Raw genomic sequence first — 55,870 nt, 5'->3', positions numbered from 1 at the left:
GACGCTGTTCGTGGTCGGCGACGAGAAGCAGTCGATCTATTCGTTCCAGGGCGCCGATCCGCAGCGTCTGCTGGTCGAGACGCAGGATTATATCGCCCGCATCGAGGCGGTCGGCGCGGTCGGCAAGGGCGTGCCGCTGACGGTGTCGTATCGTTCGACCCGCGAGGTGCTGAGCTTCGTCGACGCCCTGTTCTCCGATCCCGAGACCCGCGAAGGGGTGCCGCCGCCCGTCGGTCAGGACCTCGTCCGCCACGAGCCGTTCCGCACCGACGGTCCCGGCTGCGTCGATCTCTGGCCCCTGACCCGCGAATTGCCCGGCGAGGAGCGCGAGGCCTGGGAGGCGCCCCTCGACGCCGAGGGCGAACGCAGCGCCAACCGGCGCCTGGCGGAGGCCATCGCCGCCGAGACGGCCGCGATCCTGACCCGAGGCGACGCCGTCTTCGACAAGGAGATCGGCCGCCACCGCGCCGCCCATGCCGGCGATATCCTCGTTCTGGTCCGCCGCCGTAAGGTGCTGTTCGAGGAGATCATCCGGGCTCTGAAACGGCGGGGCGTGCCCGTGGCCGGGGCGGATCGACTGTCGCTGTCCAGCCACATCGCTTTCGAGGATCTGCTGGCCCTGGGGCGGTTCATCCTGTTCCCGGACGATGACCTGACCCTGGCGGCCCTGCTGAAGTCGCCGTTCTGCGGCCTTGGCGACGAGGACGTCTACGCCCTCGCCAAGGGCCGCCGCGCCACCCTGTGGGCCGAGCTGCGCAGGCGAGCCGAAGAGCGCCCGGAATGGACGGCAGCGCGGACGGTGCTGGACTGGGCGCTGGTCGAAGGCCGCCGCCGGCAACCATTCGAGTTCTTCGCCGGCTGGCTGGGCCTCACGGGTGACGACGGCCGCTCGCATCGCGCCAAGGTGCTGACCCGCCTGGGCGCCGAAGCCGAGGAAGCCCTGGACGAGTTCCTGGCCCAGGTGATGGAGGCCGAGCAGCGCGGGGTGCGTGACCTCGAGGCCCTGGTCGCCGATTTCGCGGCCCTGGACATCGTGGTCAAGCGCGAGATGGAAGGCGCCCGCCGTGAAGTCCGGGTGATGACGGCCCACGGCTCCAAGGGTCTGGAGGCGCCGATCGTCTTCCTGCCCGAGACGACGGTGAAGCGCGGGGCCGGCGGCTCGCCGTTCCTGGTCACCGAGGACGGCGCCTTGCTGTGGTGCGCCAGTGGCAAGGGCGACTGCGACGCCTCGGCCAAAGCCCGAAAGCTGCGCGAGGAGAAGGAGAGCCAGGAGGCCTTGCGCCTGCTCTATGTCGCCCTGACCCGGGCGCGGGACCGGCTGATCCTGTGCGGCCGCATCGACGCCCGGACCAAGGGTGACAAGGTCGGCGGCTGGTACGCCGCCGCCCGCGCCGCCTTCGCTCACCCGGACATAGCGCCCGCCGTGCGAACGATCGGCGAGGGTGACACCGCTATTCTGCGCTATGGCCCCGATCCCGCGGCCGCGCCCCGCTTCGCGGAAGATGTCCGCGCCTCGGCCGTCGCACCCGACTGGATGACCCGCGCCGCGCCGCCCGAGCCGGCGGCGGCTCGCTACGCCGCCCCGTCGCGAATCGAGGACAACGCCCGCGTCCCCGCCCCCTCGCCGTTGGCGCGGATTTCGGGCCTGGGCCGCTATCGGCGCGGCGAGATCGTCCACAGGCTGCTGCAACTGCTGCCCGACGTCGCGCCGGATCAGCGATTCAGCGCCGCCCGGCGTCTGCTGGCGGCCGAGCGCGACCTGACCGAGGACCAGCGCGAGGAAATGGCCCAAGCGGCGTTCGGCGTGCTGGACGACGTCCGTTTCGCCGCCGTGTTCGGTCCCGGCTCCCGCGCCGAGGTCGCCTTGGCCGGGACCAGCGCGCATCTGCCCAGGGGCCTGGCCGTCTCGGGTCGGGTCGACCGTCTGGTGGTCGACGCCGAACGGGTCCTGGTCGTCGATTACAAGACCAATCGCCCCTCGCCGGACGCCATCGAGGACGCCGACCCGGCGTATCTGGCCCAGATGGCGGTCTATGTGGCGGTGTTGCGCGAGGTCTTCCCCGGCCGGGCGATCGAAGCGGCTCTGGTGTGGACGGACGGTCCCAAACTGATGCCGGTTCCAGAAAAGGTGATGGTCCAGGCGCTGGCCCGTCTGGCCTAATCCCGTTGCCGGACGCGCGCCGTCCCCCTACATCTTTGTGCAAGCGCCCAGACGAATCCTGGGCTTTGACCCTTATCGCGTCCTCCGCCCCGCCGCGTGACGCCAGACTGGAGCAGACCATGAGCACCGTTGCGGTGACCGACGCCACCTTCGAAGCCGACGTCCTGAAGGCCGGCAAGCCCGTGTTGGTCGACTTCTGGGCCGAGTGGTGCGGCCCCTGTAAGCAGATCGCCCCGGCCCTGGAGCAGATCTCGGAAGAGCTGGCCGACGTCGTCACGGTCGCCAAGGTCAATATCGAGGACAGCCCGACGACCCCGTCGCGCTATGGCGTCCGCGGCATCCCGACCATGATGCTGTTCCGCGATGGCCAGATGACCTCGATGAAGGTCGGCGCCATGCCGAAGCAGAAGATCCTGGAATGGCTGAACGAAGCCGGCGTGCAGGCCGTTTCGGCCGCCTAAACGGCTCGTCCGCCTGAAGTGAAGACGCCCGCTCCGGTCTCCGGGGCGGGCGTTTTTCGTTTCGGCCTATTTCTTGGGCGTCACGATGAACGGCGAGACCGAGACCGGCGGGGCTTTCTTCTCGGCCTTCGGTTTGCGGATTTCCTTGTTCGACTTCTTTTGACCCTTGGCCATCGGCGGTTCCTGCCAGGGCGGGCGCGCTTGCCGAGATGTCCGGCGGGCCGTGCCGCCCTATCGGCGTCAGGAAGGCTTACGCCGGGCCGGCGCCGAGCGCCATGGCCGACGTCAGCCCGCCTGGTAGCCCAGGGCGGCGAATTGCTGCTTGAACATCAGAAAGCCGACCAGGCCGGAGACGGCGATCGCCGCCATCAGGGCCCAGCCCGCCGGCGTCAGGGTCCTGCGCTCCGCGTCGCGATAGGGCCAGCGATCCCCGCCGATCAGGAAGAAGAGGCCGAAGATCAAGATCATCGGCACGAAGGCGAACGCCTTGACGTCGTAGCTGACCGTCGGCGCGTGGCTTTGAGCCGCCCGCAGTGGCTTCAGGATGGCGACCCAGCCCATGAAGGCGCCGAGGGCCAGACAGGCTAGGCCGCCCAGGCGGTAGAGAAGCGACAGGGTCATGCGAAGTTCCCCATGGTCAGGCTTCCCTAGAGCGGGAAACGCCACCTTGGGTTCCATTCGCGACGAAACAAAACTTTCAGGTCGGCCAGGTCTCGGGGCTCATCGCCAGCACCTCGCCGGCCAGATAGAGCGAACCGCAGATCAGGGTGTGCGGCGTCGGCTCCAGCCGAAGCGCGCGGTCCAGGGCGTCCTCGACCGAATCGCAAGCACAGGCTCGCAGGCCAGCCAGTTCGGCGGCCGCGGCGGTCTCGGCGGCGCTGGCGGCGGCGTGGCCTTCGAAGGTCACGGTGAAGACCTTGGCCGCGACACCTCGGAAAGGGGCGAAGAAGCCGGTCGCGTCCTTGTTGGCCAGCAGGCCCGCGATCAGCGCCACCGGCCGTCCGTCGCGGGCCGCCAGATCGGCGACGGCGCGGGCCACGGCGCGGCCGGCGTGCGGATTGTGGCCGCCGTCCAGCCAGAGATCGGCGCCCCCAGCCTTGGCGAGTTCGGCCAGAGGCCCGGCGGTCAGGCGCTGGAATCGGGCCGGCCAGAGCGCGCCGGCGATCCCGCGTCCCATGGCTGCTTCGTCGATGCGCGGGTCGGCCAGGGTCAGCAGGGCGGCGACGGCCAGGCCGGCGTTGGCGAACTGGTGCTCGCCCGGCAGGGACGGGGCGGGCAGGTCCAGCAAGCGATCCTGCATCTGGACCAGCAGGCGGCCGCCTTCGCGCCAGGCGTCGAAGTCGCGGCCCATCAGGGTCAGTGGGACGCAGGCCTTGGCCGCGGCCGCTTCGATCACGGCCTCGGCCTCTTCCTGCTGGCGGGCCGAGACGGCTGGGGCGCCCGGCTTGATGATCCCGGCCTTCTCGCCGGCGATCGCCGTCAGGGTGTCGCCGAGAAATTCGCGGTGATCGATGTCGACCGGGGCGATGACGCTGACCTTGGGCGTGACGACGTTGGTGGCGTCCAGGATCCCGCCCAGGCCGACCTCGACGATGCACAGATCGGCCGGGATCTCGGCGAAGGCGACGAAGGCGGCGGCGGTGGTGATCTCGAAGAAGGTGATCGGCTGGCCGGCATTGGCCGCTTCGACGCGATCCAGCACGTCGGCCAGGTGATCGTCGGTGATCAGGGTCCCGGCCAGGCGGATCCGCTCGGCGAAGCGGACCAGGTGCGGCGAGGTGAAGACGTGGACGGTCAGGCCCGCCGCCTCGGCCATGGCCCGCAGATAGGCGACCGTCGAGCCCTTGCCGTTGGTGCCGGCCACGTGGATCACTGGCGGCAGGCGGTGCTGGGGGTCGCCCAGCGCCGCGCACAGCCGCCGCATCCGGTCCAGCGACAGGTCGATCAGCTTGGGATGCAGGGCCTTCAGCCGCTCGAGAGCGGCGTCATGCGCGCGGAGGAGTTCGGCCAAGGCGGAGGCTTTACGCCGCCTTGCGGTTACGGCCCATCATCAGGGTGCCGAGCAGCGAGCCCAGCACCTCGGGCAGTTCCTTGCGATGGGTGACGCGGTCGACCATGCCCTTCTCGACCAGATATTCCGAGCGCTGGAAGCCCGGCGGCAGGGTCTCACGGATGGTCTGCTCGATGACGCGCGGGCCGGCGAAGCCGATTAGGGCGCCCGGCTCGGCCAGGTGGATGTCGCCGAGCATGGCGTAGGAGGCGGTGACGCCGCCGGTGGTCGGGTCGGTGAGGACCACGACGTAGGGCAGGGCCGCGTCCTTCAGTTCGTTGATCGCCAGCGTGGTGCGGGCCATCTGCATCAGCGACAGCGCGCCTTCCTGCATGCGGGCGCCGCCGGCGGCAGTGAAGGCGATCAGCGGGACCTGGCGTTCAAGCGCGGCCTTGGCGGCGGCGATGAAGCCCTCGCCGGCGGCCATGCCCAGCGACCCGCCCATGAAGGCGAAGTCCTGGACCAGCACCACGGCGTCGACGCCGCCGACCTTGCCGTAGCCGATGGCCATGGCGTCCGGCTCGCCGGTCGCCTTGCGGGCCGCGGCCAGGCGGTCCTTGTAGGGCTTGCCGTCCGAGAAATGCAGCGGATCCTCGGGCACGGCCGGGGTCGGCAGGGCCTCGTACTGGCCGTCGTCGAACGTGAACTTGAAGCGGGCCTCGGGCCCGATCCGCATGTGGCGACCGGCCGGCGTGACCCACAGGGCCGCCTCCAGGTCGGAGCGGAAGATCATCTCGCCCGTGTCCGGGCATTTGACCCAAAGGTTCTCGGGCGTCTCGCGCTTGGCGAACGCGCCGCGCACGCCCGGTGCGATCCGCGACAGCCAGCCGCCTCGGCGGTCAGTCGCCACTTTTTTGTCGCCCTTTTTCGGGTCCTGGGGTTCAGCCATAGCCATAGCCTTAGAGCCTCACTTCGTCCCGACTCGCGCCGAACGCACAGCCTTAGCCAGCTCCGACGCCTTGAGAAGAACCTTCTCGGTCACGTTTTCGTTCAACTTGGCCGCCGACTCGATTTCATCCACCAGCGCGGAGCCCACGACGGCCGCGTCGGCCACGCGGGCCACCTCGGCGGCGCGTTCGGCCGTGCGGATGCCGAAACCGACGGCGACCGGCAGGCCCGAGGCCTTGCGGATGCGCTCGACGGCCGGGGCCACCGCGTCGGCGTCCGCCTCCTTCACGCCGGTCACGCCAGCGACCGAGACGTAGTAGACGAAGCCCGAGGTGCGGCGGATCACGGCCGGCAGGCGCTTGTCGTCCGTCGTCGGCGAGGCCAGGCGGATCAGCGCCAGGCCCTCGGCCTCGAGAGCGTCCGACAGCGGATCGGCCTCTTCGGGCGGACAGTCGACGACGATCAGGCCGTCGACGCCGGCGTCGTTGGCTTGGCTCGCGAAGGTTTCGAAGCCGCGGTTCACCAGCGGGTTCAGATAGCCCATCAGGATGATCGGCGTATCCTGGTCGGCTTCCCGGAAGGCGCGGACGATGTCCAGCGTCCCGTTCAAGGTCATCTTCTGGGCCAGGGCGCGCTGGCTGGCGCGCTGGATGGTCGGACCCTCGGCCATCGGGTCCGAGAACGGGAAGCCCAGCTCGATCAGGTCGGCCCCGGCGGCCGGCAAGCCCTTGACGATCTCGAGCGCGGTCGCCGCGTCCGGATCCCCGGCCATCACATAGGCCACGAAGGCGGCGCGGCCCTCGGCCTTCAGCGCCGCGAAGCGGCGGTCGATGCGGTCTTTAGTCAAATGCTTGCTTACCCTAGATCGTCCGCCCGAGAGCGTCGGCCACGGTGAAGATGTCCTTGTCGCCCCGGCCCGACAGGCAGAGCACGATCACGCCGCCCTCGCCGATCTCCTTGGCCAGCTGCGGCAGCTTGGCGATCGCGTGGGCGCTTTCGAGGGCCGGAATGATGCCCTCGAGTTCGGCGCACAGCTGGAAGGCCTTCAGCGCCTCGTCGTCGGTGCAGGTCAGGTACTGGGCCCGGCCGATGTCGTGCAGGAAGCTGTGCTCCGGCCCGATGCCCGGATAGTCCAGGCCCGCCGAGATCGAGTGAGCGTCCAGGATCTGGCCGTCGTCGTCCTGCAGCAGATAGGTCTTGTTGCCGTGCAGCACGCCCGGGCGGCCGCCGGTCAGGGACGCGGCGTGCTTGTCGGTCTCCAGCCCGTGGCCCGAGGCCTCGACGCCGTAGATCTTGACGCTCTCGTCGGCCAGGAACGGGTGGAACATGCCGATGGCGTTCGAACCGCCGCCCACACAAGCGACCACCGCGTCCGGCAAGCGGCCTTCGGCCTCCTGGATCTGCTCGCGGGTCTCGCTGCCGATCACCGCCTGGAAGTCTCGGACCATGGCCGGATACGGATGCGGACCGGCGGCGGTGCCGATCATGTAATAGGTGTCGTGGACGTTGGTGACCCAGTCGCGCATCGCCTCGTTCATGGCGTCCTTCAGGGTCGCCGCCCCGGAGGTCACCGGCCGCACTTCGGCGCCCAAGAGGTTCATGCGGAAGACGTTGGGCTTCTGCCGGGCGACGTCGACGGCGCCCATATAGACGACGCAGGGCAGGCCGAAGCGGGCCGTGACGGTGGCGCTGGCCACGCCGTGCTGGCCGGCGCCGGTCTCGGCGATGATCCGGGTCTTGCCCATGCGCTGGGCCAGCAGGATCTGGCCCATGCAGTTGTTGATCTTGTGCGCGCCGGTGTGGTTCAGCTCCTCGCGCTTGAAATAGATCTTCGCGCCGCCGAGGTGCTTGCTGAGACGCTCGGCGAAATAGAGCGGCGAGGGGCGGCCCACATAGTGGGTCAGGTAGCCCTTGAGCTCCTTCTGGAAGCTCGGATCGTTCTTGGCCTCCGTGTAGGCGCGGTCCAGCTCCAGCACCAGCGGCATCAGGGTCTCGGCCACATAGAGGCCGCCATAGTCGCCGAAGCGGCCCTTGGCGTCCGGATAGGCGGACCAGTCGTTAGGCTTTTGGGGGGCGTTCAAAGGCTCATCCAACAGCTACGCGCGTTTGACGGCGTCGAGGAACGCCGTGATCAGAGCGGGGTCCTTTAGGCCCGGACCGCGCTCCACGCCAGAGGAAACGTCCACGATCGGGGTACCAGAGACCTTGATCGCCTCGGCCACATTCCACGGATCCAGCCCGCCGGCCAGGAAATGCGGGCGCGAAAAGCGTCGGCCTTCGAGCAACGCCCAATCGAATCTCGCGCCGGTGCCCCCAGGAAGGGCGGAACCTTCCACGGGCTTGGCGTCGAACATCAGGTGCTCGACGACGCCGTCAAAGGCCTTGGCCTGGTCGACGTCCGAGGCGCTGGAGACCGAAAAGGCCTTGATCACGCCGACGCCCGCCCGAGCGGCGATCTCGCGGACCCGCGAGGGCGTCTCCTTGCCGTGAACCTGGATCAGGTCGGGGCGCATCGTGGCCATCAGGCGATCGATCAGGGCGTCGTCGGGATCGACGGTGACGGCGACCGTCTTCACGCCCCGGCCACGGATCGGCTCGATCAGACGGGCGGCGGTCTCGGGCGCGATGTCGCGCGGGCTCTTCTCGAAAAAGACGAAGCCCAGGAACGCCGCCCCGCCGTCGAAGGCGGCCTTCACCGTCTCTGGTGTCGAGAGGCCGCAGATCTTGGCTGTGGTCATTGCCGGGAGTTACGGTCGGGACGCGCCCGACGCAACCCCAGCAAATCTCACGGCCGCTCACTGCAGCGTGAAGACCCCATTCACGGCCCGCCACTCCTGGGGCCCGATCAGGCGATTGTGGGCGACCCGGACCGAGTGCAGCACCCCGTCCAGCTCCTTGGCCCAGAAGTCGAGAAAGCCCTTCAGGGTCGGGAATTTGGGGGCCAGGTCGTAGTCCTGCCAGACATAGAGCTGCAGCAGATGGGGGTGATCGGGAATGTGATAGTGGATCTGGGCCGTGGTCAGGCCATAGCCCATCATCTGTAGCTCGAACGCCTTACTCGCCATCGAAAACCTCCGATAAACGCGCCGATGACGGAACGTTCCAACCGCGCGATGAGTCGCGCAAGGGACGGGTTGTCGCGGCATGGCTCCGCCGCTTCACGCGGTTTGCCGCTGAAGGTTCGAAAGGGACCGCGGAGCGCCGGGCGTCGCCCGGTGTGTTTGTAGTGGAGTACCGTTTCGACGAAGTCCGAACGCTCCGCGTGGTCCGTTATCCGATGAGCCTCCGGGGCGCGGGGTTTTAACCCGCTCCGGAAGAGGCCCCCGACGGGCGGAGAGGCTGGCTCGCCTCGTCCGGACCGCACGGGCGATTTCAGCCCATGCCTGCCGCGCCGCCGAAGCCTTCGCCGCCGGGGCTTCGTCCCGTGTTTCAGGGAGCCTGCCGCGGATCCGTCGCGAAGGCGAGTCTTCCGAAGAAGACCCCGGCGAGCGCTTCCCGCTCGACCACCCCTGACAGCCGCCCAAGTCGCCGGCCGGACGTCCCTTTCAAGCCATCAGGTGAGGAAGAGTATGACGCCAGGATTCAACGCGGATCATTCAGAACCGCGTAAAATCGACAAGCGCTTGATTTCGCTCGCTTCGGTCTCGCGAACGCCGGGGATACAGCGCGCTCAATCCCCGTGAATCCCTCTCTCTGAGAGAGAGGGAGGGGCCCATGCGCAGCATGGGAGGGTGAGTGGTTACACCCTCAACCGGCGCGCCGGCACGTCGCCCGCAACAGAGCCAAGACCGTCCTAGGGCTTCGCCTACCCTCTCACCCTCCCACCGCTTCGCGGCGGGCCCCTCCCTCTCTCCATGAGAGAGGGATCGCGATAGCCTTTCGGGCGACATTGATCTGGCGCGCCTTTGTCCCGAAAAGAACGAACACCCTTCACGAGACCCCCATGGCCCCGATCCACGTCGACCCCGCCCACGTCCGCGAATTCGTCGAGGCCGACGCCTTCTACGTCTGGCTGGGCGAGAACCATGACAAGGCGCCCGAGGTGTGGATCAAGATCCACAAGGTCGGCTCGGGCCTGCCGTCGATCAACGCCAAGCAGGCGATCGACGTGGTGCTGTGCTGGGGCTGGATCGATGGGGTGAAGAAGAGCTTCGACGACAAGAGCTTCCTGCAGCGCTACACGCCGCGCGGCAAGAAGAGCCTCTGGAGCCAGATCAATGTCGACAACGTCGCACGGCTGATCGCGGAGGGCCGGATAACCGCGCATGGCCTGCGCGAGGTCGAGGCCGCGAAGGCCGACGGCCGCTGGGACCGCGCCTATGGCGGCAGCCGGGACATGAAGATCCAGGACGATTTCCAGGCGGCGATCGACGCCAGCCCGAAGGCCAAGGCGATGCAGGCGACCCTGTCGGCCCAGAACCGCTTCGCCCTGGCCTTCCGGGTCCACAATCTGAAGACCGAGGCCGGGCGAAAGAAGAAGATCGCCGAGTTCGTCGCCATGCTGGAACGCGGCGAGACGATCTACCCGCAGGGGAAGAAGACGTGAGGGCCGGCCGGCGCCGCAAGGGGATGGCGCCGGCCGGGGGGCTTACGCGCCGGCGTACTGATGCCGACAGAAGCAAGATGGGCGGGCGCGCGCGGGAATAAACCCGGTGCGACGCCCCGTCACAGGTCGAGGCGCGGAGGTCGCGGCGGCGCCTATTCCGCCGCCTCGTCCACCGGCTGGTCGTAGGCCGCCATCATCGCCATGTTCAGGATCTTCGACACCGAGGCCGACAGCGGCGCGATCTGGATCGACTTGCTAAGGCCCAGCAGCACCGGCCCGATCACCGTGGCGCCGCCCAGCGACTGAACCAGCTTGGTGGCGATCGAGGCCGAGTGGATGGCCGGCATGATCAGGATGTTGGCGCTGTCGGTCAGGCGCATGAACGGATAGTTGGCGCGCTTTTCCGGATCCAGGGCCAGCTCCGGCGGCATCTCGCCCTCGTATTCGAAGTCGACATGCATCTCGTCGAGCATGGCCACCGCCTCGCGCACCTTCTCCGAGCGCAGGCCCATCGGGTTGCCGAACGTCGAATAGCTCATGAAGGCCACGCGCGGCTTGAAGCCCAGGCGCTTGACGGCGCGGGCGGCCTCGCAGGCGATCTCGACGATCTCGTCGGCCTCGGGCAGTTCGGTGACGTTGGTGTCGGCCACGAAGATCGTCCGGCCCTTGGCCAGCACCACGCTCATGCCCATGATCCGGCCGCCGGGAGCCGGGTCGATGACGCGCAGGATCTCCTCCAGGGCCTGGTCGAAGCTGCGGGTCACGCCGGTGACCATGCCGTCGGCCTCGCCCAGCGCCACCATCGAGGCGGCGAAGCTGTTGCGGTCCTGGTTGATCAGGCGCTGGACGTCGCGCTTCAGGTAACCCTGGCGCTGCAGACGGTGATACAGCGCGTCGACATAGTCCGGATTGCGGTCGGACAGGCGGGCGTTGATGATCTCCAGGTCGACGATGTCGGGGTCCAGGCCCACCAGGCGCATGTTCTCGTGCACCAGGTTCTCGCGGCCGCACAGGATGGCCTTGCCGTAGCCGCCGGTCTGGTAGGCGTAGGCGGCGCGGATGACGCTGGGGTCCTCGCCCTCGGCGAACACGATGCGCTTGGGATTGGCCAGGACCGAGTTCGAGATCTTCTGCAGGAAGCCGGCGGTCGGATCCAGGCGCTGGGCCAGGCCGGCGCGATAGGCGTCCATGTCGGCGATCGGCTTGCGGGCCACGCCTGTGTCCATGGCCGCCTGGGCCACGAACGGCGGCACGTACCAGATCAGGCGCGGGTCGAAAGCCGAGGGGATGATGTAGTTGGGGCCGAACTTCAGCTGGCGGCCGTGATAGGCGGCGGCGACCTCGTCCGGCACATCCTCGCGCGCCAGCATGGCCAGGGCCTGGGCGCAGGCGATCTTCATCTCGTGATTGACGCGCCGGGCCCGCACGTCCAGCGCGCCGCGGAAGATGTAGGGAAAGCCCAGGACGTTGTTGACCTGGTTGGGATAGTCCGACCGGCCCGTGCCCATGATCGCGTCCTTGCGGACCTTGTGCACCTCTTCCGGGGTGATCTCCGGATCGGGATTGGCCATGGCGAAGATGACCGGGTTGGGGGCCATCGAGGCGATCATCTCGGGCGTGAAGGCGCCCTTGGCCGACAGACCCAGCAGCACGTCGGCGCCTTCGACGGCTTCAGCGAGCGTGCGCTTGTCGGTCTTGACCGCGTGGGCGCTCTTCCACTGGTTCATGCCCTCGGTGCGGCCCTGGTAGAGGACGCCCTTGCTGTCGACGGCGATGACGTTCTCGGGATGGACGCCCATCGCCTTGATCAGCTCCAGCGAGGCGATGCCCGCCGCGCCGGGGCCGTTCAGCACGACCTTCACGTCCTCGATCTTCTTGCCGGTGATGTGGCAGGCGTTGATCAGGCCGGCGGCGCAGATGATCGCCGTGCCGTGCTGGTCGTCGTGGAACACCGGGATGTCGAGCAGCTCCTGCAGCTCGGTCTCGATGCGGAAGCACTCGGGGCTCTTGATGTCCTCCAGATTGATGCCGCCGAAGGTGATCCCGATGTTCTTGACCACCGTGATGATCTCGTCGGGATCCTTGGAACTGACCAGGATGTCGATGCTGTCGACGTCGCCGAAGCGCTTGAACAGGACGGCCTTGCCTTCCATGACCGGCTTCGAGGCCAGCGCGCCCAGATCACCCAAGCCCAGAATGGCGGTGCCGTTCGAGATCACGGCGACCATGTTGCCCTTCGAAGTGTATTCGTAGGCCAGGTCGGGGTCGGCGGCGATCGCGTGGACCGGCACGGCGACGCCGGGCGAATAGGCCAGCGACAGGTCGCGCTGGGTCGCCATCGGCTTGGTCGGGGTCACCGCCAGCTTTCCGGGCTGGGGGTAACGGTGGAAGGCCAAGGCCTCCTCATCCGTGAAGGTCTTGCGTTCCGCGTCGCTCATCCGGCGTTTCCCATTCCTGCTGCGCAAGTCGAAAAGGGGACGCGCCGTCGATGCGAACACGCCCTTATGTGAGGTCACCGTAACGACCGGGGCGGAGCGTCACAACCGGTCAAGACCGCGAAAACGCCAGCAAACGCTTGTTGGGCTTGGCCTTGCGTCAACCTCGCTGACCTTGGGGAAGGCCGCGCGAGGTTGACCGCATGGGGCGGAATGGGCGATTGCCTCAGCACGTTTTGTCTTGGAGGGGCCCTTGTCCCAGCCCGTGAAGATCGCCATCGCCGGCGCCAACGGCCGCATGGGCCAGGCCGTGGCCAAGGCGCTGGAAGGCCGGGCCGACGCGGTCGTGGCCGCGCGCTTCGATCGCCAGGGCGTCGAAGGCGCCGACCTGGTCTCTCGCGACGAAGCGCTGGCGACGGCCGAGGCGGTGATCGACTTCACCCTGCCGGAAGCCTCCGTCGCCCTGGCCGAGGACGCCGCCGCGCGGGGCGGTCCAGCCCTGGTGATCGGCTCGACGGGCTTTTCCATCGAGCAGCTGGCCCGCATCGACGCCGCCGCGACCAAGATCGCCATCGTCCGCTCGGGCAACTACTCGCTGGGCGTCAACATGCTGATGGGCCTGGTGCGCCAGGCCGCCGCCGCCCTGCCGGCCGAGGACTGGGACATCGAGGTCCACGAAGCCCACCACAGGCGCAAGATCGACGCTCCCTCGGGCACGGCCCTGATGCTGGGCGAGGCCGCCGCCGACGGGCGCGGCGTCGGCCTGGGCCAGGTCGCCGACCGCGGCCGCGACGGCGTCACCGGCCCGCGCAAGGACGGCGCGATCGGCTTCTCGGTCGTGCGCGGCGGCGGCATCATCGGCGAGCACAGCGTGATCTTCGCCGGCGAGTCCGAGAGCCTGACCCTGTCGCACTCGGCCATCGACCGGGGCCTGTTCGCGCGCGGGGCCATCGCCGCCGCCGTCTGGGTCAAGGGCAAGCCGCCCGGCCTTTACGACATGCAGGACGTGTTGGGTTTCTCCCAGTAGGGATCTAAAGCTTAGCCGGGGGGCTTCAGTAGGGATCTAGACTTCAGGACCTGATGGCCGAAACCGCCCCCGAACCGAAAACCTCCAAGCCCGCCTGGGATCGCGCGCGCCTGGTCGATCTCGGCCTGGAGGCGGTGTCGCTGTCGATGCTGGCCTTCATCGCCACGGGCCTGGTCGTCTGGTCGGGCCGGCGCGAGATCAGCCGCGAGCTGGCCGAGGCCTGGCTGCGCGACCATGGGATCGAGGCGGCGGTCGAGCTGGACGATCTCGACTCCACCGGCTTCTCCGGCCGTGTTCGCCTGGGTCCGCGCAACGCCCCGGTCTTCGCCGCCGACCGGCTGGAGGTCGCCTACGATCTCGCCGCGCCCTGGAACGGCGAGAAGTTCGGCGTCCAGACCCGGGCCGTGCGGCTGGTCCGGCCGCGCCTGTCGGCCAGCCTGGACGAGAAGGGCCTGCATTTCGGCGCCCTGCAGCCGCTGATCGACGAGGCGCTGAAGTCGCCGCGCAAGCCCAATGTTCCCGGCCCGGCCATCCTGGTCGAGGACGCGCGCCTCGACCTGTCGACCCCCGGCGGCCGGGCGCGGCTGACCGGCGACGCCAGCCTGGACGACGGCCAGTTGTTGCGCTTCGACGGCCGCCTGGCCCCGCTGCGCTACGCCGTCTCGAACCTGGCCATCGACAGCCGGGGCGCGACTGTCTCGGCCCGCAAGCGCGGCGACCGTCTGACCGTCGAGGTGTCGATGGCCATCGACAGCCTGGAGGCCGAGGCCGCCGACTTGGCCGAGGCCAGCGCCAAGCTCTCGGCCGACCTGCCCTATCCCGACCTCGTCAAGCTGACCGCCAGCGGGCCGCTGGAGGCCAAGCTCAGCCTGCGGGCCGACGGCGGCCGTCTCGGCGACAGCCAGGCCGAGGACGTGGCTGGCGACCTGTCTCTGTCCGGACGCCTCGACGGCGGCCTCGAAAACTTCGCCTTCCTGGGCCGATCGCGCGGAGCCCTGCGCGGCGCGCGCCTATCGGCTCCAGCGCTGGACGCTCGCGACGCCAGCCTCACGCTCGACGCCAGCCGGCTCTCGGCCGGCCGCCGCCAGGGCCGGATCACCGCCCGGGGCGCGGTCGAGGCCGAGCTGCGGGCCGGCCAGGCCGTCGCGGCCGGAACCGCGCTGCGCGACCTCGCGGCCAAGGCGAGCTCGGCGAGCCTCGGCCTCAGCCTGGACGCCGGGGGCGCGACGGTCAGCGGACCGCTCGCCCTCGACGCCAGCGCCGGCCGCGCGGCCAGCGGCGCCCTGGCCCTCGCCTCGGCGCGGCTGAGCGCCAAGGGCCGGATCGACCAGGGTCCTGGGGGGCTGGCCCTGTCGCTGGACGGCTCGGCCGGCGGACGCAGCGGGATCTCGGGGCCCGACGCCGAGCGCCTGGCGGCCCTGATCCCCAATCCCGCCTACGCCAAGCCGTTGTCCAGCGCCCTGCGCACCTTCACCCTGTCCCTGCCCGCCGTCGGCCTGGACCTGCGAGGCGGCCGCACGCGGGTGACCCTGGCGCGTGAAGCGCGGCTGGCCGCCCCCAACGGCGTCGTCCTGGCCGTCAGCGCCCCGGGGCAAAGGCTGCTCGACGCCGGCCCGGCCGGGGCGCGGGGCGCGCTCCAGGCTTCGCTGTCCGGCGGCGGCCTGCCGGTCGTGCGGGTCCTGGCCCCGGACTGGCGGGCCAGCGGCGGCGTCATGACCTCGCGCCTCTCGCTGGCGACGGAGGGCTTCGACCTGCCGCCGATCCAGGGCGTCAGCGGACAGGTCGACGGCCAGGCCCGGATCGCCGGCGGCCGCTTCGCCCTGACCACCACCAAGTGCGCGCCGATCACCGCCAAGGCCTACGCCCTGGGCGAGAACCCGGTCACCGCCGTCAAGGTCTCGCTCTGTCCGGCCAAGGCGCCGCTGGTCACGGCCGGCGCCAACGGCTGGAACGCGGCCCTGCGCTTCGAGTCGGGCGAGGGCGCGCTGGCCGTCGCCGAGACCCAGCTGGCCAACATCAAGGGCGAGGCGACGTTCGGCGGCGCTGGCGGCTTTGATCGCGCGACCGTCCGAGTGGACGGCGCCGCCGTCACCGACGCCGCCCCCGAGCGCCGCTTCAATCCCATCCTGGCCAAGGGCGGCCTGACGCTGTCGGGCGGTCTGTGGAGCGGGACCTTCCAAGGGGCGACCCCGACCGGGGCGCCGCTGGGCGAGATCCGCCTGCGCCACGTGGTGGCGACCGGCAAGGGGCAGGCCGACATCGACGCCTCCAAGCTGGCCTTCGCCAAGGGCGGGCTGCAGCCGGCCGACCTGTCGCCGCTGGCCGCCTTCGCCCGCAACGCCAAGGGCCCGGCCAGTTTCACCGGCGTGTTCGCCTGGGACGCCAAGGGCGCGACCAGCAAGGGCCGCCTGGTGGTCGACAAGATCGACTTCACCAGCCCGATCGGCTTCGTCGCCACCCTGGACGGCGCGGTCGAGTTCGACAGCCTCGCGCCCCTGACCACCGCGCCGGGCCAGACCCTCAAGGTGGTCAAGATCGACTCCCTGGTGCCGCTGACCGGGATCGAGTCGGTGTTCCAGCTGGGCGCCGACGTCCTGCGCGTCTCCAAGACGACGTTCGAAGCCGCCAAGGGCCGGATCTCGATCGAGCCGATCGATGTGCCGCTGGCCATGGACAAGACCATGAGCGGGGTGATCGTCATCGAGCACCTGGATCTGGGCGAGGTGGTCGCCGCCTCGTCCCTGGCCGAGCGGGTCAAGATCCAGGCCGTGGTCGATGGGCGGCTGCCGTTCACGTTCGGGCCCGAGGGCCTGCGCCTTCACGAGGGCAAGATCCACGCGATCCAGCCGGGCCGCATCGAACTGTCGCGCGCGGTGCTGACCGACGTCGCCGCCAGTCCGGCCGACGCGCCCGGCGCCCCGCCGGCCCCCACCGGCGGTCAGGTCAACGCCATCCAGGACTTCGCCTACCAGGCCATGGAGAACCTGGCCTTCGACCAGCTGGAGGCCGGGGTGAACAGCACCGACAACGGCCGCCTGGGCATCCTCTTCCATGTGAAGGGCAAACACGATCCGAAGGTCGCCGAGAAGGCCAAGGTCGGGATCCTCGACCTGATCCGCGGCCAGGCCTTCAACAAGCGCATCGCCCTGCCGGCCAAGACGCCGGTCGACCTGACCCTCGACACGTCGCTGAACTTCGACGAGCTTCTGGCGGCGTGGCGCCGCTCGTTCGAGCGGTCGGAAGACGCGGCCCCGCCCCGTTCAGGTCCGGTTCAACCGTGACCGGCCAACCTGACGAAGAACTGGAGACCACACGCATGAAGAAGCGCGCCCTTTTGATGGCTCTCGTCGCGACGGGAGCGCTCGGCGCGGCCGCCTGCACGCCCACCGTCCGCGTGAAGGTCGACCCGATCAACATCTACGCCAAGCTGGACGCCAATGTGCGCTTGCAACTGGACAAGGAAGTCCAGTCGCTGATCCAGCAGAACCCCAACCTGTTCTAAGGGAGGAACCGACATGATCCGCAAGACGATGACGGTTCTGGCGCTAGGCCTGGCCCTTTCGGCCGGCGGCGCCAATCTGGCGCTGGCTCAATCGGCCGCCGCCAAGGCCGCGGTCGACGCCGGCAAGGCCGCCGGCACGGTCGGCGAGCAGGCCGACGGCTATCTGGGCATCGTGGCCGGCGGCGACGCCAGCCTGCGCGCCTCGGTGGCCGAGATCAACACCGGCCGCGCCGCCGCCTACAAGGACATCGCCGCCAAGACCGGCGTGACCCCCGAGGCCGCCGGCCAGGCCACCGCCAAGCAGCTCTACGCCCGCCTGGCTCCCGGCCAGTTCTGGAAGCCGCTGGATGGCGGCTGGGTGAAGAAGTAGCCCCCGCATAGCGCCCCCTCCGGCCCTTCGGGCCACCTCCCCCGTTTGCACGGGGGAGGAGAGGCGGCGTTCCTCCTCCCTCGCGTAGCGGGGGAGATGGCGCGATGCGGACACGCATCGTGACGGAGGGGGCGCTTACCCCTAAGTACGGACAGATGTCCGCCTCCCGCCCGCCCCTGCTGCCCTATGCCGCGCTGCTTGGGGCCATCGTCTCGCTGTGCGTGGGCACGTCCTTCGCCAAGAGCCTGTTTCCGCTGGTCGGAGCCCAGGGGGTCACCGCCTATCGCGTGTTCTTCGCGGCGCTGATCCTGCTGCTGATCTGGCGGCCGTGGCGGCATCCGATCGTCCGCGCGGACCTCGGCAAGGTCGCGCTGTACGGCGCGATCGTCGGGCTGATGAACCTCGTCTTCTACATGGCCCTGCGCACCATTCCGCTGGGCTTGGCGATCGCCATCGAGTTCGTCGGACCGCTGGTCCTGGCGGCGGCCAGTTCGCGCAAGCTGATCCACTTCGTCTGGATCGGACTGGCGGTGCTGGGCCTTGGCCTGCTGCTGCCGATCGATCCCAGCGCGGCGCGGCTGGACCCCGTCGGTGTCGGTTTCGCCGGCGCGGCGGCGGTGTGCTGGGCGCTTTACATCATCCTGGGCAAGCGGATGGGCCATCTGCACGCCGGGCGGTCGGTGGCGCTGGGCATGACCACGGCGGCCCTGATCGTCACGCCGGTCGGCTTGGTCGCGGCGGGCGCCAGCCTGTTCCAGCCCAAGCTGATCGCCCTGGGCCTGGTCGTGGCGGTGCTGTCCAGCGCCATCCCCTATTCACTGGAGATGATCGCCCTGCGCGGCATCCCCAAGCGCAGCTTCGGCGTCATGCTGAGTGTCGAGCCGGCGATCGGGGCCTTGGCGGGCCTAGTGATTCTGCACGAACGCCTGGTCGCGACCCAGTGGCTGGCCATCGGCGCGATCGTAGCGGCCTCGGTGGGAACCATCCTGACCACGCCGGCGGAAGCCGCGATCGGGGATGCGCCGTAGGCCGGAGACCTTTCCTAGCCGCCCCGCGCCACGAACCAGCCGTTGCGGAATCCCTGGTCGGCCTTGCCGTAGGTGAAGGGCGCGCCGTCCGGCTGGGTGAAGGTCCCCCCAGCGGCGACCAGCACCGCATGGCCGGCGGCCGTGTCCCATTCCGAGGTCGGGCCGTGGCGCGGATAGATGTCGGCCGAGCCTTCGGCGATGCGGCACATCTTGATCGAGCTATCCATCGGCGCGCGCAGGTCGAAGCCGTACTGGGCCGCCAGTTCGGCGGCCTTCTCCTCGCGCATGGTGTGGCTGACCAGGCCCAGGGCCTGGCCGGCTGGCCAGGGACGGACGCGGGCCGGGACCTCGTCGGCGGCCGGCGTCGCGCGCTTCATCGCGCCGGCCGCGGTGGTGAACCACACCTCGCCAGTGGCGGGAGCGCAGACGGCGCCGGCGACCGGGACGCCATTGTCGATCAGGCCGATATTGACGGTGAAGTTGGGATCGCCCCGCACGAAGGCCTTGGTGCCGTCGACCGGATCGACCAGGAAGAAGCGCGGCCCCACCGCGTCGGGCGTCCCGAACTCGCTGGCGTGCTCCTCGGAGATCACCGGAACGTCCGGATAGGCCTCGGCCAGCCGGCGCAGGATCAGGCGCTCACCGGCGCGGTCGGCCTCGGTCACCGGACTCTCGTCGGCCTTCTGGGCCACGGCCAGTTCGGTCTTCCAGAACGGCAGAATGACCACCGCCGCCTCTTCGGTGATCCTGGCCAATGCGCGGCCCCAATCCGCCAAGTTCTCGGTCATGCTGTTCATTGTCCCCGGGGATCGTCGCCGACGAAGACCAGCCGCACCCGCTGGGCGTCGATGGTCTGCTTGCCGGCGTCTTCGAAATTGACGGTCACGCGATGGCCGATCACCGACTGCACCTGGCCCAGGCCCCAGTCGGGCTGGTCGGGGTGGCGCACGAGCACGCCGGGTTCGAGAAACGGATCCATGACGCGCTCCCTGTAGCCTTCGCCGGGGCCAGAGGAAATCGGCGATCCACCGCGATGAGTCCGTTTTTCCGCCGATGCGTTATCCAACCCATAGCGGGCCGCCATTCCGGCGCTCCGCCCACGGCCCAGTTTGCCAAAGCTTCAAATCACGGCAGAGTTCGCCGCCATGACCGACACCGTTTCCGAGACCCCGGCCGCCGCGTCCCCCGAAACGGACGTCCAAGGCCCCGACTTCGCCGCCATGCTGGCCGCGCGCCTGTGCCATGACTTCATCAGTCCGGCCAGCGCCATCGTCTCGGGCCTGGATCTGCTGGACGACCCCGCCGCCCAGGACATGCGCGACGACGCCATGAACCTGATCGCCTCGTCGGCCCGCAAGCTGGCCGACCTGCTGCAGTTCACCCGCGTGGCGTTCGGCGCCTCGGCCTCGGCCGAGAACTTCGACAGCCGCGAGCTGGAAAAGTTGGCCCAGGGCGTGTTCGCCCACGTCCGCCCGACCCTGGATTGGCAGATCGAGCCGCAGGCGATGAACAAGCCGTCGTCGCGCGCCATCCTCAACATCGCCCAGATCGCCGCCAGCGCCCTGCCGGCCGGAGGCGTGGCGACGGTCAAGGGCGTGGCCGCCGACGGTCGCTTCTCGATCATCGCCGACGCGGTCGGTCCCCGCGCACGCCTGCGTCCGGAAGTGCTGGCCGGCCTGAAGGGCGAGCCGCTGGCCGAAGGGCTCGGTGGGCCCTGGGTGCAGGCGGCCTATCTGCACGCCCTGGTCCGCGCCGCCGGCGGCCAGATCGCCGTCGAGATCGGCGAGGAGCGCGCCTCGATCGCCGCCTGGGTTCCGGCGTAGAGCGTTTGGAGCGTGGCGGCCGCCGAAACCGCTCGCATCTTCGGCTACCATGCTCTGAATCTTGCCCTAAAAGTTACATTTGTCGCGGCCCGTTCCGGGTTTAGGCAAACCGCTCCTTAACCAGACCGCCCTCAAGGTGGCCGTCTGGATTGGAGCACGCCGTGAAGACTTGCCTGGTGGTCGACGACAGCCGGGTGATCCGCAAGGTCGCCCGCCGAGTCCTCGAGGACATCGGTTTCGAGATCGCCGAGGCCGCCGATGGCATGGAAGCCTTGGCGTGGTGTCGCGCGGCCATGCCCGACGCCGTTCTCCTCGACTGGAACATGCCGGTGATGAACGGCATCGAATTCCTGCGCCAACTGCGGGCCGAGCCCGGCGGCGATGCGCCCAAGGTGGTCTTCTGCACGGTCGAGAACAGCGTCGACCACATCCGCGCGGCCCTGGACGCCGGGGCGGACGAGTACATCATGAAGCCGTTCGACGGCGACATCATCGAGGCGAAGTTCGCCGAGGCGGGCCTGTTGTGACGCCCGAGGACATGGACCTGCTGGCCGCCCTGGGTCGGGCCCGGGCCGGCGTGCGGGTCGAGACCGAAAAGCCCTATCTCGTGGAAAGCCGCCTCTCGCCGCTGGCGCGGCGCGAAGGCTACGACTCGATCGAGGCCCTGATCGCGGCCCTGCGGGCCAACCGCGAGGAACGGCTGATCTGGGCCGTGGTCGAGGCCCTGTGCCGCAGCGAAACCACCTTCTTCCGCGGCCGCGAGACATTCGCCGCTCTGCGTGACGCGGTGCTGCCGGCCTTGTCGCTTCGTCGGCCCGAAGGTCCGGTCCGCGTCTGGAGCGCGGCCTGCGCCACCGGTCAGGAAGTCTATTCGATGGCCATCGCCGCCGCCGAGGCCCCCGGTTTGGCGACCGGCGCGCGGTTCGAATTCTTTGGCTCCGACCTCTCCGAGCGTTGCCTGGAGAAGGCCCAGGCCGGGCTCTACACCCAGTTCGAGGTGCAGCGCGGCCTGCCGATCCGCATGCTGGTCAAGTATTTCGAGAACCAGGACGACACCTGGGCGATCTCGCCGCGTATCCGCCAGATGGTGCGCTGGAAGCGGATCAACCTGCTGGCCGACCTGTCGGCCATGGGCCGCTTCGACGTCATCCTGCTGCGCGGCGTGCTACGCGGCATGGACGCCGCGCTGCGCGGCAAGGTGGTCGAGGCGCTAGTGTCCCTGCTGCCGCCGGACGGGGTGCTGGTCGTGGATCCCGACGACGACGTCGGCGCGTTCGACGACATGCTGGCCGCCGCGCCGGGCGGAACCGGGATCTATCTGCGCGATCCGTCCGTGCGGGCCGCCGTGGCCGCATAGGCCTTGGCTGGCGCGCGAGTCACCACCGAGCCGCCGAACAGACCGCCCAAGGCTTCCCCCAGCTTCGTCACCGAGCCGACCGGGGCCGGCGTCACCGCCGCGAACGCCGGGGCCAGCTTGCGGAATAGGATCGGCGGCGCCCGCGGCCCGACGATCGCCTGGTGCAGGTCCATCAGATCGACCACCTCGCGCGCGGCCTTGCGCCACTGCACCGGCGGGGCGATGCCGTGCGGGGCCGGGGCCCGGCAGTCGGAGAAGTCCGGCTTGAGACCACTGCCGGCCTCGATCGCCGCCTCGATCTCGCGGGCATAGGCCTGGTCGCGGGCCAAGCGGTCGACGTCGACCACCAAATCAGCGTCCGGCAGGGCCTTCAGGTACGAGCGCAGCCACACCGCCAGGAACGCCTGGAACGAGACGCTGGCGGGCGCCCGCTTCAGCTTGCGCCGCACCGCCGCCAGCCGCTGGTCCAGTCCGCCGACGCCGTCGAAGGTCTCGCCCAGCAAGGCGCGCGACAGCGCCTCGCCGCCGGCCATTTCCGACAGCAGCACATAGTGGCAGAGCTCGAAATAGGTCGGCCGGGGCCGCTTGCGCAGGGAATAGAACGACAGCCACTGCTGGACCGGGTCACGGATCAGCACAACATGGAAGCCGCCGAACCGACGCTTGAGCCAGCCGGCGCGGCCCAGGGTGCGACAGCAGGCGAAGATCGGCGTCTCGCCCCGAATCCGCGCCGCCGTCACCAAGCCTTCGAGATAGGTCTGTTGAGCCAGGTCGCTGGCCTCGGGCTCGATCCAGAAGCGGTCGAGGGCGAAGCCGGCGTCGAAGTTCCGCAGCCCCCCGGCCGGATCGAGGACGACTTCGAACGCCTTCAGATAGGGCTCGGCCCCGCCGGGATGGCGCAGGCCGCTGTTGTCGGGGGTTTCGAGGAGCAGTGTGTCGGCGGTGACGCGGGCCAGCTGTTCGTGCCAGGGCTCGTAATAGGCGCGCACGCCGGCCAGCGCCTGGAAGCGGCGCCAGACATAGGTGCTGGAGCAGCGCCAGCCGCTATGGACGAAGACGGTGGTGTTGCTGGATGACGGCAAGCGCCCAGAGCCCCTCGATCAGAGGCTCAGCTTGGCCCGGCAATCTTTCAGTCCGATATCGTCCAGACGTCCTTAGGTTGCGGCGGCGAAACACTTCGTCGCCCGCCGTAACGAGAAAGGCCCGTCGGCGGAACCGGCGGGCCTTTCGATAGATGAAGGACCGAAGGGACTACTTCGTGTCCTTGGCCGTGTCGCTGACGGCCTTGCCGGCCGACGAAACGTCCTTGCCGGCGCCTTCGACGGTGTTGCAGGCCGCGACCGACAGGCTGGCGGCCAGGGCCGCGAGGATCATAAACTTACGCATGGTCTTCTCCGCTGTTCGCCCCGAAGGATAGGGAGGAGGGGCGTGTGAATAACTGCCCCGAGGAAACGTGAGCGGCGAAGCTAGGTTCCGGGATTGACCGCCAGCGGCGTGGGGAAGATCAGGCGCACGGTCAGGCCGCGCGGCTCGTGGCTCTCGAACGAGACCTTGCCGCGCAGCTGGCGGGCGAAGGCGGTCATCAGGGTGCGGCCCACGCCGCCGCCCATGCTGTCGGCCGCGCCTGGACCATCGTCGCTGATCGACAGCTCGGCTTCCTCGCCGCGCACGTGGAAACCCACCGCCAGCATGCCGCCGCCGGGACCGAAGGCGTGTTTCTGGGCGTTGGTGATGGCCTCGACCGCGAACAGAGCTATGGGGGCGAGACGGTCCGGATCGATGACCAGCGGATCGGCGTGCACCTCGGTGCGCACCAGCGGCGAGGTGCTCATGTCGTTGGCCAACAGCTGGGCCGTCAGCTCCTCGAGGAACGGCCGCAGGTCGACGCGCTTGAGGTCCGGCCCTTGGTATAGCGCGCGATAGATCTGGGCCAGGGCCGTGATCCGCTGGCGCGTGTCGTTCATCGCCGCCTTGGCGGCGGGGTCGGCCAGGGCGCGCTGCTGCATGTTCAGCAGCGAGGTGATGATCTGCAGGTTGTTCTTCACCCGGTGATGGATCTCGCGCATCAGCGCGTCCTTCTCGGCCAGGCTGTCCATCAGCGAAGCGTCGCGGGCGACGATGGCGCCGGCCATGGCGTCCAGGGTCGTGGCCAGTTCGCGGATCTCGGGCGGCGCGCGCTCGGCCTGCAGGGGCCTGACGGTGAAGCGGCCGCGGGCGTAGATCGCCGCCACGCGCTGCAGATAGACGATCCAGCGGATCACGCCTCGCTCGGCGGTGTACCAGACCGCGGCCAGGCCCAACACGAAGGCCAGCAGCGGCAGCAGCATCCGCGAAATCGGGCTGAGCGAGGCCCACGACACCAGGCTGGGGGCCGGCGCGGAGAGAATGACGAAGACGTCGTCATCGACCAGCGGCGCGGCCGAATAGGTGCGAGTCCGTCGCTGACCGTCGCGGCCGTTCCACAGGGCCGAACCGTTCCGGCCCACCTCCTCGCGCCAACGGCCCGAGCCGATGTCGAAGGCCCGGGGATTGGTGGCGGCGAACACCTCGCCTCGCGAGTCGGCCAAGGCCACTTCGGCCCCTTCGGGCATGAAGCGGGTCGCGGTCTCCAGCTTGAGGTCGGTCAGGGTCAGGACGGCGGCCAGCGCCCCCTCGAACCGCTCGGGCGTGCCGGCGCGCACCGCCGCCAGCACCGCCGGTTCGTTGGCGTAGGCCGCGCCCGGAGCGCTGGCCACCACGATGGGATCGCCGCTTCGCAGCGCCTGGAACCAAGGCCTGGCGCTGCGCTGCGTGTCGAAGGGCGTGGTGGCGGCGGCGCAGGCCACCCGGCCGCGCGCGTCGAAACGGATCAGGTTGGCGTAACCCGGCAAGCGCGCGCGCACGTCGGCCAGGCGCTGGGCGCATTCCAGGCCCACCGAGCCCGGACCCAGGGTCTGGAGCAGCACGCCCGCGGACTCGATGCGCGCCCGCGCGACCGCCGCGCTGTGCGCCGCGGCCAGCTCCAGGCTCTGGCGGCGCGCGTCGGCCTCCGCTCGGAAGGCGAAGATCGACTGCAAGCCGCCAAGCAGGAGCACGGGCAGCAGCGCCACGAACAGGGCGACGGCCAGACGGACTCGAATCGATGTTACGGCCTGCGCGGCGCGGCCGGCCAGGGCGTTCACCGCAAGGAGCTCAATCGCTCCGCGTCGGCCAGGATCGCGTGCATCGCATCACCGGCCGATCCGCCGTCGCGATCATAGGCGCCGGCTTCGAGAATCGCCTGCAGGGCCCGGCGCGCACGGCTGACCCGGCTTTTTACCGTGCCGACGGCGCAGCCGCAGATATCGGCCGCCTCCTCGTAGGCGAAGCCGCCGGCGCCGACCAGAATCAAGGCTTCGCGCTGCTCGGCCGGCAGCATGGCCAGGCCCAGGCGCAACTCGTCCAGGGCGACGGGCGCCTCGGGATCGTCGACCGCCACCAGGGTCCGCTCGGCGGCTTCCTGGTCCAGCTGGCTCTGGCGCCAGCTGCGGCGCTTCTCGGAATAGAACTGATTGCGCAGGATCATGAAGGTCCAGGCCTTCATGTTGGTGCCCAGCTGGAAGCTGGCGCGCGCGTCCCAGGCCTTCATCATGGCGTCCTGGGCCAAGTCGTCGGCCGCGGTGGGATCGCCGGTCAGGGTGCGAGCGAAGGCGCGGAGGTGCGGGATCAGCGTGACCAGCTCGCGCTTGAACGCGACGTCACGGACAGGGTCGGGCGGCGAGCGGCCGACTTGCGGTTCGCTCATGCTCATCGACCTCCCGCGGGCGGCTCGGCCTTGCGCAGAATTTCGAGGAATTCATCGGGCACGGCCTCGTTGACGACCTCGTCGAACATCTGCCGCAGCTTCACGCCGATCGCTTGCTGACGCAGGCGCGCCTCGTCCAGCGCCGCGGCGCTCTTGCGTTTATCTTCCATGGGTACGTGTTCGATCATGTCCTCGACGCCGAACTGCTTCGGCGTCCGCCCCCTTTGGCCGAATGTCTTCTCGCCAGACGACAACGTGGTTTTCCGTACCGGGTTCCATAAGCTTGGCTTACGATGTCAAAATTCCGCCGTTTGCGGAACCGCTGAGTTGAGGAGGCGTTATCGAACTTCGACGGAACGGCCCAGCTTGGCCGTTCATTGAGTTGTTTTCGAAGACACCGCATCGGGAGGGGTCATGAGTCTTCTTGCTCGGCTAGCGCCGCATCTGCCTTACATCCGCCGCTACGCCCGCGCCCTGACTGGCGACCAGACGACTGGCGACCACTATGTCCGCGTGGCCCTCGAGGCCCTGGCCGCGGGCGAGCGCTCGCTGGACGCCGATCTGTCGCCGCGCGTGGCGCTGTATCGCGTGTTCCACGCCATCTGGCTGAGCTCCGGCGCGCAACTGGAAGCCCGTCGGGAGGATGGCGCCACGGCCGGCGACGACGCCGCCCAGCGCCTGATGCGCATCGCGCCCCGGTCGCGCCAGGCCTTCCTGTTGACCGCGCTCGAGGGCTTCACGCCGTCGGAAGCCGCCCAGATCCTGGACTGCGACTTCGGCGAGGTCGAACGCCTGATCTCCGACGCCCAGGCCGAGATCGACGCCGAGCTGGCCACCGACGTCCTGATCATCGAGGACGAGCCGGTCATCGCCGCCGACATCGAGGCCCTGGTCAAGGAACTGGGCCACCAGGTCACCGACATCGCCGCCACGCGCGGCGAGGCCGTCGACGCCGTCGCTCGCCGCACTCCGGGCCTGGTCCTGGCCGACATCCAATTGGCCGACGGCTCGTCGGGCATCGACGCCGTCAAGGACATCCTCGGCCGCATGGACGTGCCGGTGATCTTCATCACCGCCTTCCCCGAGCGCCTGCTGACCGGCGAGCGTCCGGAACCGACCTTCCTGATCACCAAGCCCTTCCAGCCGGAAACGGTGAAGGCGGCGATCGGCCAGGCGCTGTTCTTCCATCCCCGACGGACCCGCACCAAGGCCGCCTGAGGATAGGTCTCCCGATATCCCACCCGCGAAACGGCCTCCCGAAAGGGGGGCCGTTTTTCGTTGGACGGGCCGCCGCCTTGCGAGTGCGCCCCCTTTCACGCGCGAAAAAGGCGGCCTCCTCTCGGAAGCCGCCCTCTGATCGGAACGTCGAAACGCCCTTACGGCGTCTGGCGGGCCGGCGTCTGCGGGGTGTCGTAGCGCTGAGCCTCGGCGGTCGTCTTGGCGCCGTTGTTGACCTCGACGGCGGCCAGGTCCTTGGCGCGGAAGGTCCAGGCCCCGAACAAGGCCAGGGCCGCCAGCACGGTGGAGGCGATCAGCACCCAGAACACGTGCTTGCCCCAACGCCCCTGACGCGCGCGCGTGGCGTTCAAACGAGGGCTGGGAGCGTCGTGGTGAATGTCGGCGGGCATGATGTCATACCTCCTATGGAGTCCAGTCTTCAGCGGCGTGCGCCCGCTCGCGATCCTGAAACGCCTGCACCATCCCGGTGGAGGCGGCGATCGCCGCGATCACGACCAGGGCCATGATCCGCGTGCGCACCTTCTTCTGACGCCGCGACGGCGTCGAAAACAAAACCGTTCCGCCATGTTCGGCTACGTAGGTCCGGATCACGACGTTGCTCCCCTGGCCCGGCGGACCTGATGTCCGCCTTGGATTTTCAACGTTCCGAAGCCTTGGCCGTTCCCTCGCGCCGGCGTCCAGAAATCGCGCGCAAAAAAAATCGCGCGGGGCGGGAACCCAACGCGCGCCTTGTCGTTTTCATCACTGCGAAGGCGGCGACGCCCCCCCGACTTGAGGCTGGCGATAGCCAGCCTGCCGCCTTCGCACCCCCCTTTGTTGATGCGAACCTCAGGCGGACCGGTCTACCGGCCCGCCTTTCTTCGTACGTAATTTCTTGGCGGACCGGTCCACCGGCCCGCCTCTCTTCGTGACCTACTTGCTCGCCTCGAGATCGAACAGGATGTCGGCGCGGCGGCGCAGCGGCGCGGCGGCGCCCGAAGCGGCCACAGCCCCGGCGTCGCCCATGGCGGTCCGGTCGATCTCGACCTTGCCGAAGCCGGCCTTGGCCAAGGCGTTCGACACCGTCTCGGCGCGACGCCGCGACAGGATCAGATTGGCCTCGGAACTCCCGACGGCGTCGGCCAAGCCGATCACGCGCACGGACACGACCTTGCAGCCCTTGGCCTGGGCGCGCGCATTGGCCAACACCATGCGGGCTTCGGGGATCAAGGCCGCCGAGTCCTGCTCGAAATAGACCGTGGACTGGAAATCGGCGCAGCTGGGCGCGGCCGCCGCCACGGGCTTGCGCAGCGTGCGCCAGGGCCCTTGCGTTTCGGCGCAGCCAGTCAGGGCCAGCATCGCGCCGCTCACGGCCACAACGGCCTTGAACTTCATCTTCATTCCAACCCTCCTCCAGACCTGCGAACACGAAAAAGGCGACCGGCCAAGCCGATCGCCTTTCTTGGGGCGTCGTCTTCTCCCGCGTGTCAGCGCGAGCTGCCGTCTTCCCAATAGTAACGACCGCTGCGGGAATCGTAATAGTAGTAACGGCCCGCGCGCTCGTCATAGTACTGGCGGCGGTTGACGCTGGTCGCGCCGCAGCCGCCGTCCTCGCGGCAGCCCTTCACGGCGCCGGCGGTGCCGCCGATGGCCGCGCCGATCGCCGCGCCGGTGCCGGCGCTGCCGCTGCCCACATTGTTGCCGATCACGGCGCCGGCCAGGGCGCCCAAGGCGGCGCCGCCAGCGGCGTTGCGCTCCACGTTACCGGTCGAGGTGCACGCCGCGGCGAGCACACCCACGCCCATCAGGGCGATCATGGTCGTCTTCATCTTGGCTCTCCGAGCTTCCTGTCCCCTGCCGAGCAAACGGATCGACGGACGGACGGTTCCGTTTCGCAAGCGGAACCATGGCGCGGCCCGGGCCGTTGCGCCCCTCAGTGACTAGACGCGAGTTTTCGCAGGATGGGGCGACCGTGAAGCGCATCGACATCGTCGCCAATATCGCCTCCGGCTCCGTGGGTCCCGACGCCCCCGGGATCGCCGAGCGCCTGCTGGCCGAATATGGCGTCGCCGGCGTCGTCCACGCGCCGCAGCCGAGCGAGCTGTCGGACTGCTTGCGCGCGGTGATCGACGGCGCGCCGGACGCGGTGCTGGTGCTCGCCGGCGACGGCACCGCGCGCGCGGCGGCCGAGATGGCCGGGCCGGACGGGCCCCTGATCGCGCCCCTGCCCGGCGGGACCATGAACATGCTGCCCCGCGCCCTCTATGGCGAGCGCGACTGGCAGGCGGCCATGAGGGCCTGCTTGCAGGGCGGCGAAGCGCGGATGATTTCGGGCGGCGAGGTCGGGGGGCGTCTGTTCTTCGTCGCCGCCATCCTGGGCAGCCCCGCCCTGTGGGCCACGGCCCGCGAGGCCGCGCGCGAGGGCCGGATCGGCATCGCCGTCGCCCGCGCCCGCCGGGCGTTCCGCAGCGCCTTTTCCGGACGGCTGCGCTTCGTCCTGGACGGCCGTCCCAGGGTCAAGGCCGAAGCCCTGACCCTGATGTGCCCGTTGGTTTCGTCCGCCCTGGACGCCGAGGAGCGCGCCCTCGAGGCCGCCGCCCTGGACCCGTCCAGCGCGCTGGACGTCTTCCGCCTGGGTTTCAACGCCGCCCGGGGCCAGTGGCGCGAGGACCCTTCGGTTTCGGTCGGCCGTTGCCGGGTGGGCAAGGTCTGGGCGCGGGGGCGGATCCCGGCCATCTTCGACGGCGAGCCCGCGCGGCTCGATCCCGAAGTATCGATCCGCTTCCGGCCCAAGGCCTTCCGCGCGCTGGTTCCGCCCGACGCCGAGTGACCGATGAAGCTGATCCCATGAAGCTGATCCAAGTCTCCGACATCCATTTTGGCGGCGAGAACCGGGAGGCCGTCGAGGCCGCCACCGCCTGGATCAACGCCGCCGCGCCGGATCTGGTCGTCGCGGCCGGCGACCTGACCCTGGACGGCAAGGTCGCGGAATTCGACGCCGCGGCCGCCTGGCTCCGGCGCCTGCCCGATCCGATGATCGTCGCGCCCGGCAATCACGACACGCCCTTCGTTGGTCCCGGCGAGCTGTTCGAGCGCTTCACCCGGCCCTGGCGGCGCTTCACCGACCGGTTCGGGACCGAGGACGGCGCGGCTTGGCGTGGGGATGGCGTCACCGTCGTTTCGCTGAACAGCGCGCGCGCCGCCCAGATCCGCTGGAACTGGTCGAAGGGCGCGGTGGCGCGGCGCCAGATCAGGCGCGTGACCGACGAACTGCGCGCCGCGCCGATCGGCGACCTGAAGGTGGTGGTCTGTCACCATCCGCTGATGGAGATCCTGGGCGGACCGATGACCGCCAGGGTCCGCGGCGGCGTCGACGCGGCCAACCGCTTCGTCCAGGCGGGCGTGGACGTCATCTTGTCGGGCCATATCCACCTGCCGTTCGTCACCGCCATCCCGTTCGGCGACGGCAAGACCCAGGCGGTCGGTTCGGGCACCCTGTCCCTGCGTGAACGCGGCGCGGCGCCAGGCTTCAACGTGATCGAGGTCGAGCCGGGCTGCGTGCGGGTGGCGGCCATGGCCTATGAGCGTGGCAAGTTCGACGTCTGGCGCACCTGGGCCTTCGATCGGCGCACCTAGAACGAGAAGGGGCTGAATCGAAAACGGCGCGACCGAAGCCGCGCCGTTCGATGGTCCATTCCGGATCGTTCGCCTAAGGCGCCCCGCCGCGACCGCCTCGGAAGAGGTGGCTGACCAGGGACACCAGGAACAGGATCAGGAAGACGTAGAACAGGATCTTGGCGATCCCCATCGCTGTCCCCGCGATGCTGGTGAAGCCCAGCAGGGCGGCGATCAGGGCGATCACCAGGAAGGTCACGGCCCAGTTCAGCATTGGCCACTCCAGGAAAGCCGGCGGTCGCCGGGACGGTTGTCTCGTATCGAGGCCCATGGCCCCGCTTGGAGAAAACGCGCCCGACTCCGCGGCGTTCCGGCGTGGAAAAGCCTATTCCGGCGCCGGATAGGCCCAGCCCTGCGCGCCCGACTTGGCGGCGGCGTATTGGCTGTCGGCCAGGGTCCAGTTGAGCAGGTTGTCGAAGACCGCTTCCAGGAAGCCCTTACGCAGGTTCTGGTAGTCCAGATAGTAGGCGTGCTCCCAGACGTCGGCGACCAGCAGGGCGGTCAGATCCTGGGTGACCGGGCTCTCGGCGTCGTGGGTCGAGATGATCTTCAGGGCGCCCGAGGCGTCCGAGACCAGCCATACCCAGCCCGAGCCGAAGTGACCGACGCCCTCGGCGACGAACTTCTCCTTCAGGCCGGCCAGGCCGCCGAAGGTGGAGTCGACGGCGGCGGCCAGGTCGGCGCCCGGCGCGGTCTTGGTGGGCGAGAGGCCGTCCCAGAAGAAGGCGTGGTTCCAGGCCTGGGCGGCGTTGTTGAACACCTTGCCCGGACCGGCGCCCTTGATCACCGCTTCCAGCGAACCCTTGTCGTCGCCGTTCAGCAGGCCGTTCAGGGCCGTGACGTACGCCGCGTGGTGCTTGTCGTGGTGGAAGCGGAGGGTGTTGGCGGAGATCGTCGGCTCCAGCGCGTCATAGGCGTAGGGCAGGTCCGGCAGCTTGTACATGATCACTCCATGGGAAGGCGTTCCCCTGGAGGGAGGAGCGGGAACGCGCGGAAGGCATCTAGAACGCGCGGGCCGAAAGCGTAAGGGTTTCGACGGCCCGGAGCGCTCAACTTTAGTTGAGAAATTCCCTTTGAAACTTGGGGTTTCCCCAAAATCTAAAGGCTCGGAAATCTGCGAACGCAAAACGCCGCCGAGCGAGCCCGGCGGCGGTCGGCGATCTGCATAGAACGCGCGATCAACGCTGAGGTGGCTTCGGGTCCAGGAACGCCTTGGCGACGGCGGCGGTCAGGGTCGGGTTCTTCAGCGCGAAGAGGCCCGCGGCCAGGCCGATGCCGATCGACATGATGGGGCGGTCGCGCACGATCTCCACCACCTTGCTGGTCATGTCGAACCCGGCCGGCGGCGGGGCCTGATGCGAGCGATGGCCCTCGACCTTGCGCGCGGCGATCATGCCGGCGACGGCGACGATCAGGGCGGCGACGGCGGCGACGATCGCGGCGGCGCCCGCGGGCGTGACCAGCGGGACCAGCACCGCGTAGATCGCGAAGGCGGCGGAGACGACGCTGACCGCGGCGGCGGCGGCGATCGCCGCGGCCGCCGCCAGCGTCATGAGGGTCTTTTCGAAGATCACCGGTTGTTGCTGCGGCCGCCGGAGAGCAGCAGGCCGATCAGCACGCCCACGCCGAGCCCGGCCAGGGTGGCGGTGATCGGGCGCTCGCGGATGCGTTCGGCGGCGTAGCGTTGGGCGTCTTCCAGCTGCTGGCCGGCGGTGTCGGTATAGGCGCGGCTCTGGGCGCGCAGGGTTTCGAAGCCCTCGGCGACCGACTTCTCGACGCGCTTGGCGGCTTCGGTCAGCGAGGCGCGGGCGGCGTCGGCGGCTTCGGCGAAGCTGCGTTCGGCGTGCTCGACGGCTTCCAGCGTGGCGCCCTTGGCCTTGTCGGCTTCCTTGGCGGCGGGATTCAGGGAATTGGCGGGCATGGTCTTCTCCTGTTCGCGACGCGACCGACCGGAAGCAAAGAGTCCCGGGACGCTGAAGCTGCGTCCCGTCAACGCCGAGCTTAGCGTCGCGGTTCCAAGATACTCAAGGTCGCCAAGCTTCACCACAGGCGAATCCCCGACGGCGCCAAAAGGCGATCCAAACCCGCTCGCGCCCAGCGCGAAGCGGGTCTAAGGTCGAATCATGGAGGACGCCCCCATCGTCAGCGACGAGCGCCAGGAAGCCGACCGTCTCAACGCCTTGAAGGCCTTGGACATCCTGGACGGCGCGGCCAATGCGCCGCGTTTTCTGCGCCTCGCGCGCCTCGCCGCCAAGCTGTTCGACGCGCCCAAGGCCGCCATCGCCCTCGTCGACGAGGACCGGATCTGGCGCAAGGCCTATGTCGGCTACTCGAGTCCCGAGGCCCCTCGCGCGGGCGACCTCGCCGCCCAGGTGGTCGCGGCCAACGGCCCGGTCGGCCTGGCCGTTCCGATCCGCGACGCGCAAGGTCACGTGCTGGGCGCCCTGGTGGTCGAAGGCCCGGGAACCAGCGGCCCGGCCGCGGACGAGGATCTCCAGGCCCTGGAAGACCTGGCGGACCTCGCCGCCGAGGCCCTGACCTCCAAGCCCTGCACGGCGCTCAATTTCGAAAGCGAACGCCTCGACCTGGCCATCGCCGCCGCCAGCCTCGGCGAGTTCGAGTGGGACATCAAACGCGACGTCTTCAAGATCAGTCCGCGCCTGGCCAAGATCTCGAACATCCCGCCCGGCGAGATTCCCGGCGAGAACGGTCAGGCGCTGTATCGCTACGTGCATCCCGACGACCAGGCGTGGCTCAAGGAGTCCGTCGACCGGCAGCTTGAAGAGTCCGACCGCTACGAGGCCGAGTATCGCCGGCCCAACGGCCCCGACGGCCGCGAGATCTGGAACCACGGCTCGGGGGCGATCCTGCGCGGCGCCGACGGCGAGCCGGCCTATCTGATCGGCGTCGTCCAGGACATCACCGAGCGCCGGGCCGAGGAAGAGCAGCGCGAGAACCTGGTCTCCGAGCTGGACCACCGCATCAAGAACCTGTTGGCCGTGGTCCAGTCGGTGGCGGCCCAGTCGGCGCGCAAGTCGGCGTCGCTGGACGTTTTCCTGAAGACCTTCGCCGGCCGGCTGAAGTCGATGAGCTCGGCCCACGACCTGTTGACCGCCGCCCGCTGGCGCGGCGCGACTTTGGCGCGGATCGCCGCCGCCGAGCTGGGCGGCCTGGCGCCCACCCAGACCCGCTGGGACGGGCCGGAGCTGTTCCTGACCCCGCGCGCGGCCTCCGCCCTGTCGCTGGCCCTGCACGAGCTGGCGGTCAATGCGATGCGCTACGGCTCGCTGTCGTCCGAGAACGGCAAGGTCGAGGTCGTGTGGCGGCGCACGCCCGAAGGCGGCTTCGCGCTGGAATGGCTGGAGACCGGCGGCCCCCCCGCCACCCCGCCCCAGACCAAGGGCTTCGGGGCCACGGTGATCGAGGAGGTCGCCGGCCGCGAACTGGGCGGCTCGGCCAAGATCAACTACCGGCCCAGCGGCGTCACCGCCATGATCCAAGGCGCCGCCGAGGCCCTGGCCGACGCTCCGCCGATCGAGGAGGTGGTCGCCGCGCCCGAGCGTATCGTCGAGACGGTGATCGCCGCCGACGAAACGATTCGCTCCGGCGCCATCGCCGGCTTGAAGGTGCTGATCGTCGAGGACTCGCTGCTGCTGGCCCTGGAGCTGGAAGCCGGTCTGGAGGACGCTGGGGTCACGGTGGTCGGCTGCGCGGCCGAACTCAGCGAGGCCCTGTCGATGGTCGAGCTGGACTTCGACGTCGCCGTGCTGGACGCCGACCTCAACGGCCAGTCCGTCGCCCCCGTGGCCGAGATCCTGCGGACCATGGGCCGGCCGTTCGTGTTCGCCACCGGCTACGCCGACAAGGCCGCCCCGATGGGCTTCGACGCCCCGATTGTGCGCAAGCCCTACAATGTCCACCAGATCGCCCGAGCGGTGGCGGGGGTCACGGGGCGAGCCTAGGCGGCGACTTGCCCCTGCGCGCCGCGCGCTCCTCCCCCAAAAGGGGGAAGAAGGGCCTTCCGCCCGCCTTTGGGGGCGGACGACCGCGAAGCGGTCAGGTGGCGGGAGCCGCGCCCACGACCCCCTTCGCCCGCAGTCCCGCCACCGCCTCCGCGCTGATCCCCGCCACCTCGGCCAGCACCGCGTCCGTGTGCTGGCCGAGCGTCGGCCCTGGCCAGCGCACCCCGCCGGGCGTGTCGCTGAGTTTCGGGAAGGCGTTCTGCATCTTGATCGGGCCGAATACCGGATGGGCCACGGTGACGATCGACTCGCGGGCGACGAACTGCGGATCCGCGATCATGTCCGGCGCGCGATAGATCCGGCCCGTAGCCAGGCCGGCCGCCTCCAGGCGCGGCAGCAGGTCCTCGATCGCGTGGTCCGCGGTCCAGGCGGCGATGCGGGCGTCCAGTTCGGCCTGGTGGACGCCGCGGGCGGCGTGGTCGCGATAGCGGGGATCCTCGGCCAGGTCCGGCCGGCCCATCAGGTCGCACAGCCGCTTGAACAGGGTGTCCTGGTTGGCGCCGATCAGCACCAGTTCGCCGCTCTTCGTCGGATAGACGTTCGACGGGGCGATGCCGGGCAGCACGGCCCCCGAGCGCTCGCGGACATAGCCGGTCAGGTCGTATTCGGTGATCAGGTTCTCCATCACCGTCAGCACGCTCTCATAGATGGCCGCGTCGACCACCTGGCCCCGGCCGGTGCGCTGGCGGGCGTGCAGGGCCATCATCACCCCCAGCGCCGCGTTTAGCCCAGAGAGGCTGTCGCCGATCGAGATTCCAGCCCGGGCCGGATTGCGGTCGGGCTCGCCGGTGATGTGCCGCAGGCCGCCCATGGCCTCGCCGACCAGGGCGTAGCCGGCCCGCTTGGCATAGGGCCCGGTCTGGCCGAAGCCGGAGACCCGCGCCATCACCAGCCCCGGGTTGGTCTTGGCCAGGGCCTCGTAGCTCATGCCCCACTTTTCCAAGGTGCCGGGACGGAAGTTCTCGACCACCACGTCGGCCTTGGCGATCAGGGCGCGGGCGACGTCGCGGCCCTCGTCGGTCCGAAGGTCGAGGGTGACAGACTTCTTGTTGCGGCCGATCACTGGCCACCAGGGCGACAGCCCCTTGGGCTTGGAGCGGCCCCACTGACGCATCGGATCGCCGACCTTGGGATCCTCCAGCTTGATGACCTCGGCTCCGAAGTCGCCCAGCACCTGGCCGCAGAACGGCCCGGCGATCAGCGAGCCCATCTCGATCACCCGCAATCCGGTCAGTGGCCCCTGCGTCATTTGACAGTCTCCCCCCGGAACCGTTCACGGCCCCGTGATGTTTTCTCGGTCAGACGGCGCAGCGCGACGCCGAGCCTTCCACGACCTCTAAGAAAATCGCGCAGGGAAAGACAGAGCCATGACCCGTCACATTCTTATTGTCAGCGCCGCCGTCGCCGCGCTCAGCTTGGCCGCCTGCGGTCAGAAGGCCGATGAAACCAAGGGCGCCGCCACCCCGGCCGAGCAGGCCGCGACCCCGGACGCCAATCCGGCCGCCACCGTCCCGACCCCGTCGGACGAGACCAAGGCCGACGTGTTCGTCGCCAAGGCCGCGGCCAGCGACATGTTCGAGGTCGAGGCCGCCAAGGTCGCCGCCAAGCGCTCGACCAACCCGTCGGTGAAGAAGTTCGCGGCCGAGATGGAGAAGGCCCACACCAAGACGACCGAGGAACTGAAGGCCGCCATCGCCGCCTCAGGCGCTTCGATCACCCCGCCGACCGCCCTGCCGGCCGACCTGCAGGAGGATCTGGACGACCTGAACAAGGCCGACGCCAAGGACTTCGACAAGAAATACGCCGACAGTCAGGTCGACGCCCACCAGGCGGCCCTGAACCTGCTGCAGCGCTACGCCCAGGACGGCGACACGGCCGCCATCAAGGCCTTCGCCGCCGCCACCGCCCCGAAGGTTCAGGAGCACCTGAACATGGCCGAGGGCCTGAAGAAGGGCTTCGACACCGGCGAGGACGTGGCCAAGGACAACGCCAAGCACTAGGCGATCTAAGGAATGGCGTAGGCCACGGTCGCCTTGGCCGCCGGCCGGTCTCGCCCTTCCGTCCACATCAGGACATCGGCCGTCGCGATGCGGCGGCCGAGCTTGAGCAAGGTTCCCTCGGCGTGGAGATCGCCGGGCTTGCAGCCCCTCAGAAAGTGAATGTTCAGCGAGGTCGTGACCGCCATGGCCACCTCGCCGATATGCGACAGCACCAGCGCATAGGCCGCCATGTCGGCCAGTCCCATCAGGGTCGGTCCCGAGATCACCCCGCCTGGCCGAAGTTGTCGGCTGGCATAGGGCAGCCTGACCAGCACCCGTCCCGGCTCGGCCTCGATCACCGAGGCCATGTGGTCGGGATCCGTCTCCGGAAAGGCTCGCCGCAGGAACGCGTTCAGCGCTTCGGCGTCCATCCGGATGACGGTGTCTTCGTTCACCCGCCGACCTTGACGGTGTTGTCGTCGCCGTTGCGGTCGATCACCGTGTTGTAGGGGTCGATGCCCGCGAACTTCGGCGCCTTGGTCGTGGTGAATGTGAAGGTCTGCACGCCCGAACGGATCGGCCGGCGCTCATAGGCCACCACGTCCTTGGCGGCGAAGCCCTTCTTGCCCGGCTCGGCCGTGAACAGGCCAATGTCCATGGTTTCGTTCAAGGCGGCGGGCGTCTCCTTGCCCTTGCCGTCGGCGTATTTCTTCACCGCATCGACCGTGACCGCGACGTCGAACTTGCCGTCGGCCCGCTTCTTCACCGAGGCCGACTTGGTCTTCAGATCGTACAGCGTGATCTTCTCGAACAGGTCGGTGATCAGGGCCTGCTTGTCGGCGGGGGCCTCGGCGCGGAGGATGGTCAGGAAGTCGGTGGTGATCGGATAGGGCGCGCCCTTGAACGCGTGGGCGGCGATCAACTTGCGCAGGGCGCGGTTGACGGTCTCCTCGCCCACCTGGTCCTGCAGCCGGTACATCACCAACGAGCCCTTGCGGTAATAGACGTAGGGCTGGTTCTCGACCTTGTAGAGCGGCTGCTCGTCGATCACGTCGCCGCCGCGCGCGCGCAGATAGCTGTCCAGCTCGAACTTCAGGAACTTGCGGATCTGGGCCTCGCCATAGGTCCGCTTCATCACCATCAGAGCCGAGTACTGGGCGAAGGTCTCCGACAGCATCGCCCCGCCCTGCTGGTCGGCGCCGATCACCTGGTGGGCCCACCACTGGTGGCCAATCTCGTGCGCGCCGACATAGGTGACCATGTCGATCTTGGTCGGGTCGCGGTAGTCGGAGATGAAGAACATCCCCTCGGACCACGGGATGGTGTTGGCGAACGACTGGGCGAATTGCTCGTAGTCCGGGAACTCCTGGAAGCGCAGCTGGCGGAACTGGTAGGGGCTGAAATTGGCGCTCATATAGTCCAGCGACCGCTTCATCGACTGCTTCATGCGGTCGATGTTCCAGGTGTGCTGGGCGTCGTAGTAGACCGCCAGCTGCACGCCCTTATAGGTCTCCTCGGCAACCTTGTAGCGGGCCGACTGGATCGAGACGAACGGCATGATCGGCGCCTCGGTCACGAAGCGCGCGACCCGGCGGCCGTTCTTGATCGTGTCCGAGACCTTGTAGCCCGGCGCGATCGGGGTCTGGTCGCCCTCGGTGGTCACCGTGATGTCGGAACTGACGAAGTCGGCGTCCTTGCGCAGGCCGTTGAACTGACGGGAGGCGACATCGCCCAGCTTGGCCATGCGGCGCTCGGGCGGCAGGCCGTACTTGCGGCGTTTGGCGCGGTCCTGCAGCAGGCCCTCGCGCGACATGCCCAGGATCGGCGCGATCTCCAGGTTGTTGACGAAGGTCCCGTTGTCGACGACCCGGTGTTCCTGGTCGCTGTTGGGGAAGCCCAGCTGCCCGCGGTCGGTGATGAAGCTCATCTTGCGCTGCTCGCCCGGCGCCATCGGTGTGTCGAAGGCGAAGATGCGGTAGTTGAATTTCTCGTAGGTCTTCTTGGGCCGCGCGCCCTCGATCGACAGGCCCTTGACCTTCAGGTCGCGGTCGAAGCGGACGTGGATCTCCTTCAGCGCCTGGCCCGTGCGGTTCTCGAGCACATACGAGCCCTTGGTCTCGATGCTGGGCGTGTGCGGACGCAGATCGACGTCCAGGGTCATGGCGACGATTTTGGGCTGGGGCGTGTTCTCGAACGGCAGCAAGGTCTTTTCGTAGTCGGCCTGCCACTTCTCGTTGTCGATCTTGGTCCGGTATGGGTTCCAGACGTTGGTGTTCAGATAGATGAACCCGCCCAGCGCCACGAACACCGCCAGGGCCGAGGCCATCAGCACGCCGGCCCCGCCGCGCAGACGGACCGGCAGACGGCGCAGGCGCGGCAGCAGCCGGCTCTCGGTTCCGCGCCGCCACAGGCCGTAGGCCAGCACCAGCAGGATCAGGGCGAAGGCGCTCCAGTAGGCGCGCAGCCACCAGGCGCCGATCCAGAACTTGCCCAGGCCATTCATGTCCGAGAACGGCGTGTCGGTGGCCGAGCCGTAGTTGTAGAGCTTGTGCTCGAAGCCCAGGTTCACGAACGTGATCGTGGTGACGATATAGATCACCATCAGCCCCCAGCCGATGAACTTGTGGGGGCTGATCGACTGGAGGAACACCGCCAGCACGGCCATCAGGATGAAGTCCACCGACTGCGGCAGCACGTACCAGATCAGATACTTGTCGAGCTCGAAGTTGAAATAGCCGTGGAAGACCTGGCTGAGGATGGCGGCGAGGACGCTGACCAGCAGGGTCGAGATCAGCACCAAGCTGATGGCCAAGGTCTTGGGCGCCACGAAGGCCCAGTCGGGCGCGGGCGTGGCGTCGATGATTTCGTGGGTCTTCCGTTCGCGTTCGCGCCAGACCAGCTCGCCCGAATAGTAGATGGCGATGATCATCGGGATCAGGCCGAACGAGCCCAGCAGCGGCGATAGCAACACGCGGGTCACCGGATAGACCACGCCGCCGTAACGGCCGGCCTCGGTGGCGAACCACAGAGCGCCCATGGCGTTGGCCAGGCCCAGGAACAGCAGCACGAAATAGGCCGGGCTCTTGAACACCTGGCCCATGTCGAGCCGGGTGCGGACCACCAGTTGGGCCCAGGCGGTCCCGCGGTCGAACATCGGCTGCGGCAGCGGCCCGCCGCCGATCGGCGGAGCAGCCTCGTCCTCGGCTTGAGCCTTGCCCTTGCGGATCTTCTTCTGACCTGACAGCTCGGCCGATTGGAAGCGGAACAGGCCATAGGCCAGGGTCAGGAAGCCGGTCGACAGCGCCAGCACGAAGATCCGGTTGAACAGCAGCGCCCCGGCCAGCGGCGGGGTCTGGCCGTTACGCTCGCTGGCGGTCCAGTACTTGGTGACCAGGCCGTAGGCCGCCGTGCCCAGCGGCTCCCAGTAGGCCGCGATCTTCTCGTATTCGGGCCGATCGAGGGCGATGTTGGCGATGATCCACAGGACCATGAAGGCGATGACGCCGACATAGGTCCACATCATCGAGCGGGTGATCGTGGCCAGGGCGAAGAAGATCGCCGAGGTCAGCAGGATCGACGGCAGGGCCAGGGCGAAATACGAGAACAGGTAGGCGTGGAGATCATTGGGACCCAGGCGCTCGGGGTCGATCCACGGCATGAACGAGCCGATCCAGATCGCCAGCGGCACGACCAGGAACGAGATCGCCGCCGCCAGGAACGCCCCCGTGAAGCGGCCGTAGAGATAGTCGAACTTCCTCACCCGGGTGGAGCGCAGGATCGGCCCGAAGCCGGTCTCGTCGTCGCGCACCACCACATTGGCCACGAAGGCGGTGGTCACGAACATGTAGAAGATCGACAGGATCAGATGGGTCTGGGCGATCGCGAACGGGGCGTTCTTGTGGATGTTGCCGCCGCCGCCGATGCGGATCTGGTCGATCGTCGCGGCCCCGAAGGTCAACAGGAAGAAGATGGTCGCCACCACCCAGAAGACGGGCGACTTCAGCTGGTAGCGGAGCTCGAAGCCCGCGATCTTGCCAAACATGACGCCGCTCCCCGTCAGGCCGCGCGCCGGGTGGTCGAGAGGGTGGAGAAATAGACGTCCTCCAGCCCGCCCTCTACGGCTGAGAAACCGTCGCCGGGATTGTCGTCCGAGAGGATGTGGATGACCGTGCGGCCCGCGAGCAGGCGGGTGGAGATGACCTTGTATTGGGCCTTGGCGGCCTCGAGCTCGGTCTTGTCGATGATCTTCTTCCAGATCCGGCCCTTTAGCTGGCCGACCAGGTCCATCGGCGCGCCCTCGCGCACGATGCGGCCGTCGCAGATGATGGCCATGGCCGGGCAGAGGTCCGAGACGTCCTCGACGATGTGGGTCGAGAGAATCACCACCACGTTCTCGCCGATCTCGGCCAGCAGGTTCAGGAAACGATTGCGTTCCTCGGGGTCGAGACCCGCCGTGGGCTCGTCGACGATGATCAGGCGCGGATCGCCGATCAGGGCCTGGGCGATGCCGAAGCGCTGGCGCATGCCGCCCGAAAAGCCGGCGATGGCCTTCTTGCGGACGTTCCACAGATTGACCTGGTTCAGCAGGTTCTCGACCGTCTCCTTGCGCGCCTTGGCGCCGGCGATCCCCTTCAGGACGGCCATGTGGTCGAGCATGTCGTAGGCCGAGACGCGTGGATAGACGCCGAAGTCCTGCGGCAGGTAGCCCAGGGTGCGGCGCAGATCCTCCGGGTTTTTCAGGACGTCGATGTCGCCGAAGCGGATGTGGCCGGAGGTCGGGGCCTGCAGGGTGGCGATGGTGCGCATCAAGGTGGACTTGCCGGCGCCGTTCGGACCCAGGAGGCCGTACATGCCGCGCGGAATCGTCAGGCTGACCTCGTCCAGGGCGCGAACGCCGTTGCCGTAGACGTGGGTCAGATTCTCGATGATCAGCATGCGCGTCCTAATGCCCCCAAGCCGAAGCGTGATAGCCGAAAGTGGAAACCGTTTTCGGCGGCTATCACGCTCCAAGTTCAACATTGGAGCCTATCCGTAGTGGATAGGCTCCGGCGCCCAATTATCCCCGCTACCGTCATGACTCGCCGGTGCGGACCGGGGCAAGTGAAAGAACGTTTAGGCCAGGTCTTCAATCGGAGGATTTCTGAACGGCGACCATTTCGCGGCCGAGGCGGATCGGTGCGCGACGAGGGTTTTGGCGCGCGCCGTTTGGGTCTAAACGAGGCCCCATGACGACCTACGCCTTTCCCCCGCACGCCCTTCCGACGGTCCCGGTGGAGGGATCGGACACTGTTTTTCCGGTCCGCCGCATCCTGTGCGTCGGCCGCAACTACGCCGCCCACGCGCGTGAGATGGGCGCCGACACCCGCGATCCGCCGTTCTTCTTCGCCAAGCCGGCCGACGCGGTCGCGCCGTTGAAGGGCGAGATCGCCTATCCGCCGGCGACCACCGACCTGCATCACGAGATCGAGCTGGTGGTGGCTCTGAAGGCCGGCGGCGCGAACCTGACGCCCGAGCAAGCCCTGGCGGCCGTGTTCGGCTACGCGGTCGGCGTCGACCTGACCCGCCGCGACCTGCAAGGCGCGGCCAAGGCCAAGGGCCAGCCGTGGGAAGCCGGCAAGGCCTTCGACGACAGCGCCCCGATCACCGCCATCCGGGTCATGGACGCCCCCTCGCCCGACGCGGCCGTGACCCTGACGGTCAACGGCGCCGAACGCCAGCGCGGCCAGGTCGGCGACATGATCTGGAACGTCGGCGAGGTGATCGCCAAGGCCAGCGAGCTGTGGACCCTGGCCGCCGGCGATCTGATCTTCACCGGCACGCCCGAGGGCGTCGCGGCCATTGTCCGTGGCGACACCGTCGTCGGTGAGGTCGAGGGCGTCGGCCGTCTTGAATTCACCCTGGTCTAGGAGGCTTCCGTGAAGCTCGTCCTGCACAGCGCCAAGCGCGCCAGCGCGCCCTATCGGGTGCGGATCGGCCTGAACCTGAAGGCCTTGGCGTACGACCTGCATCCCGTGGATCTGGTCGCCAACGCCCACCAGGAGAAGAGTTATCGCGCCCTCAACGCCCAGGCCCTGGTGCCGACGCTCGAGGTCGACGGCCGGCCGCTGACCCAGAGCCTGGCCATTCTGGAATGGCTGGACGAGGTGGTCCCCGAGCCGCGTCTGCTGCCGACCGCCCCGTTCGAGCGGGCCATCGTGCGTGGCATGGCCGAGATCATCGCCTGCGACATTCATCCGCTGAACAACCTGCGGATCCTGCGCCAGCTGACGGCGCTGGAGATCGGCGAAACCGACCGCAACGCCTGGGTCGCCCGCTGGATCAGCGACGGCTTCCATGCCTTGGAGCCGATGGTCGCCAAGTATTCGGGCGGCTTCGCCTATGGCGACGCGCCCGGCCTGGTCGACTGCCTGCTGGTGCCGCAGGTGTTCAACGCCGGCCGCTTCAACGTCGACCTCTCCCCCTTCCCGGCGATCCAGGCCGCCGCCGCCCGCGCGGCCAGACACCCGGCCATCGCCGCCGCCCATCCCGACCACCATCCGGAGCGCTAGATGCTTGAGGACCTGAAAGCCAACAACATCGCCTGGTCGAAAGGCAAGACCGAGGTCGATCCGGACTTCTTCAAGCGCCTGGAGGGCCAGCAGACCCCTGAGTATCTGTGGATCGGCTGCAGCGACAGCCGCGTGCCGGCCAACGAGATCGTTGGCCTCGATCCGGGCGAGCTGTTCGTCCACCGCAACGTCGCCAACCTCGCCCCGCCGCAGGACGCCAACTATCTCAGCGTGCTGCAGTTCGCGGTCGACGTGCTGAAGGTCAAGCACATCATGGTCGTCGGCCACTACGGCTGCGGCGGCGTGGCGGCGGCCATCGACGGCAAGCGCCGAGGGCTGGTGGACCATTGGCTGCACCCGATCCGCGAGGTCCATGCCGAGCACCGGCACGAGCTGGAGCAGATCCCGGAACAGCGCGCCATGCTCGACCGCCTGACCGAGTTGAACGTCGCCCGTCAGGTCCGCAACGTCGCCGCCGACGTCTTCGTCCAGGACGCCTGGGCGCGCGGCCAGTCGCTGTCCGTGCACGGCTGGGTCTATTCGCTGCACGATGGCCTGGTGAACGACCTCAACATCGGCATCAGCAGCGTCGAGGACTATCAGCGGGTGGTGGCGGACACGAGCTGTCCGTAACGCCTAACTGTCATCCCGGCCGCAGCGCAGCGGAGAGCCGGGACCGCGACAGGCGCCGAGCATCCGGCGGTCCCGGATAGCCTCTGCGAGGCTTCCGGGACGACAAGGATTTGAGGACCTACTCCCCCTTGATCCGCACGCGCGCGTTGGCCCTCCGCCCTTCCGCATCCACGACCGACAGCTTGTAGAATCCCGGCGCGGCCGGCTTCCAGATCGCCCGTCCGCTGACGGGATCCAGGTCCAGCGGCGCGCCCTCCACGTACCAGGTCAGGCCTTCGCCCTGGGCGGCCAGAACAAGGCCGCGCCCCTTCGCTCCCAGCGCGTCGACCTGCACCGACGCTCCGTCCGGCGGAAAGATCAGGCGCGGCCCCGTGTCGGCCGCGCGTAGTTGCTGCAGGCCCAGAGGCGCGGCCTTCGGCGCGATCGGGCGCGGAGCCGAGCTCGGGGTTCCGATGGCGTCGGCGACGTCGAACAGCAGCGGCAGGGCGGCGTCCCGTCCCGTCAACCCGCCGCGCGCGCCGCCGTCGGCGCGGCCCGTCCAGACCAGGATCGCATAGCCGCCGACCACCCCGGCCGCCACCGCATCGCGGAAGCCGTACGAGGTGCCGGTCTTGAACGCCATCGACGGCCCCCCGCGCGTCAGGGCCGAGGGCGCGCGGCCGCGCGGGGCCGGGGCCTCTCGCAGAATATCCAGCACCTGCCGCGCCGCTTCGGGCCGAACCAGCCGCGTTCCGCCTGAGTGTTCTCGGGCCTCGGCGTCCGTCTCGGTCCAGGCCAAGGGCTTGGCGATGCCGTTGTCGCCCAGGGCCGCGTACAGCATGACGAGGTCGCGCCAGGTGATGCCTTCGCCACCCAGCGCCAGGGCCAGCCCCGCCGCCTTCAGCTGGGCCTTGGGCCGGGCCAGGTGCGCGCCAGCCGCCTCGATCCGGCCGGCGAAGGCCTCGGGGCCGAGCTTCTCCAGCGTGGCGACGGCGGGGACGTTCAGGGAGTGGGCCAGCGCCTCGCGGACCGTGACCTTGTCGTGGAACACGCGGTCGAAGTTCTCGGGCTGATAGTCGGCGAAGCGGGTCGCGCTGTCGGCCAGCTGGGTGTCGGCGGCGACCAGCCCGTCGTCCATGGCCATGGCGTAGATGAACGGCTTCAGCGCCGAGCCGGGCGAGCGCAGAGCGCGGGTCATGTCGACCCAACCGCCCGCCCGGTCGCGACCGGCCGAGCCGACCGAGGCGCGGACGGCGCGGTTCTTGATCTCGACCACCAGGATGGCGGCCGTGGCGTCTGGCCCTTGCGCGCCGGCGACGGCGGCGGCCATCGGCTCCAGGCGCGATTGCAGGTCGGCGTCGAGCGTCGAGACCACGCTGGCCTGGTTGGCCGGCGCGGCGCGAGCCAGCTCCCCGGCGGCGTGCCAGGCCAGGGTCGGGAACGGCGCCCGGCGCGGCAACGGCTCGTTCTCGGCCTCGAAGGCCGCCGCCTGGGTGAGCGCGTGGGCGCGGACCAGCTTAGCCAGCACCGCGCTCCGGGCGGCCTTGGCGGCGTCGGGCCGGCGATCGGGACGCCGCGCCTCGGGCGACTGCGGCAAGGCGATCAGCAGGGCCTGCTCGCCGTCGGTCAGGCTGGACGGCTCGTGGCCGAAATAGCTGAGACTGGCCGCCCGCGCGCCTTCCAGATTGCCGCTATAGGGGGCCAGGGTCAGGTACAGCGCCAGGATCTCGCGCTTGGACAGCCGCGATTCCAGCTGCACGGCGCGGACCATCTCGATCAGCTTCGAGCCGAGATTGCGCGGGCGGGGTTCCAACAAGCGCGCGGTCTGCATGGTCAGGGTCGAGGCGCCCGAGGTCGCCCGACCATGGACCACCGCCGAGCCGACGGCCCGGACCAGCGACAGCGGGTCGACGCCCAGGTGCCAATAGAACCGCGCGTCCTCGACCTTGATCAGGCGTCTTTGGAAGGTGTCGTCGGTGCGGTCGAGATCCGCCCGGATTCGCCAGCGGCCGTCTTCCACGGGCAAGGCGCGCAGCCACGCGCCGCGCCGGTCCAGGGTGACGGGTGAGGAATGGCGCGCCCGTGTCATGTCGGGCGGGAAGGCGGCGCTCAGGGTGAAGAGGGCGACCTGGACGGCGAGGGCGGCGATCAGCGCCTTGGTCAGGCGCGGGACGCGATCACCCTTCTTCCCCCTCCGGGGGAGGAGGATGCGCGGCATCCGGAGGGGGCGAGCATGGCGCGCGCCCTCGGGAGCGAATGCACTCACATGCCCCCTCCGCGCCTGCGGCGCTCCTCCCCCGGAGGGGGAAGAGGGTTCGATACGATCATCCTCACGGCCCCGGCGCGATCGTCGCGCGCGCGGCGTCGGAACGCGCCACCACCGCCGGGCGGTACATGTCCTTGGCCACCGTCCCCGGCAGGAAGAACGATCCCGGCGTCACCGCCCGGGCCACATAGGCCAGGGCGAAGGCCTTGTTCCCTTCCAGGTCCATGGCCGCGATGAAGCGGTCGTCACGGCTTTCCTGGACGTCGGCGGCGGTCAGTTCGCCGAGGAACTTGTACGGCCCGTTCTGGGCGTCGTCGGCGCCCAGGGTGGTCTCGATCTCGAAACCGGCGGGCAGGGCGTCGTCGACCACCAGGGCGGTCGAACGGGCCTGCAGCGAGCGACCGGAGAGCAGCACGATCACCCGGTCGCCCTGGCGGATCGTCGCCGGGTCGATCGCCCCGCCGCCCATCGACAGCAGACGCTTGGACACCGACAGACCGCTAGCGCTGGCGCCCGGGGCCGAGGTCGGGGTGCCGCGCACGCTGACGGTCCGCCACACCACGCCCTTGCCGGTGTTGACGAAGTGGGCGTCGGCCAGCTTGCCCACCGCCCAGCGCGGCGCGCCGCCGGCCGGGGGCAGCGGATTGGCCCCCTTCGCGTCGATCGACATCGGGCCCGAGGCCTGGATCAGGGCGTTGGCCGCGTGCAGCAGCGCCGCCTGTTCCTGGGTGTTCAGGGCGTCCGGATCCTTGACCGAGTTTTCCAGCCGGCCCTGCAACTGGCGGGCGACGTCCATCATGCCGGACTCGGCGGCCAGGGCGGTCAGGACGGCCGTGTCGCGCAGCGGCGACTGGTACCAGTCCTGCTCGTCACGATAGCCCAGTGCGTTGACCGCCTGGCGCATGGCCGAATGGGCCCGGGCATTATCGCCCATCCGGGCCAAGCCGGCGGCGACATAGGCCTTGGCCACCGGCTGGCTCTCGTCCTTCATCTGGACGTCGTGCCACCAGCGTAGGCGGGCCAGGTCACCCTTGCCGGCCTTGGCCATCACGTAAAGGGCGTAGGCCGAGGCGCGGCGGCGCATGCGTTCGGTGGCTTTCTTCGAGGCGTCCTCGTTGCTGGCCCACCAGCCCGGATACTCCATGCGGTAGGCGACCGACGAGAAGCCTTCGGGCCGGCTGACTTGGCGCATGGCGCCGACGGCCTTGTCGATGGCGTTGTCGGGCACGGCGACGCCCTGGGCCTTCGCCTCCAGCAGGAAGTCGACGACATAGGCGCCCAGCCAGGGGTCGGCCTCGCCGTCCCCGACCCGCCACAGGCCGAAGGCGCCGTCGAGCGTCTGGCGGTCCAGCAGCTTGCCCACGGCCCCGGCCAAGGCCGCCGGCGTGCGCTTCAGCTTCGGATCGTTCGAGAAGGTCTGGGCGTACAGCAGCGGATAGGCCGTCGAGACCAGCTGCTCGGTGCAGCCGTACGGATAGCGCTGCAAGGCCACCGCGATCGCCGAGGGGTCGAAGCCTCGGATCGGCGAATAGCTGACCTGCATGGTCACGTCGCCCGCCGCCAGGCCCGAGAGCAGGGCGTAGGACGGGGTGAAGGCCTCGCCCGGACGCTGGATCTCGGTGGTGGTGCGCACCACGTCGCCCCAGCCGAGCCGGGTCTGGATCGGATAGTCCTTGCTGGTCGCGAAGCCGGGGCCGGCAACCTTGAAGCCGATCTTGCCGATCCCGGTCACGTCCGGCGCTAGGAACGGAATCTTCTCGGCGATGCGCTGGCCCAGGATCAGCTGGAACACCTTCCTGAAGGCGACCTTCAGGCCGTTGGTCGAGAACGCCTCGGCCGTATAGGCGCCCGGCTTGCCCTCGACATTGTGCAGCTCCAGCGTGGCGTAGGCCTGGTCGCCCGGGGCCAGGAAGCGCGGCAGGTTCAGGTCGGCCACCACCGGCTGGCGCACGGTCAGCGGCTTGGAGGCCGAGCCGACGGCGGTGTCGGTCCAGGCCACGGCCTGGATGCGCAGCTCGCCATTGAAGTCGGCGGCCGGCAGCTTGACCACCGCCTTGCCGTCCAGGCCGGTCTCGACGACGCCGGACCACAGCGCCACGGTCTTGATCGGGGTGACGGTCAGGCCTTCGCCGCCAACCTCGTCGCCGCCGAAATTGACATTGGCCGGCGCGCCCAGGTTCGGGTCGAGCAGGCGGCCGTAGTCGTCGCGATAGCTCAGGGTCAGGGCCCGCTTGCCGAAGTACCACTTCACCGGGTCGGGGCTGTCCTGGTGGGTCAGGCGCAGGATGCCCTCGTCCACCGCCGCGATGGTGATCTTGGCCTTCTGGCCGAAGCCTAGACCCGACACCTTCACCGGGATCTCGACCGGGGCCTTGCTGTCGATCTTGGTCGGCGTTCCCAGGTCCACGGTCAGCTTGCGGCCCTTGGGGTCCAGCGGGACATAAACGAGGCCCAGAGCGCGGCGGGGCTTGGGCGAGGCGACCGGGTCGCGCGGCTGGATGACGCTGACCATCACATAGGCCCCGCCGCCCCAGGCGGCCGAGGTCTTCAGCCGCACGGTCGCGCCGTTCTCCCCGACGCTAACCGTCTTGAAGTCGATCAGCCGGTCGGTGGCGACGGCCACCTGGGCCTCGCCGGCATAGGGCGGCTTCAGGGTGATCTCGACCGTGTCGCCTTGCGCATAGGTCTTGGTCCCGGCGGTGACGCGTACCACGTCCGGCGCCTCGCCCTCCTTGGCGGGGGCGCCCCAGCCGGCGGAGAAACGGGTCACCGTGCGCGCGCCGTCGGCCCCCTCGATCTCGAGGCGATAGTCGCCCCAGCCGAGACGGCGGGTGAACTTGGCCGGCGCGCCGGCGCCGATATTGACCTGGGCCTTGGCCACGATCGCGTCGCGGCTGGTGCGCCGCCACTGCCAGCGGCCGTTCTGCTGGAACCAGTCGTAGTCCCAGCGCTCGGCGACGAGGGTATAGGTCGCGGTCGCGCCGATCCGCTGGCCGGCGGCGTTGACCGCGATCATGTCGAGGCTGACGGGCGGATCGCCCTTCCCGGCCTCGCCCTGGTCGACCTTGACGCCGTAATAGACGGCCTTGCCGCGCACCTTCAGCTCCAGCCCCTCGCGCACAGGACGGCCGCCGGGCTCGAACACCGAGGCGGTGACGGAGGCCACTAGCGGCTGGTTGGTGTCGCCGGCGTCGGCCGCGCTGACCGACAGAATCGCGCGCCCCTCGCCGTCGGTGACGGTGCTGCCGAGGTCGAGGAACTTCTCGTCGAACGGCTTGCCCTGGTCGCCCCACTCGTAGCCCTTGAAGGCCGGGAACGGGTCGGTGTCCGCGCGCAGGCGGGCCTCGCCCTGCGTCTGCAGGCCGGCGCCGGGCGCGCCGTAGAGGAAGCGGGCCGAGACGTCGACCTTGCGAGTCTCGCCGACGCCCAGCGGCACGGCCTCCTGGCCCGTGGCGGTGACCGCCAGCCGTTGCGGCGCGAAGTCTTCGACCGAGAACGACAGCGAACCGGTCTCGTCCTCGATGCCCTCGATGTGCAGCTCGGCCAGCCAGCGGCCGCGCGGGGCCGAGCGGGGCAGGACGATGTCGGCCAGCACCGCGCCGGCGTTGGCCTGGCTGAACGGATAGCGCTTGAACTCGACGCCCGAGGGCCGCTTGACGACGATCTCGCCCTTGCGGTCGCTGACCGCTTTGGCCATCCGGTCGCGGACCATGGCCGTCAAGTGGACGGTCTCGCCCGGACGGTAGATGCCGCGATCGGCGTAAAGGTAGCCGTCGACATCCGTCGCGATGCTGCGCCCGTCGACGCCGCCCTCGGTGCGGCCGCCAACGCCCTGCTTGGAGAGATCGACCGGCGAGCGGTCCAGGTCCAGCACGGCCAGGTCGCCCTGGGCGCCATAGGCCATGACCATCTTGGCGCGCTCGGCGCCCTGGCCCTTCAGCAGCGGACGCAGGAAGCGCACGCGGCCGTCCGCGTCGCTCTTGGCCTCGGCCAGGTCCTCGCCGTCGGCGGCGACCAGGGCCACCCGCACGCCCGACAGGGTCTTGGCGCTCTTCAGCGAGCGGACCACGACGTCCAGGCTTTCCGAGCCGTCATAGGCCAGCATGGCCATGTCGGTGAACACGATCCAGCGACGGGCCTGGGCCGGGTTGTTGTCGCCGTTCTCCTCGTCGGGGTCGCGGCCGCCCGAGGCGTCGCGCGCCTTGATCACGAAGGCGCCGGCCTTCATGTCCTTCAGCACCGCGCCCAGGGGGAAGACGGTGGTGGCCTTCTGGCCGGCGCCGCCGCCGGTGACCTGGACGGTTCCCTTCCAGACGCGGCGGCCGTCGTCGCCCACGGCGTCGTCGCCATAGTCGCCGGCCCAGTCGCCTTCGCCGGTCGGATCCGGCGCGGTGATCGACTTGCGGACCAGATTGCGGTCCGGCACGCGCCAGACCTCGATGGCCAGGGTCTGGACGTTGATCGTCTCGATGCCGACGCCGTCGGCCTCTTCGCGCGGCAGGATCACGCCGTCGCCGGCGAAGCCGACATAAGGGGGCTTCTCGCCGAAGGTGAAGTCGACGTCGGCATTGGCCGCCAGGGTCTCGCCGCCTTTTCCGGGAAGACCTTTAAGCAGGGTGATGCGGTGATCGGTAAAGCCGACGCCGCCCAGGCACAGCTCGTCGCCCTTGACGCGCACCGAGGGCTGGCGACCGAGGTCGGGTGAGACCAGCACGAAATCGGCATAGGACTTGGACGGGTCCAGGTCCTTGCTCATGCGGATGCAGGCCAGGGGATCGGGGCCGCTGCTGTCGACGCGGGTCTGCCAGACGGCGAAGCCTTCCGGCTTGGGAATGCCGCGGCGCGGGGCGTTGGCCGAGCGCGGCTTGCCGAACAGCGACCAGGCCTCGCCCTTGACGGAACTGGCCCCGGCCGGCTTGGCGCCGCCGAACCACTCGCCGGCCTTGCCGACCGCGAAGCCGCCGCCGAAGCCGACGACCAGCGCCCCGGCCACGGCGATGGCCACGGGCCCCTTCAGCGCCTCGGGCCAACGGTCGGCCACGCCCGCGCGCAGGCTGTCCCAGCGCGTATTGAGGGAAGACAGGAGGTCGCGGCCGCCCTCTGGCGGCGTCTCGTCCGTCGACATCCTAGTCTTCCCCTGATTTGCACTCGGTCCGGACTTGAACCTAAGCGCGACCAGGGGTCAACGGCGCTCGGATGACAGTGTTAGGCTGGGGTCAGGCGTCAAACCCGACGACGCCCGTCGTCAGGTCGTAGGTGGCGGAGACGATCTTCAGGCGGCCCTCTTCCAGCTTCTCGGCCAGGACCCCGTCGGCGACCTTCAAGCGGCCGGCGATGTCGCGGACATTGCGGCGGATGGCGGCGTCCTGCAGGTCGGCCGGGTGGCCCTCCTGAGCCTCCAGCACCGCCGGGATGATCGGCAGCACCATCTCATGCAGCGCGCCGTGCAGCTCGGCGTGCTTGGTCGCCACGTCCACCGCCGCGCCGACCGCGCCGCACTTGGTGTGGCCCAGCACCACGATCAGCGGCGCGCCCAGATGCTCGACGGCGTAGACGATCGAGCCCAGGCCTTCGCGGCTGACGGTCGAGCCCGCGACGCGGATCACGAACAGTTCGCCCAGATTGCAGTCGAAGATCAGTTCCGGCGCGGTGCGGCTGTCGGCGCAGCCGATCACCACCGCGAACGGCTTCTGCCCCTTGGAGAGCTCGGCCACGCGGGCCAAGGTCGGCAGCATCAGATTGGCGCCGCCGCGCGAGAAGATGGTGTTGCCCTGCTTCAGGCGGCCCAAGGCCTCGTCGGGCGTGACCTCCTGCGGCGAGGCGGCGTGAGCCTCCGGCGCGGGGGCCGGCTCGGCCTCCATCGGTTTGACCTTGGCCATGGCCTGGTCGAGCGCGGCCTTGTCGCCGGCCTGGTGCTTTAGGGCGCTGGACGTCCGGCGGCCCTTCCGGGTCAGCAGGCTAGGCTTGGCCGGCCCGTCGCCCTCGGCGAAGGCCAGGGCCGGCGCGGCGACGCCCATCAGGGCTCCCAGCAGGATCCGTCTCGAAACCATCTCGTCCCCCGACGCGGTTTGAATGTCGGGCGGAAGCCTAGGCCCCAACGGCTCAGGAAGGGTTAATCAGCCCTTCACAGCGGCAATTCGGCGCGTTTGACCACCGTGCGCATGGCGATGCTGCTGCTGACCCGCACCACCCCGGGGATCCGCGTCAGCTCCTGGGCGTGGACCCGCTCCAGGTCGTCGACGTCGCGCACCACCAGCCGCAGCAAATAGTCGGAGCCGCCGGTCATCAGGTAGCACTCGGCCACCTCGCGAACATTGGCGATCGCCTTCTCGAAGGCGCTGAGCGCGCTCTCGGCCTGGGACGACAGGGTGACGGTGACGAAGACGCTGAGCGGCAGGCCCACCGCGCGTTCGTCGATCACCGCCGCGTAGCGGCCGATGACTCCCGCCTCCTCCAGCGCTCGCACGCGGCGCAGGCACGCGGACTCGGAAAGATTCACCGCCTCACCCATTTCCACATAGCTGGCGCGACCACGCCTTTGCAGCAGGTGGAGAAGCTTCCGGTCGAAGCTGTCGAGGTTGACGGCGGCTTTCTTCATCAAAACGACCATAACACGCAAGAATCCTGCGGAACAGGGTTCGCTTTGCACGAAATGGCCAAGGAACTTGCGAGCGACGAGGCGTAAACCGGCGTCAAATCGCTTTTGGAGGAAAGCATCATGCGCGTTGGCGTCCCTTCCGAGATCAAACCGGGCGAACACCGGGTCGGGCTCACCCCCACGGCCGTCCGTGAATATGTCGGCCACGGCCACACCGTGATCGTCCAGTCGGGCGCCGGCCTCGGGGCCGGCTATGCCGACGACGTCTATGTGAAGGCCGGCGCGACCATCGTCGCCGACGCCGATGCGGTGTTCGCCGGCGCGGACATGATCGTGAAGGTCAAGGAACCGCAGAAGGTCGAGTGGGAAAAGCTCGAGCCGCGCCACATCCTGTTCACCTACCTGCACCTGGCGCCCGATCCCGCCCAGACCGAAGGCCTGCTGAAGAGCGGTTGCGCGGCCATCGCCTACGAGACGGTCACCGACGCCAAGGGCGGCCTGCCGCTGTTGGCCCCGATGTCGGAAGTGGCCGGCCGGATCGCCGTGTTCTCGGCCGCCGAGACCCTGCTGAAGCACAATGGCGGCATGGGCCTCTTGCTCTGCGGCGTGCCCGGCGTGCCGCCGGCCCGCGTGGTCGTCCTCGGCGGCGGCGTGGTCGGCAGCAACGCCGCCCGCATGGCCGCCGGCCTGGGCGCCGAGGTCGTGGTGCTGGAGCGCTCGATCCCGCGCATGCGCGAGCTGGACGACCTCTATCAAGGCCGCATCCTGACCCGCTATTCGACCTTCGCCGCCGTCGAGGAAGAGATCCTCAAGGCCGATGTGATCATCGGCGCGGTGCTGACCGCCGGCGCGGCCGCGCCCAAGCTGGTCCGTCGCGAACATCTGAAGCAGATGAAGCCGGGCTCGGTGCTGGTCGACGTCTCGATCGACCAGGGCGGCTGCTTCGAGACCAGCAAGCCGACGACCCATGCCGAACCGACCTACACGGTCGACGGCGTCGTCCATTACTGCGTGGCCAACATGCCCGGCGCGGCCCCGCGCACCTCGTCCGAAGCCTTGGGCAACGCTACCCTGCCGTTCGGCCTGGCCCTGGCCGACAAGGGCCTGGACGCGCTGAAGACCAACGTCCACCTGGCCCGCGGCCTCAACGTCCTGAACGGCCAGCTGACCCACCCGGCCGTGGCCGAGGCCCTGGGCAAGGCGTCGGTGGATCCCTACGGGGCTTGGAAGTAGGCCATTAAAACCTGTCATCCCGGCCGCACCCCGGCGAAAGCCGGGGGAGCGGCCTGGACCGCAACAAGCTCAGAGCTTCCGGCGGTCCCGGATCGGCGCGCTAGGCGCTTGTCCGGGATGACAGTTTATTACGCCGCGAAGCGCGCGATGTCCTGCCGGCTCTCCACGAGGTCCAAGACGTCGCCCATGCGGAACGCCGGATCGACCGGGTGCAGGGCGTCGTAGACGGAGCGGGCGAAGGCCAGATCGGCGGCGGTCTTGACCCGCCAGTCCAGCTTCGACCAGTCGCGGGCCGCCTTCAGATGGGCCTGGCTCCAGCGCTGGGGCTGGTTGCGGATGGCGGCGGTCGGCGAGATGCGGGCCGTCGGGTCGCGCTCCTCGGCGGCGGCGGCCTGCAGCGCGCCGACCTTGATCACCTCGACCTCGAGACCGGCCGGGAAGGTGCGGTGCACGCGATTGGAGGTGTAGTCGGCGTCGCTGGCCAGGGCCATACGGACGGCGTCGTCGATGACGCCCGGATCCATGAACGGCGCGTCGCCCTTCAGGCGGACCACGTGACTGACCGAGCTGATCGCCTCGGCGCAGCGGGCGATGCGGGCGAGAATGTCGGCGCCGGCCCCGCGATGGACGGTATGGCCGCGCGAGACCAGGAAACCGGCCAGGGCGTCGTCGACGCTGTCGGTGCTGGTGGCGACGATGATCTTCGAGAGGCAGCGCGCGCCACGCAGGCGCTCGAGCTGGCGCACGATCATCGGCTCGCCCTGGAGCGTGGCCATCGACTTGCCCGGCAGGCGGGACGAGCCCATGCGGGCTTGCAGGACGGCGAGGATCATGACGCGGTTTCCCTTCGTTGGGATCAAGCTAGACCAGATTCATAAAACCCAAGTGAATCAAATGCTTACAAGACGTGAATCAACAGGCCTAATCGCGTGCGCGATCACGGGCCCGACCCAGCCTCGAGTTATAGTCGAGGTTGATTCCGGGAAGGGGCTAGGCGACCCAACGCCGCGGGTCGAGCGCGACCGGATCGTCGATGGCCATCTCGTCCCAGTCGAGGTCCGGCGGCGGGCTCGAGGCGGCGGCGACCACGGCCGACAGCTCGGCGGCCGAATTGACGCCGACCAGCACGGCCGAGCCTTCCGGGCGCGATAGAGCAAAGCCCAGGGCGGCCTGAAGTGGATCCGAACGACCCTCGGCGATCATCCGGCGCACGCGCGACAGACGGCCCGAGGCGCCCTTCAGCTGGGCCGGGACGCGATCGGGCGGCAGGAACAGCAGGCCGTTCAGGAAGATCGAGCGCAGGTGCACCTCGACGCCCATGCCGGCGATGCGTTGCAGCGAGCCGTCGGCCAGTAGGCGCTGGTCGAGCAGCGAGGCCGGGGCTTGCAGAATATCGGGCTTGAAGCGACGGGCCACGCCAACCGGATCGTCGGTGGCGTGGGCGGCGACGCCGATCTTGGCGAACAGCCCCTGGTCCTTTAGGCGCTGCAGGCGGTCCCACAGGGCCGCGCCATGCGGGCCGAACAGCTCGGACGGCGAATGGACGACGATCGCCTCGGCTCGCTCGACGCCGATTCGACGCAGGGTGGCGCGGGCCTCGGCCTCGACGAAGTCGGGGCCGCGGTCGGCGCGGGCGGTGGCGATGGTGACGCGGAACGGCGTCGGACGGGGAATCAGGTCACCCAGCACCGTCTCGGCGCGGCCGAACAGGCCCGAGGCGTCCAGCACCGAAAGGCGGGCGCGGGCGGCGATGTTCAGGATGTCGCGCGTCTCGGCTTCCGGCGAGCGACCGCGCGGCGCCGACGAGCTACCGCCGTCGAGGCCGAACTGGGCTGCCGCCAGACCGAGTTTTGAGACCGAAATGGACATCGCCATCCGTGCGCGAAAAACACCAACAGATGCGAACGGTACGCGCCAAGGTTTGAACATCAGGTTTCTGGAAACTTGCCGAGGCGTTAACATCGCCACGATGACGACCGACCATTCAGGCGACGCCGCCGCCCCGCTCTGGCCCATGCACGGCATGGCCGACGACGCCCGCCCGGCCTTGGCCGCCGCGCTTTCGCGGGGTCCCGCCGCCCTGGCCACCATCATCGCGCTCGGCGACGGCGGGCCCCGTCCGGTCGGGGCCCAGATGGTGTTCGGCGAAGGAATTATTTCCGGCTTTCTCTCGGGCGGCTGCATCGAGGCCGATGTCGAGGTTCACGCCCGAGCCTGCCTCGCGGATGGCCAGCCGCGCCGCCTGGTCTATGGCGAAGGCAGCCCCTGGCCGGACATCCGCCTGCTGTGCGGCGCGCGAATCGAGATC

General features: G+C 69.2%; 55 protein-coding genes (2 of these 55 running past the window's edge). 21 read left to right on the top strand and 34 right to left on the bottom strand.

Translation table 11 applies throughout. The features are described 5' to 3' along the window. Positions 1-2,161, top strand: the 3' portion of a protein-coding gene (gene addA, locus ABIC66_RS05295) for a double-strand break repair helicase AddA (RefSeq protein WP_354068371.1). 1,301 nt of this gene lie to the left of the window's left edge; the window shows 2,161 of its 3,462 coding nt (coding positions 1,302-3,462); its start codon lies beyond the left edge, outside the window; it ends in the stop codon at positions 2,159-2,161. Positions 2,162-2,280: 119 nt separating this feature from the next. After that, positions 2,281-2,622, top strand: coding sequence for a thioredoxin (trxA, locus tag ABIC66_RS05290; RefSeq protein ID WP_354068324.1), 342 nt, complete (start codon positions 2,281-2,283; stop codon positions 2,620-2,622). A gap of 66 nt (positions 2,623-2,688) precedes the next feature. Here trxA and ABIC66_RS05285 read toward each other — a convergent pair whose 3' ends face one another. From ABIC66_RS05285 to ABIC66_RS05250, 8 genes are all read right to left on the bottom strand, one after another. After that, positions 2,689-2,796, bottom strand: coding sequence for a hypothetical protein (locus tag ABIC66_RS05285; protein ID WP_004617960.1), 108 nt, complete (start codon positions 2,794-2,796; stop codon positions 2,689-2,691). Positions 2,797-2,907: 111 nt separating this feature from the next. Beyond that, positions 2,908-3,243, bottom strand: coding sequence for a hypothetical protein (locus tag ABIC66_RS05280; RefSeq protein ID WP_354068323.1), 336 nt, complete (start codon positions 3,241-3,243; stop codon positions 2,908-2,910). Positions 3,244-3,319: 76 nt separating this feature from the next. Beyond that, the gene (locus ABIC66_RS05275; RefSeq protein WP_354068322.1) at positions 3,320-4,633 is read right to left on the bottom strand and encodes a bifunctional folylpolyglutamate synthase/dihydrofolate synthase; all 1,314 of its coding nucleotides are present in this window, start codon (positions 4,631-4,633) and stop codon (positions 3,320-3,322) included. Positions 4,634-4,643: 10 nt separating this feature from the next. Further along, positions 4,644-5,567 carry an acetyl-CoA carboxylase carboxyltransferase subunit beta gene (locus tag ABIC66_RS05270; RefSeq protein ID WP_354068321.1) on the bottom strand — a complete coding sequence of 308 codons (924 nt, stop codon included), beginning with the start codon at positions 5,565-5,567 and terminating at the stop codon, positions 4,644-4,646. Positions 5,568-5,579: 12 nt separating this feature from the next. After that, positions 5,580-6,407 (bottom strand): tryptophan synthase subunit alpha, encoded by an 828-nt coding sequence (trpA, locus tag ABIC66_RS05265; RefSeq protein WP_354068320.1) that lies wholly within the window; start codon positions 6,405-6,407, stop codon positions 5,580-5,582. Between the two features lie 13 nt (positions 6,408-6,420). Further along, entirely contained in the window at positions 6,421-7,641 is a 1,221-nt protein-coding gene (gene trpB, locus ABIC66_RS05260; RefSeq protein ID WP_354068319.1) for a tryptophan synthase subunit beta, read from the bottom strand. Positions 7,642-7,656: 15 nt separating this feature from the next. Further along, positions 7,657-8,298: a phosphoribosylanthranilate isomerase gene (locus ABIC66_RS05255; RefSeq protein WP_354068318.1), complete on the bottom strand. Its 642-nt coding sequence runs from the start codon at positions 8,296-8,298 to the stop codon at positions 7,657-7,659. A gap of 57 nt (positions 8,299-8,355) precedes the next feature. After that, entirely contained in the window at positions 8,356-8,625 is a 270-nt protein-coding gene (locus tag ABIC66_RS05250) for an usg protein (protein WP_354068317.1), read from the bottom strand. Between the two features lie 878 nt (positions 8,626-9,503). On the opposite strand from ABIC66_RS05250, the gene ABIC66_RS05245 reads away from it, so the two are divergent. Further along, the gene (locus ABIC66_RS05245; protein ID WP_354068316.1) at positions 9,504-10,106 is read left to right on the top strand and encodes a YdeI/OmpD-associated family protein; all 603 of its coding nucleotides are present in this window, start codon (positions 9,504-9,506) and stop codon (positions 10,104-10,106) included. A 152-nt stretch (positions 10,107-10,258) separates the two neighbouring features. Here the strand turns inward: ABIC66_RS05245 and ABIC66_RS05240 are convergent, their stop codons facing one another. Beyond that, positions 10,259-12,544 carry an NADP-dependent malic enzyme gene (locus ABIC66_RS05240; protein WP_354068315.1) on the bottom strand — a complete coding sequence of 762 codons (2,286 nt, stop codon included), beginning with the start codon at positions 12,542-12,544 and terminating at the stop codon, positions 10,259-10,261. Between the two features lie 250 nt (positions 12,545-12,794). On the opposite strand from ABIC66_RS05240, the gene dapB reads away from it, so the two are divergent. From dapB to ABIC66_RS05215, 5 genes are all read left to right on the top strand, one after another. Next, on the top strand, positions 12,795-13,568 hold the full coding sequence (gene dapB / locus ABIC66_RS05235) for a 4-hydroxy-tetrahydrodipicolinate reductase (RefSeq protein ID WP_354068314.1): 774 nt from the start codon (positions 12,795-12,797) through the stop codon (positions 13,566-13,568). Positions 13,569-13,621: 53 nt separating this feature from the next. After that, positions 13,622-16,849, top strand: coding sequence for an intermembrane phospholipid transport protein YdbH family protein (locus ABIC66_RS05230; RefSeq protein ID WP_354068313.1), 3,228 nt, complete (start codon positions 13,622-13,624; stop codon positions 16,847-16,849). A gap of 35 nt (positions 16,850-16,884) precedes the next feature. Beyond that, a complete protein-coding gene (locus ABIC66_RS05225) occupies positions 16,885-17,070 on the top strand; it encodes a YnbE family lipoprotein (protein WP_354068312.1) in 186 nt (61 codons plus the stop codon). Positions 17,071-17,083: 13 nt separating this feature from the next. Further along, positions 17,084-17,440: a YdbL family probable chaperone protein gene (locus ABIC66_RS05220; protein ID WP_354068311.1), complete on the top strand. Its 357-nt coding sequence runs from the start codon at positions 17,084-17,086 to the stop codon at positions 17,438-17,440. 155 nt (positions 17,441-17,595) lie between these two features. Continuing rightward, complete coding sequence (locus ABIC66_RS05215) at positions 17,596-18,468, top strand: EamA family transporter (RefSeq protein WP_354068310.1); 873 nt, start codon at positions 17,596-17,598, stop codon at positions 18,466-18,468. Between the two features lie 14 nt (positions 18,469-18,482). On the opposite strand, the gene cysQ is transcribed toward ABIC66_RS05215, so the two are convergent. Next, positions 18,483-19,256: a 3'(2'),5'-bisphosphate nucleotidase CysQ gene (gene cysQ / locus ABIC66_RS05210; protein ID WP_354068309.1), complete on the bottom strand. Its 774-nt coding sequence runs from the start codon at positions 19,254-19,256 to the stop codon at positions 18,483-18,485. A 5-nt stretch (positions 19,257-19,261) separates the two neighbouring features. Continuing rightward, a complete protein-coding gene (locus ABIC66_RS05205) occupies positions 19,262-19,447 on the bottom strand; it encodes a DUF3553 domain-containing protein (protein WP_354068308.1) in 186 nt (61 codons plus the stop codon). Between the two features lie 166 nt (positions 19,448-19,613). Here ABIC66_RS05205 and chpT point away from each other — a divergent pair, with 166 nt between their 5' ends. The 3 genes from chpT to ABIC66_RS05190 all read left to right on the top strand — a co-directional run bounded on the left by chpT (position 19,614) and on the right by ABIC66_RS05190 (position 21,648). Continuing rightward, positions 19,614-20,291: a histidine phosphotransferase ChpT gene (gene chpT / locus ABIC66_RS05200; RefSeq protein WP_354068307.1), complete on the top strand. Its 678-nt coding sequence runs from the start codon at positions 19,614-19,616 to the stop codon at positions 20,289-20,291. 149 nt (positions 20,292-20,440) lie between these two features. Continuing rightward, complete coding sequence (locus ABIC66_RS05195; RefSeq protein WP_354068306.1) at positions 20,441-20,818, top strand: response regulator; 378 nt, start codon at positions 20,441-20,443, stop codon at positions 20,816-20,818. After that, entirely contained in the window at positions 20,815-21,648 is an 834-nt protein-coding gene (locus ABIC66_RS05190; RefSeq protein ID WP_354068305.1) for a CheR family methyltransferase, read from the top strand. Before ABIC66_RS05195 ends, ABIC66_RS05190 begins: the two co-directional genes overlap by 4 nt. Here ABIC66_RS05190 and ABIC66_RS05185 read toward each other — a convergent pair. From ABIC66_RS05185 to nepR, 5 genes are all read right to left on the bottom strand, one after another. Beyond that, the gene (locus tag ABIC66_RS05185) at positions 21,606-22,730 is read right to left on the bottom strand and encodes a hypothetical protein (protein ID WP_354068304.1); all 1,125 of its coding nucleotides are present in this window, start codon (positions 22,728-22,730) and stop codon (positions 21,606-21,608) included. The genes ABIC66_RS05190 and ABIC66_RS05185 overlap by 43 nt on opposite strands. Before the next feature lie 169 nt (positions 22,731-22,899). Next, positions 22,900-23,034 (bottom strand): entericidin A/B family lipoprotein, encoded by a 135-nt coding sequence (locus ABIC66_RS05180; protein WP_047403834.1) that lies wholly within the window; start codon positions 23,032-23,034, stop codon positions 22,900-22,902. Positions 23,035-23,114: 80 nt separating this feature from the next. Next, complete coding sequence (phyK, locus tag ABIC66_RS05175; protein ID WP_354068303.1) at positions 23,115-24,809, bottom strand: sensor histidine kinase PhyK; 1,695 nt, start codon at positions 24,807-24,809, stop codon at positions 23,115-23,117. Next, entirely contained in the window at positions 24,806-25,411 is a 606-nt protein-coding gene (locus ABIC66_RS05170) for a sigma-70 family RNA polymerase sigma factor (protein ID WP_354068302.1), read from the bottom strand. Before ABIC66_RS05170 ends, phyK begins: the two co-directional genes overlap by 4 nt. Before the next feature lie 2 nt (positions 25,412-25,413). Beyond that, the gene (gene nepR, locus ABIC66_RS05165; protein ID WP_252635326.1) at positions 25,414-25,599 is read right to left on the bottom strand and encodes an anti-sigma T factor NepR; all 186 of its coding nucleotides are present in this window, start codon (positions 25,597-25,599) and stop codon (positions 25,414-25,416) included. A 226-nt stretch (positions 25,600-25,825) separates the two neighbouring features. Between nepR and phyR the strand changes: the two genes are divergently transcribed. Continuing rightward, positions 25,826-26,629, top strand: coding sequence for an anti-anti sigma factor/receiver protein PhyR (phyR, locus tag ABIC66_RS05160; RefSeq protein ID WP_354068301.1), 804 nt, complete (start codon positions 25,826-25,828; stop codon positions 26,627-26,629). 158 nt (positions 26,630-26,787) lie between these two features. Here the strand turns inward: phyR and ABIC66_RS05155 are convergent, their stop codons facing one another. The 4 genes from ABIC66_RS05155 to ABIC66_RS05140 form a co-directional block, all read right to left on the bottom strand. Next, on the bottom strand, positions 26,788-27,039 hold the full coding sequence (locus ABIC66_RS05155) for a hypothetical protein (RefSeq protein WP_354068300.1): 252 nt from the start codon (positions 27,037-27,039) through the stop codon (positions 26,788-26,790). Between the two features lie 13 nt (positions 27,040-27,052). Then, entirely contained in the window at positions 27,053-27,241 is a 189-nt protein-coding gene (locus tag ABIC66_RS05150) for a hypothetical protein (RefSeq protein WP_354068299.1), read from the bottom strand. Positions 27,242-27,562: 321 nt separating this feature from the next. After that, positions 27,563-28,030, bottom strand: a complete 468-nt coding sequence (locus ABIC66_RS05145) for an OmpA family protein (protein WP_354068298.1) — start codon at positions 28,028-28,030, stop codon at positions 27,563-27,565. 86 nt (positions 28,031-28,116) lie between these two features. Beyond that, a complete protein-coding gene (locus ABIC66_RS05140) occupies positions 28,117-28,458 on the bottom strand; it encodes a YMGG-like glycine zipper-containing protein (protein WP_354068297.1) in 342 nt (113 codons plus the stop codon). 143 nt (positions 28,459-28,601) lie between these two features. Between ABIC66_RS05140 and ABIC66_RS05135 the strand changes: the two genes are divergently transcribed. Both ABIC66_RS05135 and ABIC66_RS05130 read left to right on the top strand, forming a co-directional pair. Beyond that, positions 28,602-29,459, top strand: a complete 858-nt coding sequence (locus ABIC66_RS05135; RefSeq protein WP_354068296.1) for a diacylglycerol/lipid kinase family protein — start codon at positions 28,602-28,604, stop codon at positions 29,457-29,459. A 17-nt stretch (positions 29,460-29,476) separates the two neighbouring features. Next, positions 29,477-30,265 carry a metallophosphoesterase family protein gene (locus tag ABIC66_RS05130; protein WP_354068295.1) on the top strand — a complete coding sequence of 263 codons (789 nt, stop codon included), beginning with the start codon at positions 29,477-29,479 and terminating at the stop codon, positions 30,263-30,265. 73 nt (positions 30,266-30,338) lie between these two features. On the opposite strand, the gene ABIC66_RS05125 is transcribed toward ABIC66_RS05130, so the two are convergent. The 4 genes from ABIC66_RS05125 to ABIC66_RS05110 all read right to left on the bottom strand — a co-directional run bounded on the left by ABIC66_RS05125 (position 30,339) and on the right by ABIC66_RS05110 (position 32,225). Then, a complete protein-coding gene (locus ABIC66_RS05125) occupies positions 30,339-30,518 on the bottom strand; it encodes a DUF1328 domain-containing protein (RefSeq protein ID WP_354068294.1) in 180 nt (59 codons plus the stop codon). A 111-nt stretch (positions 30,519-30,629) separates the two neighbouring features. After that, entirely contained in the window at positions 30,630-31,250 is a 621-nt protein-coding gene (locus tag ABIC66_RS05120; protein WP_354068370.1) for a superoxide dismutase, read from the bottom strand. A 232-nt stretch (positions 31,251-31,482) separates the two neighbouring features. Next, positions 31,483-31,878 carry a hypothetical protein gene (locus ABIC66_RS05115; protein WP_354068293.1) on the bottom strand — a complete coding sequence of 132 codons (396 nt, stop codon included), beginning with the start codon at positions 31,876-31,878 and terminating at the stop codon, positions 31,483-31,485. Continuing rightward, positions 31,875-32,225: a hypothetical protein gene (locus tag ABIC66_RS05110; RefSeq protein ID WP_354068292.1), complete on the bottom strand. Its 351-nt coding sequence runs from the start codon at positions 32,223-32,225 to the stop codon at positions 31,875-31,877. Before ABIC66_RS05110 ends, ABIC66_RS05115 begins: the two co-directional genes overlap by 4 nt. 202 nt (positions 32,226-32,427) lie before the next feature. Here ABIC66_RS05110 and ABIC66_RS05105 point away from each other — a divergent pair, with 202 nt between their 5' ends. Next, positions 32,428-34,266 carry an HWE histidine kinase domain-containing protein gene (locus ABIC66_RS05105; protein WP_354068291.1) on the top strand — a complete coding sequence of 613 codons (1,839 nt, stop codon included), beginning with the start codon at positions 32,428-32,430 and terminating at the stop codon, positions 34,264-34,266. 94 nt (positions 34,267-34,360) lie between these two features. Here ABIC66_RS05105 and ABIC66_RS05100 read toward each other — a convergent pair whose 3' ends face one another. Beyond that, positions 34,361-35,575, bottom strand: coding sequence for a CaiB/BaiF CoA transferase family protein (locus ABIC66_RS05100; protein ID WP_354068290.1), 1,215 nt, complete (start codon positions 35,573-35,575; stop codon positions 34,361-34,363). Positions 35,576-35,693: 118 nt separating this feature from the next. Here ABIC66_RS05100 and ABIC66_RS05095 point away from each other — a divergent pair, with 118 nt between their 5' ends. Next, the gene (locus tag ABIC66_RS05095) at positions 35,694-36,326 is read left to right on the top strand and encodes a DUF4142 domain-containing protein (RefSeq protein ID WP_354068289.1); all 633 of its coding nucleotides are present in this window, start codon (positions 35,694-35,696) and stop codon (positions 36,324-36,326) included. A 5-nt stretch (positions 36,327-36,331) separates the two neighbouring features. On the opposite strand, the gene ABIC66_RS05090 is transcribed toward ABIC66_RS05095, so the two are convergent. The 3 genes from ABIC66_RS05090 to ABIC66_RS05080 are packed head-to-tail and all read right to left on the bottom strand — an operon-like array spanning position 36,332 to position 41,240. Continuing rightward, positions 36,332-36,736, bottom strand: coding sequence for a PaaI family thioesterase (locus tag ABIC66_RS05090; protein WP_502910305.1), 405 nt, complete (start codon positions 36,734-36,736; stop codon positions 36,332-36,334). 20 nt (positions 36,737-36,756) lie between these two features. After that, positions 36,757-40,347 carry a M1 family aminopeptidase gene (locus ABIC66_RS05085; RefSeq protein ID WP_354068287.1) on the bottom strand — a complete coding sequence of 1,197 codons (3,591 nt, stop codon included), beginning with the start codon at positions 40,345-40,347 and terminating at the stop codon, positions 36,757-36,759. Between the two features lie 14 nt (positions 40,348-40,361). Beyond that, on the bottom strand, positions 40,362-41,240 hold the full coding sequence (locus tag ABIC66_RS05080; RefSeq protein WP_354068286.1) for an ABC transporter ATP-binding protein: 879 nt from the start codon (positions 41,238-41,240) through the stop codon (positions 40,362-40,364). Positions 41,241-41,530: 290 nt separating this feature from the next. Between ABIC66_RS05080 and ABIC66_RS05075 the strand changes: the two genes are divergently transcribed. From ABIC66_RS05075 to ABIC66_RS05065, 3 genes are read left to right on the top strand one after another with little or no spacing between them, the layout of a single operon-like run. Next, complete coding sequence (locus ABIC66_RS05075; protein ID WP_354068285.1) at positions 41,531-42,211, top strand: fumarylacetoacetate hydrolase family protein; 681 nt, start codon at positions 41,531-41,533, stop codon at positions 42,209-42,211. 9 nt (positions 42,212-42,220) lie between these two features. Beyond that, positions 42,221-42,853, top strand: a complete 633-nt coding sequence (maiA, locus tag ABIC66_RS05070) for a maleylacetoacetate isomerase (RefSeq protein ID WP_354068284.1) — start codon at positions 42,221-42,223, stop codon at positions 42,851-42,853. Beyond that, complete coding sequence (locus tag ABIC66_RS05065; protein ID WP_354068283.1) at positions 42,854-43,486, top strand: carbonic anhydrase; 633 nt, start codon at positions 42,854-42,856, stop codon at positions 43,484-43,486. 118 nt (positions 43,487-43,604) lie between these two features. Here the strand turns inward: ABIC66_RS05065 and pbpC are convergent, their stop codons facing one another. The 4 genes from pbpC to ABIC66_RS05045 all read right to left on the bottom strand — a co-directional run bounded on the left by pbpC (position 43,605) and on the right by ABIC66_RS05045 (position 52,329). Further along, the gene (pbpC, locus tag ABIC66_RS05060) at positions 43,605-45,683 is read right to left on the bottom strand and encodes a penicillin-binding protein 1C (protein ID WP_354068282.1); all 2,079 of its coding nucleotides are present in this window, start codon (positions 45,681-45,683) and stop codon (positions 43,605-43,607) included. 112 nt (positions 45,684-45,795) lie between these two features. Next, positions 45,796-50,856: an alpha-2-macroglobulin family protein gene (locus ABIC66_RS05055; protein WP_354068281.1), complete on the bottom strand. Its 5,061-nt coding sequence runs from the start codon at positions 50,854-50,856 to the stop codon at positions 45,796-45,798. Between the two features lie 91 nt (positions 50,857-50,947). Beyond that, positions 50,948-51,781, bottom strand: coding sequence for a carbonic anhydrase (locus ABIC66_RS05050; RefSeq protein WP_354068280.1), 834 nt, complete (start codon positions 51,779-51,781; stop codon positions 50,948-50,950). A gap of 74 nt (positions 51,782-51,855) precedes the next feature. Next, positions 51,856-52,329: an Lrp/AsnC family transcriptional regulator gene (locus tag ABIC66_RS05045; RefSeq protein ID WP_354068279.1), complete on the bottom strand. Its 474-nt coding sequence runs from the start codon at positions 52,327-52,329 to the stop codon at positions 51,856-51,858. A gap of 120 nt (positions 52,330-52,449) precedes the next feature. Between ABIC66_RS05045 and ald the strand changes: the two genes are divergently transcribed. Then, a complete protein-coding gene (gene ald, locus ABIC66_RS05040) occupies positions 52,450-53,562 on the top strand; it encodes an alanine dehydrogenase (protein ID WP_354068278.1) in 1,113 nt (370 codons plus the stop codon). 128 nt (positions 53,563-53,690) lie between these two features. Here ald and ABIC66_RS05035 read toward each other — a convergent pair whose 3' ends face one another. Continuing rightward, positions 53,691-54,395, bottom strand: a complete 705-nt coding sequence (locus ABIC66_RS05035) for a glycosyltransferase family protein (protein ID WP_354068277.1) — start codon at positions 54,393-54,395, stop codon at positions 53,691-53,693. 157 nt (positions 54,396-54,552) lie between these two features. Continuing rightward, positions 54,553-55,431 (bottom strand): bifunctional regulator KidO, encoded by an 879-nt coding sequence (locus ABIC66_RS05030; protein WP_354068276.1) that lies wholly within the window; start codon positions 55,429-55,431, stop codon positions 54,553-54,555. Here ABIC66_RS05030 and ABIC66_RS05025 point away from each other — a divergent pair. After that, positions 55,424-55,870, top strand: the beginning of a protein-coding gene (locus ABIC66_RS05025; RefSeq protein ID WP_354068275.1) for an XdhC family protein. Its footprint extends 648 nt past the window's final position; 447 of the gene's 1,095 nt are visible here — the first part of the coding sequence; it begins with the start codon at positions 55,424-55,426; its stop codon lies off the right edge, out of view. The two genes, ABIC66_RS05030 and ABIC66_RS05025, sit on opposite strands and share 8 nt — an antisense overlap.

The organism is Caulobacter sp. 1776 (genome assembly GCF_040545685.1).
In the GTDB taxonomy this organism is placed as follows: domain Bacteria; phylum Pseudomonadota; class Alphaproteobacteria; order Caulobacterales; family Caulobacteraceae; genus Caulobacter.
This window is presented reverse-complemented; position numbering and strand designations above follow the sequence as displayed.

Bases quoted from the DNA above. Each gene is read 5' to 3' on its own strand.
- trxA (WP_354068324.1), top strand. From the start codon at position 2,281: ATGAGCACCGTTGCGGTGACCGACGCCACCTTCGAAGCCGACGTCCTG.
- ABIC66_RS05285 (WP_004617960.1), bottom strand. From the start codon at position 2,796: ATGGCCAAGGGTCAAAAGAAGTCGAACAAGGAAATCCGCAAACCGAAG.
- ABIC66_RS05280 (WP_354068323.1), bottom strand. From the start codon at position 3,243: ATGACCCTGTCGCTTCTCTACCGCCTGGGCGGCCTAGCCTGTCTGGCC.
- ABIC66_RS05270 (WP_354068321.1), bottom strand. From the start codon at position 5,567: ATGGCTATGGCTGAACCCCAGGACCCGAAAAAGGGCGACAAAAAAGTG.
- ABIC66_RS05255 (WP_354068318.1), bottom strand. From the start codon at position 8,298: ATGACCACAGCCAAGATCTGCGGCCTCTCGACACCAGAGACGGTGAAG.
- ABIC66_RS05250 (WP_354068317.1), bottom strand. From the start codon at position 8,625: ATGGCGAGTAAGGCGTTCGAGCTACAGATGATGGGCTATGGCCTGACC.
- ABIC66_RS05245 (WP_354068316.1), top strand. From the start codon at position 9,504: ATGGCCCCGATCCACGTCGACCCCGCCCACGTCCGCGAATTCGTCGAG.
- ABIC66_RS05240 (WP_354068315.1), bottom strand. From the start codon at position 12,544: ATGAGCGACGCGGAACGCAAGACCTTCACGGATGAGGAGGCCTTGGCC.
- ABIC66_RS05230 (WP_354068313.1), top strand. From the start codon at position 13,622: ATGGCCGAAACCGCCCCCGAACCGAAAACCTCCAAGCCCGCCTGGGAT.
- ABIC66_RS05225 (WP_354068312.1), top strand. From the start codon at position 16,885: ATGAAGAAGCGCGCCCTTTTGATGGCTCTCGTCGCGACGGGAGCGCTC.
- ABIC66_RS05220 (WP_354068311.1), top strand. From the start codon at position 17,084: ATGATCCGCAAGACGATGACGGTTCTGGCGCTAGGCCTGGCCCTTTCG.
- ABIC66_RS05215 (WP_354068310.1), top strand. From the start codon at position 17,596: ATGTCCGCCTCCCGCCCGCCCCTGCTGCCCTATGCCGCGCTGCTTGGG.
- cysQ (WP_354068309.1), bottom strand. From the start codon at position 19,256: ATGACCGAGAACTTGGCGGATTGGGGCCGCGCATTGGCCAGGATCACC.
- ABIC66_RS05205 (WP_354068308.1), bottom strand. From the start codon at position 19,447: ATGGATCCGTTTCTCGAACCCGGCGTGCTCGTGCGCCACCCCGACCAG.
- chpT (WP_354068307.1), top strand. From the start codon at position 19,614: ATGACCGACACCGTTTCCGAGACCCCGGCCGCCGCGTCCCCCGAAACG.
- ABIC66_RS05180 (WP_047403834.1), bottom strand. From the start codon at position 23,034: ATGCGTAAGTTTATGATCCTCGCGGCCCTGGCCGCCAGCCTGTCGGTC.
- ABIC66_RS05170 (WP_354068302.1), bottom strand. From the start codon at position 25,411: ATGAGCGAACCGCAAGTCGGCCGCTCGCCGCCCGACCCTGTCCGTGAC.
- nepR (WP_252635326.1), bottom strand. From the start codon at position 25,599: ATGATCGAACACGTACCCATGGAAGATAAACGCAAGAGCGCCGCGGCG.
- phyR (WP_354068301.1), top strand. From the start codon at position 25,826: ATGAGTCTTCTTGCTCGGCTAGCGCCGCATCTGCCTTACATCCGCCGC.
- ABIC66_RS05155 (WP_354068300.1), bottom strand. From the start codon at position 27,039: ATGCCCGCCGACATTCACCACGACGCTCCCAGCCCTCGTTTGAACGCC.
- ABIC66_RS05145 (WP_354068298.1), bottom strand. From the start codon at position 28,030: ATGAAGATGAAGTTCAAGGCCGTTGTGGCCGTGAGCGGCGCGATGCTG.
- ABIC66_RS05140 (WP_354068297.1), bottom strand. From the start codon at position 28,458: ATGAAGACGACCATGATCGCCCTGATGGGCGTGGGTGTGCTCGCCGCG.
- ABIC66_RS05130 (WP_354068295.1), top strand. From the start codon at position 29,477: ATGAAGCTGATCCAAGTCTCCGACATCCATTTTGGCGGCGAGAACCGG.
- ABIC66_RS05125 (WP_354068294.1), bottom strand. From the start codon at position 30,518: ATGCTGAACTGGGCCGTGACCTTCCTGGTGATCGCCCTGATCGCCGCC.
- ABIC66_RS05110 (WP_354068292.1), bottom strand. From the start codon at position 32,225: ATGCCCGCCAATTCCCTGAATCCCGCCGCCAAGGAAGCCGACAAGGCC.
- ABIC66_RS05105 (WP_354068291.1), top strand. From the start codon at position 32,428: ATGGAGGACGCCCCCATCGTCAGCGACGAGCGCCAGGAAGCCGACCGT.
- ABIC66_RS05100 (WP_354068290.1), bottom strand. From the start codon at position 35,575: ATGACGCAGGGGCCACTGACCGGATTGCGGGTGATCGAGATGGGCTCG.
- ABIC66_RS05095 (WP_354068289.1), top strand. From the start codon at position 35,694: ATGACCCGTCACATTCTTATTGTCAGCGCCGCCGTCGCCGCGCTCAGC.
- ABIC66_RS05090 (WP_502910305.1), bottom strand. From the start codon at position 36,736: ATGGACGCCGAAGCGCTGAACGCGTTCCTGCGGCGAGCCTTTCCGGAG.
- ABIC66_RS05085 (WP_354068287.1), bottom strand. From the start codon at position 40,347: ATGTTTGGCAAGATCGCGGGCTTCGAGCTCCGCTACCAGCTGAAGTCG.
- ABIC66_RS05080 (WP_354068286.1), bottom strand. From the start codon at position 41,240: ATGCTGATCATCGAGAATCTGACCCACGTCTACGGCAACGGCGTTCGC.
- ABIC66_RS05075 (WP_354068285.1), top strand. From the start codon at position 41,531: ATGACGACCTACGCCTTTCCCCCGCACGCCCTTCCGACGGTCCCGGTG.
- ABIC66_RS05065 (WP_354068283.1), top strand. From the start codon at position 42,854: ATGCTTGAGGACCTGAAAGCCAACAACATCGCCTGGTCGAAAGGCAAG.
- pbpC (WP_354068282.1), bottom strand. From the start codon at position 45,683: ATGCCGCGCATCCTCCTCCCCCGGAGGGGGAAGAAGGGTGATCGCGTC.
- ABIC66_RS05055 (WP_354068281.1), bottom strand. From the start codon at position 50,856: ATGTCGACGGACGAGACGCCGCCAGAGGGCGGCCGCGACCTCCTGTCT.
- ABIC66_RS05050 (WP_354068280.1), bottom strand. From the start codon at position 51,781: ATGGTTTCGAGACGGATCCTGCTGGGAGCCCTGATGGGCGTCGCCGCG.
- ABIC66_RS05045 (WP_354068279.1), bottom strand. From the start codon at position 52,329: ATGAAGAAAGCCGCCGTCAACCTCGACAGCTTCGACCGGAAGCTTCTC.
- ald (WP_354068278.1), top strand. From the start codon at position 52,450: ATGCGCGTTGGCGTCCCTTCCGAGATCAAACCGGGCGAACACCGGGTC.
- ABIC66_RS05035 (WP_354068277.1), bottom strand. From the start codon at position 54,395: ATGATCCTCGCCGTCCTGCAAGCCCGCATGGGCTCGTCCCGCCTGCCG.
- ABIC66_RS05030 (WP_354068276.1), bottom strand. From the start codon at position 55,431: ATGTCCATTTCGGTCTCAAAACTCGGTCTGGCGGCAGCCCAGTTCGGC.